Annotated in this window: 55 protein-coding genes, 1 tRNA gene and 5 pseudogenes (1 of these 61 cut by a window edge); 37 read left to right on the top strand and 24 right to left on the bottom strand. The window is 59.6% G+C overall.

Features of this window, described 5'->3' with window-relative positions; translation table 11 throughout:
* From BFR47_RS01260 to BFR47_RS01195, 14 genes and pseudogenes are all read right to left on the bottom strand, one after another.
* Positions 1–369 carry the 5' portion of a prepilin-type N-terminal cleavage/methylation domain-containing protein gene (locus BFR47_RS01260; RefSeq protein WP_071471378.1) on the bottom strand. The gene continues 192 nt to the left of window position 1, outside the view, so only the first 369 of its 561 coding nucleotides appear in the window; its start codon is at positions 367–369; the stop codon falls past the left edge of the window.
* 42 nt (positions 370–411) lie between these two features.
* A complete protein-coding gene (locus tag BFR47_RS18935; protein ID WP_071471377.1) occupies positions 412–915 on the bottom strand; it encodes a prepilin-type N-terminal cleavage/methylation domain-containing protein in 504 nt (167 codons plus the stop codon).
* Positions 916–1,115: 200 nt separating this feature from the next.
* A pseudogene (locus BFR47_RS01250) lies at positions 1,116–2,224 on the bottom strand (type II secretion system F family protein).
* Between the two features lie 110 nt (positions 2,225–2,334).
* Positions 2,335–4,032: a GspE/PulE family protein gene (locus tag BFR47_RS01245; protein WP_071471376.1), complete on the bottom strand. Its 1,698-nt coding sequence runs from the start codon at positions 4,030–4,032 to the stop codon at positions 2,335–2,337.
* Positions 4,010–4,759, bottom strand: coding sequence for a tetratricopeptide repeat protein (locus tag BFR47_RS01240; RefSeq protein ID WP_083398958.1), 750 nt, complete (start codon positions 4,757–4,759; stop codon positions 4,010–4,012). The genes BFR47_RS01245 and BFR47_RS01240 overlap by 23 nt, the downstream gene beginning before the upstream one ends.
* Entirely contained in the window at positions 4,756–6,375 is a 1,620-nt protein-coding gene (gene mshL, locus BFR47_RS01235; protein WP_245748745.1) for a pilus (MSHA type) biogenesis protein MshL, read from the bottom strand. The genes BFR47_RS01240 and mshL overlap by 4 nt, the downstream gene beginning before the upstream one ends.
* A 5-nt stretch (positions 6,376–6,380) precedes the next feature.
* Positions 6,381–6,698 (bottom strand): hypothetical protein, encoded by a 318-nt coding sequence (locus BFR47_RS01230; RefSeq protein ID WP_071471374.1) that lies wholly within the window; start codon positions 6,696–6,698, stop codon positions 6,381–6,383.
* Positions 6,691–7,341, bottom strand: coding sequence for a type 4a pilus biogenesis protein PilO (locus tag BFR47_RS01225; RefSeq protein WP_071471373.1), 651 nt, complete (start codon positions 7,339–7,341; stop codon positions 6,691–6,693). Before BFR47_RS01225 ends, BFR47_RS01230 begins: the two co-directional genes overlap by 8 nt.
* A complete protein-coding gene (locus tag BFR47_RS01220) occupies positions 7,338–7,916 on the bottom strand; it encodes a hypothetical protein (RefSeq protein WP_071471372.1) in 579 nt (192 codons plus the stop codon). The genes BFR47_RS01225 and BFR47_RS01220 overlap by 4 nt, the downstream gene beginning before the upstream one ends.
* Positions 7,913–8,779, bottom strand: coding sequence for an MSHA biogenesis protein MshI (locus tag BFR47_RS01215; RefSeq protein WP_245748744.1), 867 nt, complete (start codon positions 8,777–8,779; stop codon positions 7,913–7,915). The genes BFR47_RS01220 and BFR47_RS01215 overlap by 4 nt, the downstream gene beginning before the upstream one ends.
* Positions 8,780–9,019: 240 nt before the next feature.
* Positions 9,020–9,901: an AEC family transporter gene (locus BFR47_RS01210; RefSeq protein WP_071471371.1), complete on the bottom strand. Its 882-nt coding sequence runs from the start codon at positions 9,899–9,901 to the stop codon at positions 9,020–9,022.
* Positions 9,902–9,984: 83 nt separating this feature from the next.
* The gene (locus BFR47_RS01205; RefSeq protein WP_071471370.1) at positions 9,985–11,238 is read right to left on the bottom strand and encodes a D-amino acid dehydrogenase; all 1,254 of its coding nucleotides are present in this window, start codon (positions 11,236–11,238) and stop codon (positions 9,985–9,987) included.
* 282 nt (positions 11,239–11,520) lie between these two features.
* Positions 11,521–13,893, bottom strand: coding sequence for a response regulator (locus BFR47_RS01200; RefSeq protein WP_071471369.1), 2,373 nt, complete (start codon positions 13,891–13,893; stop codon positions 11,521–11,523).
* A gap of 26 nt (positions 13,894–13,919) precedes the next feature.
* A complete protein-coding gene (locus BFR47_RS01195) occupies positions 13,920–14,201 on the bottom strand; it encodes a hypothetical protein (protein ID WP_139215074.1) in 282 nt (93 codons plus the stop codon).
* A gap of 69 nt (positions 14,202–14,270) precedes the next feature.
* Between BFR47_RS01195 and BFR47_RS01190 the strand changes: the two are divergent.
* Positions 14,271–15,637 (top strand): annotated as a pseudogene (locus tag BFR47_RS01190) (SLC13 family permease).
* Positions 15,638–15,728: 91 nt separating this feature from the next.
* Here the strand turns inward: BFR47_RS01190 and BFR47_RS01185 are convergent.
* Both BFR47_RS01185 and BFR47_RS18930 read right to left on the bottom strand, forming a co-directional pair.
* Positions 15,729–15,968: a DUF1127 domain-containing protein gene (locus BFR47_RS01185; RefSeq protein WP_071471367.1), complete on the bottom strand. Its 240-nt coding sequence runs from the start codon at positions 15,966–15,968 to the stop codon at positions 15,729–15,731.
* A gap of 180 nt (positions 15,969–16,148) precedes the next feature.
* Positions 16,149–16,271, bottom strand: coding sequence for a hypothetical protein (locus BFR47_RS18930; protein WP_281245920.1), 123 nt, complete (start codon positions 16,269–16,271; stop codon positions 16,149–16,151).
* A 271-nt stretch (positions 16,272–16,542) separates the two neighbouring features.
* Between BFR47_RS18930 and BFR47_RS01180 the strand changes: the two genes are divergently transcribed.
* From BFR47_RS01180 to lpxM, 4 genes are all read left to right on the top strand, one after another.
* Positions 16,543–18,021: a sodium-dependent transporter gene (locus tag BFR47_RS01180; protein ID WP_071471366.1), complete on the top strand. Its 1,479-nt coding sequence runs from the start codon at positions 16,543–16,545 to the stop codon at positions 18,019–18,021.
* Positions 18,018–18,119, top strand: a complete 102-nt coding sequence (locus tag BFR47_RS17675; RefSeq protein ID WP_139215073.1) for a MetS family NSS transporter small subunit — start codon at positions 18,018–18,020, stop codon at positions 18,117–18,119. The genes BFR47_RS01180 and BFR47_RS17675 overlap by 4 nt, the downstream gene beginning before the upstream one ends.
* A 365-nt stretch (positions 18,120–18,484) precedes the next feature.
* The gene (locus BFR47_RS01175; protein ID WP_071471365.1) at positions 18,485–19,258 is read left to right on the top strand and encodes a DUF3025 domain-containing protein; all 774 of its coding nucleotides are present in this window, start codon (positions 18,485–18,487) and stop codon (positions 19,256–19,258) included.
* Between the two features lie 54 nt (positions 19,259–19,312).
* Entirely contained in the window at positions 19,313–20,281 is a 969-nt protein-coding gene (lpxM, locus tag BFR47_RS01170) for a lauroyl-Kdo(2)-lipid IV(A) myristoyltransferase (protein WP_071471364.1), read from the top strand.
* A 160-nt stretch (positions 20,282–20,441) separates the two neighbouring features.
* Here the strand turns inward: lpxM and BFR47_RS01165 are convergent.
* The 3 genes and pseudogenes from BFR47_RS01165 to BFR47_RS01155 form a co-directional block, all read right to left on the bottom strand.
* Positions 20,442–21,232: pseudogene (locus BFR47_RS01165) on the bottom strand (sulfite exporter TauE/SafE family protein).
* Positions 21,233–21,582: 350 nt separating this feature from the next.
* On the bottom strand, positions 21,583–22,452 hold the full coding sequence (locus BFR47_RS01160; protein WP_139215072.1) for a flagellar protein MotY: 870 nt from the start codon (positions 22,450–22,452) through the stop codon (positions 21,583–21,585).
* A 53-nt stretch (positions 22,453–22,505) separates the two neighbouring features.
* Entirely contained in the window at positions 22,506–23,528 is a 1,023-nt protein-coding gene (locus tag BFR47_RS01155) for an adenosine deaminase (protein WP_071471362.1), read from the bottom strand.
* A 268-nt stretch (positions 23,529–23,796) separates the two neighbouring features.
* On the opposite strand from BFR47_RS01155, the gene mtgA reads away from it, so the two are divergent.
* From mtgA to BFR47_RS01140, 3 genes are all read left to right on the top strand, one after another.
* Positions 23,797–24,471 (top strand): monofunctional biosynthetic peptidoglycan transglycosylase, encoded by a 675-nt coding sequence (gene mtgA, locus BFR47_RS01150; protein ID WP_071471361.1) that lies wholly within the window; start codon positions 23,797–23,799, stop codon positions 24,469–24,471.
* A 104-nt stretch (positions 24,472–24,575) separates the two neighbouring features.
* Positions 24,576–25,328, top strand: a complete 753-nt coding sequence (locus BFR47_RS01145) for an HAD-IIA family hydrolase (protein ID WP_071471360.1) — start codon at positions 24,576–24,578, stop codon at positions 25,326–25,328.
* Between the two features lie 23 nt (positions 25,329–25,351).
* A complete protein-coding gene (locus BFR47_RS01140; RefSeq protein WP_071471359.1) occupies positions 25,352–26,923 on the top strand; it encodes a cation:proton antiporter family protein in 1,572 nt (523 codons plus the stop codon).
* 51 nt (positions 26,924–26,974) lie between these two features.
* Here BFR47_RS01140 and BFR47_RS01135 read toward each other — a convergent pair whose 3' ends face one another.
* Positions 26,975–27,376 carry a phosphate-starvation-inducible protein PsiE gene (locus BFR47_RS01135; RefSeq protein ID WP_071471358.1) on the bottom strand — a complete coding sequence of 134 codons (402 nt, stop codon included), beginning with the start codon at positions 27,374–27,376 and terminating at the stop codon, positions 26,975–26,977.
* Between the two features lie 322 nt (positions 27,377–27,698).
* Here BFR47_RS01135 and BFR47_RS01130 point away from each other — a divergent pair, with 322 nt between their 5' ends.
* The 3 genes from BFR47_RS01130 to BFR47_RS18395 are packed head-to-tail and all read left to right on the top strand — an operon-like array spanning position 27,699 to position 30,050.
* Positions 27,699–29,183, top strand: coding sequence for a SulP family inorganic anion transporter (locus tag BFR47_RS01130; RefSeq protein WP_071471357.1), 1,485 nt, complete (start codon positions 27,699–27,701; stop codon positions 29,181–29,183).
* A gap of 13 nt (positions 29,184–29,196) precedes the next feature.
* A complete protein-coding gene (locus BFR47_RS01125) occupies positions 29,197–29,850 on the top strand; it encodes a universal stress protein (protein WP_245748743.1) in 654 nt (217 codons plus the stop codon).
* On the top strand, positions 29,787–30,050 hold the full coding sequence (locus BFR47_RS18395; protein WP_245748742.1) for a universal stress protein: 264 nt from the start codon (positions 29,787–29,789) through the stop codon (positions 30,048–30,050). Before BFR47_RS01125 ends, BFR47_RS18395 begins: the two co-directional genes overlap by 64 nt.
* 102 nt (positions 30,051–30,152) lie before the next feature.
* Here BFR47_RS18395 and BFR47_RS01120 read toward each other — a convergent pair whose 3' ends face one another.
* The gene (locus BFR47_RS01120; RefSeq protein WP_071471356.1) at positions 30,153–31,745 is read right to left on the bottom strand and encodes an ABC-F family ATPase; all 1,593 of its coding nucleotides are present in this window, start codon (positions 31,743–31,745) and stop codon (positions 30,153–30,155) included.
* A gap of 389 nt (positions 31,746–32,134) precedes the next feature.
* Here BFR47_RS01120 and cysQ point away from each other — a divergent pair, with 389 nt between their 5' ends.
* Positions 32,135–32,941 carry a 3'(2'),5'-bisphosphate nucleotidase CysQ gene (gene cysQ, locus BFR47_RS01115; RefSeq protein WP_071471409.1) on the top strand — a complete coding sequence of 269 codons (807 nt, stop codon included), beginning with the start codon at positions 32,135–32,137 and terminating at the stop codon, positions 32,939–32,941.
* Positions 32,942–33,191: 250 nt separating this feature from the next.
* Here the strand turns inward: cysQ and BFR47_RS01110 are convergent, their stop codons facing one another.
* A complete protein-coding gene (locus BFR47_RS01110) occupies positions 33,192–34,052 on the bottom strand; it encodes a universal stress protein (protein WP_071471355.1) in 861 nt (286 codons plus the stop codon).
* Positions 34,053–34,318: 266 nt separating this feature from the next.
* Here BFR47_RS01110 and BFR47_RS01105 point away from each other — a divergent pair, with 266 nt between their 5' ends.
* From BFR47_RS01105 to gloA, 14 genes and pseudogenes are all read left to right on the top strand, one after another.
* Positions 34,319–34,747 (top strand): YbjN domain-containing protein, encoded by a 429-nt coding sequence (locus BFR47_RS01105; protein WP_071471354.1) that lies wholly within the window; start codon positions 34,319–34,321, stop codon positions 34,745–34,747.
* A 309-nt stretch (positions 34,748–35,056) separates the two neighbouring features.
* Positions 35,057–35,144: transfer RNA gene (locus BFR47_RS01100), tRNA-Ser, on the top strand.
* A gap of 287 nt (positions 35,145–35,431) precedes the next feature.
* Positions 35,432–35,989, top strand: coding sequence for a 2OG-Fe(II) oxygenase (locus tag BFR47_RS01095; RefSeq protein ID WP_083398961.1), 558 nt, complete (start codon positions 35,432–35,434; stop codon positions 35,987–35,989).
* Between the two features lie 173 nt (positions 35,990–36,162).
* A pseudogene (gene asnB / locus BFR47_RS01090) lies at positions 36,163–37,826 on the top strand (asparagine synthase B).
* A gap of 148 nt (positions 37,827–37,974) precedes the next feature.
* Entirely contained in the window at positions 37,975–38,709 is a 735-nt protein-coding gene (locus BFR47_RS01080; RefSeq protein ID WP_083398956.1) for a sulfite exporter TauE/SafE family protein, read from the top strand.
* A 92-nt stretch (positions 38,710–38,801) separates the two neighbouring features.
* A complete protein-coding gene (gene rsxA / locus BFR47_RS01075) occupies positions 38,802–39,383 on the top strand; it encodes an electron transport complex subunit RsxA (protein ID WP_071471351.1) in 582 nt (193 codons plus the stop codon).
* Between the two features lies 1 nt (position 39,384).
* Positions 39,385–39,939, top strand: a complete 555-nt coding sequence (rsxB, locus tag BFR47_RS01070; protein ID WP_071471350.1) for an electron transport complex subunit RsxB — start codon at positions 39,385–39,387, stop codon at positions 39,937–39,939.
* Position 39,940: 1 nt separating this feature from the next.
* Positions 39,941–41,914, top strand: coding sequence for an electron transport complex subunit RsxC (gene rsxC, locus BFR47_RS01065; protein ID WP_245748741.1), 1,974 nt, complete (start codon positions 39,941–39,943; stop codon positions 41,912–41,914).
* Positions 41,911–42,342 carry a hypothetical protein gene (locus tag BFR47_RS18390; protein ID WP_245748740.1) on the top strand — a complete coding sequence of 144 codons (432 nt, stop codon included), beginning with the start codon at positions 41,911–41,913 and terminating at the stop codon, positions 42,340–42,342. Before rsxC ends, BFR47_RS18390 begins: the two co-directional genes overlap by 4 nt.
* Positions 42,342–43,391 carry an electron transport complex subunit RsxD gene (gene rsxD / locus BFR47_RS01060; protein WP_071471349.1) on the top strand — a complete coding sequence of 350 codons (1,050 nt, stop codon included), beginning with the start codon at positions 42,342–42,344 and terminating at the stop codon, positions 43,389–43,391. The genes BFR47_RS18390 and rsxD overlap by 1 nt, the downstream gene beginning before the upstream one ends.
* Positions 43,391–44,023, top strand: coding sequence for an electron transport complex subunit RsxG (gene rsxG, locus BFR47_RS01055; RefSeq protein ID WP_071471348.1), 633 nt, complete (start codon positions 43,391–43,393; stop codon positions 44,021–44,023). Before rsxD ends, rsxG begins: the two co-directional genes overlap by 1 nt.
* Positions 44,020–44,715: an electron transport complex subunit E gene (locus BFR47_RS01050; RefSeq protein WP_071471347.1), complete on the top strand. Its 696-nt coding sequence runs from the start codon at positions 44,020–44,022 to the stop codon at positions 44,713–44,715. Before rsxG ends, BFR47_RS01050 begins: the two co-directional genes overlap by 4 nt.
* Positions 44,712–45,353: an endonuclease III gene (nth, locus tag BFR47_RS01045; protein ID WP_071471346.1), complete on the top strand. Its 642-nt coding sequence runs from the start codon at positions 44,712–44,714 to the stop codon at positions 45,351–45,353. Before BFR47_RS01050 ends, nth begins: the two co-directional genes overlap by 4 nt.
* A gap of 51 nt (positions 45,354–45,404) precedes the next feature.
* Complete coding sequence (gene gloA, locus BFR47_RS01040; RefSeq protein WP_071471345.1) at positions 45,405–45,812, top strand: lactoylglutathione lyase; 408 nt, start codon at positions 45,405–45,407, stop codon at positions 45,810–45,812.
* 238 nt (positions 45,813–46,050) lie between these two features.
* Here gloA and cysB read toward each other — a convergent pair whose 3' ends face one another.
* The gene (cysB, locus tag BFR47_RS01035; RefSeq protein ID WP_071471344.1) at positions 46,051–47,025 is read right to left on the bottom strand and encodes an HTH-type transcriptional regulator CysB; all 975 of its coding nucleotides are present in this window, start codon (positions 47,023–47,025) and stop codon (positions 46,051–46,053) included.
* 208 nt (positions 47,026–47,233) lie between these two features.
* Between cysB and BFR47_RS01030 the strand changes: the two genes are divergently transcribed.
* Both BFR47_RS01030 and BFR47_RS01025 read left to right on the top strand, forming a co-directional pair.
* On the top strand, positions 47,234–47,998 hold the full coding sequence (locus BFR47_RS01030) for a DNA repair ATPase (protein ID WP_071471343.1): 765 nt from the start codon (positions 47,234–47,236) through the stop codon (positions 47,996–47,998).
* 5 nt (positions 47,999–48,003) lie between these two features.
* Positions 48,004–48,549, top strand: a complete 546-nt coding sequence (locus BFR47_RS01025) for a VOC family protein (protein ID WP_245748739.1) — start codon at positions 48,004–48,006, stop codon at positions 48,547–48,549.
* A gap of 95 nt (positions 48,550–48,644) precedes the next feature.
* Here BFR47_RS01025 and BFR47_RS01020 read toward each other — a convergent pair whose 3' ends face one another.
* Positions 48,645–49,913 (bottom strand): MFS transporter, encoded by a 1,269-nt coding sequence (locus tag BFR47_RS01020; RefSeq protein ID WP_083398955.1) that lies wholly within the window; start codon positions 49,911–49,913, stop codon positions 48,645–48,647.
* 89 nt (positions 49,914–50,002) lie between these two features.
* On the opposite strand from BFR47_RS01020, the gene BFR47_RS01015 reads away from it, so the two are divergent.
* From BFR47_RS01015 to BFR47_RS00975, 9 genes and pseudogenes are all read left to right on the top strand, one after another.
* Positions 50,003–50,911 (top strand): LysR family transcriptional regulator, encoded by a 909-nt coding sequence (locus BFR47_RS01015; RefSeq protein ID WP_139215071.1) that lies wholly within the window; start codon positions 50,003–50,005, stop codon positions 50,909–50,911.
* A 21-nt stretch (positions 50,912–50,932) separates the two neighbouring features.
* Positions 50,933–51,532: a DUF2796 domain-containing protein gene (locus tag BFR47_RS01010; RefSeq protein WP_071471341.1), complete on the top strand. Its 600-nt coding sequence runs from the start codon at positions 50,933–50,935 to the stop codon at positions 51,530–51,532.
* Between the two features lie 6 nt (positions 51,533–51,538).
* Positions 51,539–52,224, top strand: a pseudogene (locus tag BFR47_RS18060) (ABC transporter ATP-binding protein).
* Positions 52,218–53,465: an ABC transporter permease gene (locus BFR47_RS01000; protein ID WP_071471340.1), complete on the top strand. Its 1,248-nt coding sequence runs from the start codon at positions 52,218–52,220 to the stop codon at positions 53,463–53,465. The pseudogene BFR47_RS18060 and the gene BFR47_RS01000 overlap by 7 nt, the downstream one beginning before the upstream one ends.
* Positions 53,465–53,965 (top strand): DUF3299 domain-containing protein, encoded by a 501-nt coding sequence (locus BFR47_RS00995; RefSeq protein WP_425433981.1) that lies wholly within the window; start codon positions 53,465–53,467, stop codon positions 53,963–53,965. Before BFR47_RS01000 ends, BFR47_RS00995 begins: the two co-directional genes overlap by 1 nt.
* A 378-nt stretch (positions 53,966–54,343) precedes the next feature.
* Positions 54,344–54,934, top strand: coding sequence for a sigma-70 family RNA polymerase sigma factor (locus tag BFR47_RS00990; protein WP_139215068.1), 591 nt, complete (start codon positions 54,344–54,346; stop codon positions 54,932–54,934).
* Entirely contained in the window at positions 54,928–55,146 is a 219-nt protein-coding gene (locus tag BFR47_RS00985) for an anti-sigma factor family protein (protein ID WP_071471338.1), read from the top strand. Before BFR47_RS00990 ends, BFR47_RS00985 begins: the two co-directional genes overlap by 7 nt.
* A 179-nt stretch (positions 55,147–55,325) precedes the next feature.
* A complete protein-coding gene (locus BFR47_RS00980; RefSeq protein WP_071471337.1) occupies positions 55,326–56,255 on the top strand; it encodes a tRNA-dihydrouridine synthase in 930 nt (309 codons plus the stop codon).
* Positions 56,256–56,544: 289 nt separating this feature from the next.
* The gene (locus BFR47_RS00975; protein WP_071471336.1) at positions 56,545–56,916 is read left to right on the top strand and encodes a transcriptional regulator, TraR/DksA family protein; all 372 of its coding nucleotides are present in this window, start codon (positions 56,545–56,547) and stop codon (positions 56,914–56,916) included.
* Positions 56,917–57,094: the final 178 nt, after the last annotated feature.

Genomic DNA, 57,094 nt, shown 5'->3' with positions numbered 1-57,094 from the left:
GGAAAGAGAGGGCTCAACCGTCATGGTCAGTCCGGTTTTGCCCACAAACAGGCCTTGTTGCTCGGCTGTGGTTAACTGCTCGCTCGTTAACAACGCGGCAGAATCACAGTCATCGGAAAGTGAAAAACCACTTTGGGTAATCACCACCCGACCGCATTGCTCTATACCCATATCACTGACCAAGGCACCCGGGTCATTCATGGCCCTGAGTTGCGCCAGCCGCAGCAGGCCCATCAGATTGTCGGCCTGCAACCGCTGCTCGAAGTTACCGCCCACCGGCAGGCGTGGCAAGGCCACCGCCGCCAGTATGCCGGTCAGCACCAGCACCAGTATCAGTTCGATGAGGGTGAAACCACGGAGTTTAGTCATGGGGTTAAAAAAGGCGGCCTAAGCCGCCTTTCATTTATCTAATTAGCATCCGGAAGTATCAGATGAAACTGTTGCCGCAGCAGTAGACGTCGCAGCCTTATACACAACTTTGCAAGTAGTAGTCGCATCATCTTCGTCAGCACCAATCCGTGCTGTTGGAGCGATGGTGATAGTTGCACCCGCGGTTTCACCACCACCAATAGAACGGAAAGCAGCAGTAGTTCCCGCATCGGAAACATCAAGTTCCTGAAGCATCGCAATGATGCCGGTAGCATTAGCTGTAGGAAAACCATGAATGAAGTTTACATTTGTTCCATCTATTTCAATAGGTGTGGGAGCATCTGTATTGTCTTGACCTTTCAAAATCGCCTTGGTGTTCGCTAAGGTCAGACCAGATTGAATTGAGCCTTTCAAAGCATTAACGTTGGCGCCATACGCATCTCCCTGCAGGTTGATGAAACGCGGTGCAGCCACGGCACCCAGAATGCCTAAAATCACGATCACGATAACCAGTTCGATCAGGGTAAAACCCGCTGTTTTCTTCATGCTTTCCTCATCTCTTGATGTCATTAACTTGTTGGTAACAATGCTATTTTACGGATAAACCATCGTTCAAATACTACGCTCGGATGATACTGATCAGGTGCGGGGCAATCCAGTCCTTTCAGCTGAAAACACAACATCCCCAGCATTTTTGTGGATTAAGGGGCTCTGGCCTTTGACTCGCCACTGTTACCCCTTGACCTTTACCCTTTGACGACGTTCACCATGTCCCACATGGGGGTGAAGATGCCCAGCGCCAGGATCAGTACCATGACGGAGATGCCGACGATCAGGATGGGCTCGATCTTGGACGTCAGGTTACTGATGTCGTAGTCCACCTCTTCTTCGTAGAAGCGGCCCGCTTCCATCACCATTTCGTCCACCCGGCCGGTTTCTTCCCCCACCCGGAACATCTGCAAGATCAGGGCGTAAAGACCCGACTCTCGGCGGCCACCGCCGACAGGCTGCTGCCTGATGACAGCCCCTCGCCCATGCCGAGAATGGCCCGGGTCAGCCAGGCATTACCGGTGGCGGTGCCGGCCAGGGTCAGCACCCGGACGATGGGCACGCCGGCGGCCAGCATCATGGCAAAACTGCGGCAGAAACGGGCCAGCAGAATGCGTTTGATCAACGGCCCGACGATGGGAATACGCAACTGCCACCGATGCCAGCGCAGCCGCCCGGCCGGAGTACTGATATAACGCCACAGCAACAGCCACCCCGCCAGCAGCGCCACCACCATGTGGCCGAAGTACTGGGTAAAGAAGGCCGACGAGCCGATAAGAAAACGGGTGGTCCAGGGCAAATCGGCGCCCAGCCGGGCAAAAATGCCGCTGAAGGCCGGGATCACATAGATGTTCAGCACCGTCATGGCGGCGACCATGGCGATACAGACGAACATCGGGTAACGGATGGCGGCCTTCACCCGGCGGCGGGTATCCAGCTCCAGCTGATAATAATGGGCCAGCTGCAAGAAGGCCTGCTCCAGCTGACCGGTGCTCTCGCCCACTTCCACCAGTGACACAAACAGCGAATTGAACAGATGGGGATGGGCCGCCAGGGCGTTGGCCAGGGTCTGGCCCTGGTTAAGGGCCGAGGCCACCTCGTCCAGCGCCAGGGTCAGCACCTTGTTGTCGGTGGTGTCACGCAGCCCTTCCACGATACGCAGAATGGGAATGCCGGCCCGGGTCAGGGAAGCGAACTGACGGCTCAGGATCAGCAGGGCTTCGGGCTTGACCCCGCCCTGCAGAAACTGGCGCAGCTGTATCCCGGTTTGGGTGCCGGTCCGGGTTTCCCTGATCTCGACCGGCATCAGGCCGGCATTGATCAGGCTGTCGGCCGCCGCCTGGGACGAGGCGGCTTCCAGCCGGCCTTCGTTGAGCTGTCCCTGACGGTTACGGGCCCGGTATTGATAAAACGCCACTATTCCACCCACTCGGCCAGACGCAGCACTTCGCTCAGCGCAATGTCGCCCTTCAGGGCCAGTTGCAGGGCAGAGCGGGCCAGGGTGGTGTAGTCGGGCTGAGCCGCCACCAGCTGGTTGAAGCGTTCGATATTCTGCTCGCGCAGGGTATCTGCCATGTCCTGGGTGATCTCGAGCCATTCATAGACCCCCACCCGCCCCTTGTGGCCGCTGTGGCTGCAGCTGGCACAACCGACTCCCTGATAAAAGCGGTGATCGGTCAGCTCGGGGGCCAGATACTGCAGAAACTGGCGCTGGTGTGGCTCCGGCGGGTGTTCCTGCTTGCAATGTTCGCACAGGCGGCGCACCAGCCGCTGCGCCAGTATCGCCTTCAGGGTGCTGGCCACCAGATAACCGGGCACGCCCATGTCCATCAGCCGTACCGCCGAGCTGGGCGCATCGTTGGTGTGCAGGGTCGAAAGCACCAGATGGCCGGTCAGGGCCCCGCGCATGGCAATCTCGGCGGTTTCCTGATCCCGCATCTCGCCGATCAGCAGGATGTCGGGATCCTGTCGCAGGCTGGTACGCAGGATACGGGCAAAGGTCAGGCCGGCCTTGACGTTTACCTGCACCTGATTGACCCGCGGCAACTGGTATTCGACCGGATCTTCGGCGGTGATGATCTTGCGATCCGGGGTATTGAGCTCGTTCAGGGCACCGTAGAGGGTGGTGGTTTTACCACTGCCGGTGGGCCCGGTGACCAGAATAATGCCGTTGGGGCTGGCAAGCCGTCGGCGAAAGGCACCGAGCAACGCCGGGGGCATGCCCGCCTGGTCCAGGCGGCGAATCCCCTGAGACTGATCCAGCAATCGCAACACCACCGCCTCGCCAAACTGCACCGGCATGGTGGCCATACGCACATCCACCGGACTGTTCTTGATTTTGAGCGCAAAACGACCATCCTGCGGCAGGCGGCGCTCGGCGATGTCCAGTCCGGCCATCAGCTTGAGTCGAGAAACCAGCGCCGGGGCGATGCCCACTTCTTTCAGCTCGGTTTCCTGCAACAGGCCATCGACCCGCATCCGCAGCCGGATCAGGCTCTTGTCGGGCTCGATATGAATATCGGACGCCCCTACCTGCAAGGCGTCTTCGAACAGCGAATACAACAGCTTGGCCACGGTGGCGTCGCTGTCATCCAGCCCCGCCGCCTCCAGCGCCGGCCGGCCGGGGCTGTTCTCGCCCTGCAACTGCTCGGCCAGGTTGGCAATGTCGTCGGTACGCCGGTACAGCTGATCATACAATGCCAGCAACTGCCCATGGGGCGCCACCGCCAGCTGCACTTCCCGCGGGGCCAGCAGATTACCGATGGCATCCTGGGTGTCCAGATCCGCCGGATCCGACAGCACCACCCGGGCCTGCTGGTCATCGGCCGCGATCACCAGCGCCCGGTGGCGGCGGGCATACACTTCCGAAAGCAGCTTGACCGCCTCGCGGTCGATGCTGGCCTTGTTCAAATCCAGCAACGGCAAATCCAGCTGCTCGGCCACGAAGCCGAGCAGCTCCAGCTCACTCAAGATGCCCATCTGCACCAGTAGGGAGCCAATACGGCCCCCTTCACGCTGCTGCTGCTGTAATACCGCATCGAGCTGGGCGGAGGTGATCACGCCGTGTTCGATCAGCAGTTCGCCGAGGCGCTTAGTGAGTTTGCGCTGTACCATGATGCTCCAGTTGCTGTTCAACAAAACGCAGCGAGGCCATGCCCAGATCGGCGCTGGCACGGGCCTGTTGAAAGGCCCAGACAAAGTCTTCGCCCAGTTGCTGCTGGCATAGCCCCAGCCCCAGCCACCAGGCGCCCGCCCGGCTTTCGGCCAGCAACCGACGATAGGTATCTACCGCCTGTACACATTGGCCGCCACGCCGGGCCATGTCCGCCTTCAGGCTGTAATAATCGAGATGCGCCGGCAGCGGTGGCTGACTTTCATCAAGCACCTGCAGCGCCGCCTGATAACGCTCCTGCTCCGCCAGTAGCCGGGCCAGGGTCAGACGCATATCGGCATGATCCGGCGCCAGCTCCAGCCCTTGTTGCAGCCGATCCCGTGCCTGATCCAGGGCGCCACGGCCAAACAGCAGCGCCGCCAGCCGTAACCGGATGGCGTGTGCATCGGGATACTCGCTCAGTGCCTGACCCAGACGATATTCGGCCCGGGCCCAGTCACCGGCGGCCAGGGCACTTTCGGCCTGCTGCTCCTGCTCACGCAGCCAGTCGGCCCGGCTCAGTGACACCTCGCTGATGCTGAGCGAACTCTCGACCGCCGGCAGCGGTTCGGCCTGCTGCCAGCTGTCGGTGAAGTCTGCAGCCGACGCCGAATGTTCCTCGGCCTGACTTACCCCGTGCCAGAGCGATAACAGCGCGGCCAGCACGCCCAGATAAGGAGTTTTCTTCATAATGCGCCCGAACTGATGGTCGACAGGATACCCGATTTAGGCGGATACCACTTTTCCAGCAGATCACGCGAGCGCTGCAACTCGGTCTGCCAGGTGGCGTCATTCACCACCACCGGACGCAGCATGATCACCAGCTCGCTTTTCGTGGTGGCCAGTTTACGGTTCTTGAACAGATTACCCAGCACCGGGATCTCGCTGAGCACCGGTACCCCGGAATTCTGCTCGCTCTGGGTTTCCTGCATCAGGCCACCGATGATGATCAGCTCCCCGGAGCGGGCCTCGACGATGGTATCCGACTCCCTGATGGTGCTGCTTGCCAACGGCAGAGAGACCGACAAATCCTCACCATACTGGATGACCTTGGTCACATCCGACACCTCGCTCACCGAGGGGTGAATATGCAGCAGCACCTTGTTGTCTTCCGCAATCTGCGGCGTGACATCGAGAGAGATACCGGAGAAAAAGGGCGTCAGCTCGATGTCGGGGGTGGTTTCACTGGTGGAGCTGTTGGTGGTGGTGGTCAGCGAGAAATCGGTAACGAAGTACTCGTCGGTACCGACCTTGATCACCGCCTTCTGATTGTTGCTGGTAGTCACCCGGGGGTTGGACAAGGTATTCACTTCACCCTGGGTCTGCAACAGGCTGATGACGGACGAAAAGTTACCATCGGTGATATTGAAGACCACACCGCCCCCCAGCAATTCGGCCAGCGGGTTGAGCTGAACGGTGCTCGCAGGATAAGACGACACGTTACCGGCCGTGACCAGCGGCGTGGCTGAACGGCTGGCCGTGCTGCCCGCACTCAGGTTGTCCCAGTCGATGCCCTGCTCGAAGCCGTCACTCAGTTCCACCTCGATGATCCGCGCCTCCAGGATCACCTGACGCTTGAGCTGACGCTCGGCCCGTTGCAGAAAATCCTCGACCAGCGCCAGCTCGTCGGGTGCGGCGCGCACGCTCACCAGACCCGCCTGGGGGTTGGTGACCACTACCCGGCCGTCTTCGCTGCCGATCAGCCGGCCCAGGGCCGACTCCAGACTGGCCCAGAAATCGTTGCTGGACTCGGTGTTGATACGGGTGGAACTGTTGCCTTCACTGCTACCATTTTCTCCGTTCGACAGGCTGCTGCCGCTGATGGCGGTTTGCGACTGACCATCGCGCGACAGCATCAGATAATTCACGTTGAAGGTGCGAGTACGCACCCCGTTGGGATGCACCTGATACACCCCGCCCTGTTGCTCTATGCCATAACCGTACAAGCGGGAAATGGCGGTCAGGGTGTCGGTCAGGGTCGCCTGACGCAGATTCAGACTGATGGTGCCGTTCACCTCCGGGTGCACCGCAATGCTGATGTTGTGCTGGCTGGCCAGGGCATTGAAAAAGCTTGCCGCCTCCACGTTGTTGGCCGCGATATTGAACCGGCGCTGCCGTGGCTCGGCGCTGATCGAGGCCCGGGCAGGCCGGGCGTTGCGCAATTCCTGCTCTACCGCCGCCGGCACCGGATCGGGATAGGTGCGCAGGGCTTCATCCAGCGCATCTTTGGGTAAAGTTCCATCCGGCGCGTTTACACAGGCGGCCAGCGAAGCCCCCAGCAAAGCCACCGCAAAAGGTCGTGTCATGAGGTTCATTGGCTACTCAGGGTTGATAATGAGGAAAACAGCGTCAGGGTCAGGGGTTCACCCTCCCCTCCCAGCACCACATGATTCGATTGAATACGCTCCAGCCGGTAGCCGGCGACCGCATCGCCGAGCTGATAGTACCGGCCATCGATAATGGCGCTGGCCCGGGCACCGCCGGTGAAAATGGCCTCCAGCCGCGGGACACCTTGCCGGGATGCCACCTGGGGCTCGGTGATCTCTGGTTCCATCGAGGTCAGCGGGCGGCTGGGATCCTGCAGCCCGCTGGCGCTGCTCAGCACCAGCAGCAATAACGAATTAACCACGCAACAGCTCCTTGTGTTGGCTGATGGTAAAAAAATCGAGCCGGATGATGGCCTCGGGATACTGTTCCAGTTCGAATTGCAGACCGCGCCAGAAAATACGCCCCGACAACTGCTCCAGCCGCTGTACATAGTCGAGCAGCGCCATATAGCTGCCGCTCAGGTGCAGGCTCAGATCGTGTCGGTACAGTTTTTCTTCACCTTCATCACGGCTCATCAATTTGGGGGGCTGATTGCTCAACTCGCGCAACTCGAGCCCCTGGCCTTGTTCGAGAATGGTCAGCAGCAGAGCCGACATCTGCTCCGGCCCCACCAGGGTACGCATGCGCTGGTCGACGTTTTCATTGAGTCGGTTCAGCCGACGATTCAGCCGTTCCAGTTGCTGATTGCGATCATTGTTCGACAACCGGGCGATAGCCTGGGTGAGTTCATCGCGCAGTTGCTGCTGCTGATCCAGCTGGCGGTTAAGCCCTTGCCGCTCCTGCTCCAGCCGCAGCACGCCGGCCTGAAGCGTCGCTTCGTAAACAGACAGACACAGCCAGATCACCAGCGCCCAGCTGGCCGCCAGTATCAGCCAGCGCTCCCGGCCGGACAGCGCCATGAAGCGATCGCGCCATTCGGCCAGCTGCAGGGTTAACCGGCTCATGGGGTGACCTCCGCACTGTAAAGGCTGAAGCCAAGACCCCCGTCTGTCTGCCGACTGATGTCAAGCTGACCAAAACCGTGACCTCGCAGGCTGTCGCGCTGCTCGAAGCCCAGGATCCAGGCCGGCACCGCGCTGGCACTGGCGGCCTCTCCCTGCAACACCATGCGCTTGCCTTCCAGGATCAGGCCCTGCAACGCCACTCCCTGCCAGGGAATCCGCGCCAGATCGTTGAGAATGGTGGCATAAGACACGAAGCTTTCCTGATTCAGGACGCCCAGCAAGCGCTGCCGTGCGCGTATATTCTGCTCCAGCCGCTCACGCTGGCCGTCGTCCTGCAGGCGGTTCAGCGTAGCCAGCCCCTCGCGCAACCGGTTCAGATCCGCTTCACCGGATGAAACCGCCGCCTGCAGGGCCCGATTCTGTTGCTGTAACTGATGCTGGCTGAAACCGGCATAGGCGAACACCAGCCCCCACAGCAACACAATCGCCAGGCTGCCCCGCCACAACAGCGTCAGTGAAGCCGGATCCCGGGAAGGCTTGAGCGCAGCCTGATAAAACTCGACGCGACGTTTCACTCTTTTTCCTCCCGCAAGATGCCCAGCGCCGGCAGGCTGATCGGGCTCAGGGTGTCGCTGGTCAGGGATTGAGACTCGATATTGAACACCTGGCTGATGGCCGCCTGAACCGCCGGGGTCACCCGCTGAGGCAAGGCCAGATACCAGCGATTGGGGGCATTGAGCTTGAGCTGCCCGACGGCATAGTCGATGCTGCGCTGCAGCTCCAGTAGCAGGTTGTCGAACACGAACTGATCCACCGCCATCTGCTCGTCATCCAGCGCCTGAAAGCCGCGAATGGTACGGGAAAAGTTCCACTGCCGCTGGTGAATAAAGGTCAGGGTCAGTTCCTGCCCCGGCACCTTGTGCAACAGCAAGCCCCGTTCTTCCGGTTCCAGTAGGTTGGTCATGGCCAGTTCATCCACGCCGATGGTGGCGATCTCGCACTGGGGCGTGACCGCCTTGACCAGCCCCGCCAGCCGTTCGCGCTCGCTGCTGTATACCGCGATGCGGGGCTGCCCGGTCGGGCTCGCCGGCAAGGTGATGTAGTCGAACAACAGACTGTCCAGTGGCTCGTTGACCAGCTCGCGCATGCACCAGGGCAAGGCCTGGGCCAGCTCGTCGTCGGGCATGGCGGGCTTTTCCATCTGGGTCTGCTGATACCAGTGACGGTTCAGCACCAGATGCAGTCGTCGACCCTGCCATTGCTGCTCGTCCAGCAAGGCACGCAGCGCAGTGGCGGCCGGCTCGGCATTGCCGACTTCCCGCTGCACCACCTGTTGCGGTTGGAGCTCATCGACAGCCAGCAGGCTGTTGTGCGTGATATAGATACCCACCGATGAAGACGCTCTGGCGGATTTGAACCAACGGGGAATAAAAGCCATCTGCACCGTACAAGAAGAATGAAAGGGCCAGTATAAACAGATAAAAGCGTTTTATAAACAAGCCATTATAACGACCAATATCAGCTTTTATCGAGACCCTGTCGTGAGTGAATGCGCGTTGATCAAAATCAATGTTTTTACAGCTAACCGGTACTGGCTCATGAAATTAATGCCATGGTACTGGCTCATGAAATTAATGCCATGGTACTGGCTCATGAAATTAATGCCATGCGAGCCTCATCAGAGATAGGTCAGGCTCAGGTAGATCACCAGCGGAATGGTCAACACCGAGATGCCATTACCGAGCAGGACGATGCTGGCCATTTTATCGGGCTGGCAGCGATATTGTTCGCACAATAAATAGTTGAGCACCGCGGGCGGCAACATCACCGACAGCGCCAGCAGCCGCAGCCAGTCCGCCCCCAGCGGCAACCACCAGGCCACCAGCAGCAGGCTCGCCGCCCCCACCAGCAGGTACGCCAGGTTGACCCGCAGCGCCAGCCCAAGATCGCCCATTTCGCCGCACGACAGTCGTACGCCCAGGGCAAACAGCATCAGCGGCACTGCTATCTGACCCAGCAGGCTGGCACTGGTATAAACAAATTCGGGCAACAGGGCCGGATGATCCGCCAGCAGCATGCCCAGCAGCGCAGACCAGATAATGGGGTTTTTCAGCCATTGCCCGCGACCGGCCTCCCGCGACAGGATAAAGAGCCCGAGCGAAAAATGAACCAGGTTGGACAACACAAACAGAATGATGATGGCGCCGAGCTGATCCTCGCCATAGGCCAACAGCATCAGCGGTATACCGATGTTGCCGGTGTTGCGAAACATGCCGCCCAGTACCAAGGTGCGTCGCTCCAGGCCCTGAAAACGAAACAGACACAGCAACAGGCCCGGCAGCAGAATGACCAGTACTCCGGCCAGCATCAGCGGCCAGCTGGTACCCAGTCGTACCGGATTGTCGATAAGAGCGGAAAACACCAGTGCCGGGCAGAACACCGCCACATTGGCCTGGTTGACAAAGCCCATGTCGGCATTGTGCTGGCGTCGGCCGAAGGCGAAGCCTACCGCCACTACCGCAAACACGGGCACCACGATATTGAGCAGGGTAGAAAGCATATGGAAACACAAAAGGCGCCAGTATGGCGCCTTGCTATGGTGCTGTCCACAGCCGGAAACGGCTGCGGTGTCGGCGCCGTTCTTTAACCGTAGCGGCTGAAGCCCAGGCCGCTGTCGTCGATTTCCGGCTGCTTGCCGCTGATCAGATCGGCAATCAATTTGCCGGAACCGGCGCCCATGGTCCAGCCCAGGGTACCGTGACCGGTATTCAGCCACAGGTTCTTGTAACGGGTGGCACCGATAATGGGGGTGCCGTCCGGCGTCATGGGGCGGAACCCGGTCCAGAACACGGCTTCGTCGACCTTGCCGCCTTCGGGGAACAGGCTGGTCACCGACTGGGCGATGGTTTCCCGGCGGGCATTGGGCAGATCGGCATTGAAGTCGGCCAGCTCGGCGGTGCCGGCGGCGCGAATGCGGTTGTCGAAGCGGGTAATGGCAACCTTGTAGGTTTCATCCATGACCGTGGACTGAGGCGCATCGGCATCGTTCTTGACGTCAATCGTCAGCGAGTAACCCTTGATCGGATAGATGGGCAGGCGGATCCCCAGCGGGCTGAGCAGGAAAGGAGAATAGCTGCCCATGCACACCAGAACCTGATCGGCGGTTTCCAGACCGTTGCCGGTCTGCACGCCGCGAATTTGATCGCCATCGCTGACCAGTGCCTTAATCTCGGTATCGAACTTGAACACCACTCCGTTTTCCTGGCACTTTTTCACCAGCGCCTTGGTGAACAGGTTGCAGTCGCCGGTCTGATCATCCGGAAAGTGCAGTCCCCCCACCAGCTTGTGCTTCACCCGGGCCAGGGCCGGCTCGCGGGCGATACACTCGTCGACGTTCAGCATGGCGTGGGCCACGTTGAATTCCTGCAATACCTTGATGTCCTTGGCGGCGTCATCAATCTGCTTCTGGGTGCGGAATACCTGGAGCAGGCCCTGCTTGCGGCTTTCGAACGGCAGTTTCAGTTCCTGCTGCAGGTTGTTGATGCACTGACGGCTGTATTCGGATACCCGCACCATACGCGACTTGTTGACGCCGTAGGATTTTTCGTTGCAGTTGGCCAGCATCGACAGCATAAACTGCCACTGCGCCGGATTGAGGCTCGGACGCACCTTGAGGGGAGCATGAGACTGGAACATCCATTTGATGGCTTTCTGGGGAATACCGGGAGCAGCCCAGGGGGAGGACATGCCGAAAGACAGCTGGCCGGCGTTGGCGAAGCTGGTTTCTTCGGCCGCATCGGACTGGCGATCGAGTACCACTACCTCATGGCCCTGCTGAGACAGATACCAGGCGCTGGTTACACCGACAACACCACTACCCAATACTAATACTTTCATAACACTCCCCTACCAAGATGCTTGTATATCGACAATATCATCTAAAAATTAAATAAAATCCAGAGTAAAACAGGGAGCCAAATCCGTCGGGAGCGAACGGATCACCGGCAGTAAATTCGGGGCTTCCATCTTTATCTGAGCGCGGTTTTTTGAGCAGACCAATAATTCACTAAAAATAAAAAAAATAGAACAATAAACTGGCTTAATGGCAAATGTGACGAAGATCTCAATTCCGTAAAGACAATCGGTCAGCATCGATCCGGTGCCGAGCTTTACCGTTGTTTACCGTAGTTGCGCCAGCAGCTCGCCGAGGGCCGTCAGTTGTTCCGGCTCGGGACGCTGTTCCTGCTGCAGCAACAACGACAGACTGCGCGCCCTGGCCGCCAGAGTATCGAGCTCACAGGCCTCGGCCTGCTCGGCAAGCTCGCCGACCACGTCCCGGGCCTCTTGCCAGTCCCGGGTGGCCAGGGCGGCCTGCACTAGCCAGACATCATCCTGATGCTGTTCGGCAAAACGGGCTCGTCGCGCTTCCCGCTCGGCGCTGCCGGCTGATGACACCCGTTCCGGTTCCGGCTCGGCCGGCGTCGGCAGCAAGGCCACCGCACCGGAGGCCGGACTGGCGGCCATCGCCTGGGTCAGAGCCTGATAAAGCTCGAAACGATTGACCGGCTTGGTAACATAGCCGTTCATGCCCGCATTCAGGCAGGCTTCCCGGTCGCCGCGCATGGCACTGGCGGTCAGTGCCACGATGGGAATATCGTGATGTACCCTGAGCTTGCGGATCTGGCGGGTCGCCGCCACCCCGTCCAGTATCGGCATCTGCAGATCCATCAGAATGGCATCGAAACGACGCCGGGCCATCTGCTCAACGGCCTGGCGACCGTTGTCGGCCAGCGTCACCGATACCTCAACCTGCTTCAGAAACTCCACGATAAGCTGCTGATTCATCCGGTTGTCTTCTGCCAGTAATATCTGCTTCCTCGCCAGGCAAGCACGATAAAACGCCAGATCCGGCGCCAGGGTCTCCCAGTCGGCCACCGGCGTCGCCCCTTCGCTCAGCAGTTGGCTCAGGCAATGGCGCAAGCTGTGCTCGGTGACCGGCTTGGACAGGTAATGGTCGATACCCAGGGCACGCATCTGCCCGGAGGGGCGATCCCGCCCGAAGGCACTGATGATAACCACCGCCACATGATGCAGCTGTGGTTGCTGCACCAGATAGCGGGCCAGATCCAGGCCGTTATCCTGCCCCAGACGGCAGTCGATCAGCGCCAGCCTGATCTCGCTGCCGCGTTTGTGGAGTATCTCCTTGGCACTGGTTATGTCCTGCGCACAATACACCACCATACCCAGCCGCTGGAGCCCACGGCTGATCACCTCGAGTACCAGCGCATTATCGTCCACCAGCAGCACCTTCTGCCCCATCGCCACCTCGCATGATACCGGCTCGGTCTGCAGGCCGGATACCGGCTGTAACGGCAGGCTGACGGTGAAGGTCGAGCCCCGGCCCGGCTGGCTCTCTACCCGGATATCTCCCCCCATCAGCTGCACCAGATGATGGCTGATGCTCAGACCCAGGCCGCTGCCGCCGTATTTGCGGGTGGTGCTGGTATCGATCTGGGTAAAGCTCTGAAACAATCGGTCGAGTTGATCGCGCATGATACCGATGCCGGTATCCCTGACCGCGAAACACAAGCGGGGTTCGGGTTCCTGCTCCACCGACACCGTCAGTACCACCTCGCCACGCTCGGTAAACTTCACCGCATTGCTGACCAGATTGACCAGCACCTGACCCAGCCGCAGCGGATCGCCACGCAGGCAATCCGGCACCTCGGGAGCCTTGTTGATAATGACCTCCAGCTGCTTTTGTTCGGACATATCGGCGAAGAGCCCGGACAGTCGTTCGAGCTGTTCATCGAGATCAAATTCGATATCTTCCAGCTCCAGTTTGCCCGCCTCCACCTTGGTCAGATCCAGAATGTCGTTGATCAGCAACAGCAGGTTTTCGGAAGAGTTCTTGATTTTCTTCAGATATTCGGCCTGCTGCACGTCCAGTGGTGTCTGCTGCAACAGGGAAGAAAAACCGATAATGGCGTTCATGGGAGTGCGAATTTCGTGACTCATGTTGGCCAGAAAGTCGGCTTTGGCCCGGGCCAGTGCGAACGAGGCCTGACTGCTTTCCCGCAGCTGCCGGTTGCTCCCCGCCAGCCATACCAGCCCCAGACTGAAAGACAACAGCAGCACCAGAGCCAGCACCGTGAGCAGGGTTTCCCAGCAGGATTCGGCCTGCTGCTGCCACACCGTTTTCTGTGTGCGCAGCACGGCAATATCATCTACCACAATCTGCTCGCGCAGGCGGATCATCTCTTCCAGGCTGTGTCGGTAAAATTGGTGGTAATAGAAGAACTCCCGCTGCTCGAGCGGAGCGCTTTGCTGCAAACGTTCGGCTTCATCCTCGAGCGCGTACACAAATAACAGGCTGGGCGCATTCAGATACAGCCGGCTGCGTTGCACCAACTGCTCGAAAGCCGCGCCGTTCGACAAGGGGGCGGCCCGCTGCACGCTGTCGGTAATGGCCTGCATGTGGTAGCGACTGCGAACATCCGCATCCTGCAAGGCTCGCAGCTTGCCCAGATAACGATTCAACTCGTCGATCACGGCGTCGAGGCTGCTCTCTGGCCGGCTCAGCCTTCGAGATACCGTACAAAACTCACTACCTGCAACGACAGCGTCCTGACCCGTTCATTCCGCAGGAGGCCGTTTTCGGCGTCGATGTTCACCCGGTGTTGCAGATGACGCAGGGCTTCCAGTACCGGCTCTGCCTGCTGTTGCAGCGCCAGATAATAGCGATGCTGACGATACTGGTTGACGCCATAAGTCATCAGCAACAGCAGCACCATCAGCCCGCACAGCAATATCGTCCAGCGTGGCACCGAAAAAACACGTCGTTTTGCCAACGCCATCATCTTTTGTGTCCGCCGACTGGTGATATACTCACAACCTTATAAAAAACAATTACATAACGAGAAAAAGACATGTCTGACGAGATTCCGCAGCAAAGTGTTAATATGAGGGCAAAGTGGGGCATTCTCTGCGCCAGCCTGATCCTGTTTCTGCTCTTGCTGAATACACTGCCTTATGAGCCCGGCGTCAACAAGGGGCTGAGCCTGCTGGTGTTTATTGCCGTGCTCTGGCTGACCGAAGCCACTCATATTACCATCACCGCCCTCCTGGTGCCGCTGTTGGCCACCCTGCTCGGCATTTTGAACACCAATGACGCCTTGAGCAATTTTTCCAACTCCATCATCTTTCTGTTTCTGGGCGGTTTTGCACTGGCGGCGGCCATGCACAGCCAACAGCTCGACCGGCTGATTGCCGGCCGGATCCTGCAACTGGCCAGGGGTCGGCTGGGTGTGGCCGTCTTGTTGCTGTTTACCACCGCCGCCTTTCTGTCCATGTGGATCAGCAATACCGCCACCACCGCCATGATGCTGCCGCTGGCACTGGGCCTGCTGAGCTGTCTGGATGAGCAGCGCCATCGCAGCACCTATGTCTTTGTGCTGCTGGGCGTGGCCTACAGCGCCAGCATCGGTGGTATCGCCACCCTGGTCGGCAGTCCGCCCAACGCCATCGCTGCCGCCGAAGTCGGTTTGAGCTTCAGCGAATGGATGGCACTGGGCCTGCCCATTACCCTGCTGCTGCTGCCGGTGGCCATTCTGGTACTGTATCTGATCTTCCGTCCCAAACTCGGCGAACGTATCGAGATGACCGAGGTGCACATCAACCTGACCGGTCAGCGCAAGATCACCCTCGCTATCTTTGCTCTGACGGTGTTGCTGTGGATTTTCTCCGGCACCCTGTCCAGGGTCCTGGGCGGCCTGGCGGCCTTCGATTCTCTGGTGGCGCTGCTGGCCATCGCCCTGATCGGAATCACCCGGGTAGCCCACTGGAAACACATAGAAAAACACACCGATTGGGGCGTGCTGCTGTTGTTTGGTGGTGGCCTGACCCTGAGTCATGTACTGAAGGAAACCGGTACCAGCCTGTTTCTGGCCCATCATCTGGCCGAGATGCTGGGTAACGCCAATCCCTTTGTGATCCTGCTGGCCGTGACCGCCTTCGTGGTGTTCCTGACCGAGCTGGCCTCCAACACCGCCAGTGCGGCGCTGTTGATTCCGGTGTTCGTGGCGGTAGCGAGGGCCTGGGGCTGACGCCGGTCATGGTGGCCTCGGTCATTGCGGTGTCCGCCTCCTGTGCCTTCATGCTGCCGGTGGCTACCCCGCCCAATGCCATCGTGTTCGGCTCCGGCCACATCCGCCAGAAGGATATGATGAAGGCCGGTTTTGTGCTCAACCTGGCCTGTATCGGCATGCTGGCGGGGTATTTCTTCCTCTTCGGCTGATCCTTGCCCAAGCAGTCACTACCGATGCTGCAGACACAAAAAAGCCGCTGAACGTCAGCGGCTTTTTTATCGGGCGCATCCTTGCTGGAGATTATTGTTGCCAGAACGGCTTGCTGATTTCCTGATAGCGGTCGGATTCGTTCAGTCCGATGTCTTTCAGCAGATAACTCGGCAGTTCGGCGAGCTCGCGGCGAGTACGGGTACGGTGCAACCACAGGCCGAAAGTGCTCAACAGGTTCAGTTGAGTTGTAGCTTTATGAGCCGTTGTTTTATGAACCGTAGTTTGCTGGAAATGTGACTGGTCTTGGGTCTGGAATTTTAGGGTGATCATGATGCGCCTCCTGAGCTGATTTCGGGCACAGGATAGTGAGCACCCGACCCCGGATCAACCCACTTTTATTCGATCACAGCATTAGCTTTTATAATAGGTTAACGACGGACAGAGACGGATAAACAATGCATTATCACTGGCTTAACAGGCTCTGCTCACACCCGGCTCACCGCTCTGCCATTAAAAAACCGCAATAAAACATAAAGCAGCATCAAAGCCTGCTTTTTTATTCAGAACCTTAAAAATAACACCTTGTTTTTCAATCGCTTTGCTGACAGCCAACGCATAAACACCGAACAGCACCCACTGCTGCCGAACCGGAGCCTTAACGACGATTATTCTTAAAATGCAAAAAACACAGATAAACCAGCAATGAGGGAATAATCAAAACATCACACTGCATTAACAATAAAAAATAACAAGAATAACCAAAAAAAACTGACTCAACCCTTGGTTATAGGGCAAATATACGCCAGACCGGCAAGCAGGCGCGTTGATTTTATGGCGGCGCCTCCCTACTCTGCGCTCCGTTTGTTTATCCTTAACATCTGATACGTCCTGATTTGGAGTCCTTATGAAACGAGAACAATGGGGTTCTCGCACCGGCTTTATCCTCGCCGCCGTCGGCTCTGCCGTCGGCCTGGGTAACATCTGGCGCTTCCCTTACATGGCTTATGAGAATGGCGGCGGTGCCTTTTTCATTCCTTACCTGTTTGCCATGCTGACCGCGGGCATTCCCTTCATGATCCTGGAGTTTACCCTGGGTCACAAATACCGCTCCGGCGCCCCCAAGACCCTGAAAGCCCTCAACAACCGTTTCGAGTGGCTGGGCTGGTTTCAGGTCATGATCTCGGCCATCATCGCCTTCTATTATGTGGTGGTGATCGCCTGGGCCATTTCCTATGCCTATTTTGCCTTCACCCAGGCCTGGGGCGAAGACAGCAACGGCTTCTTCTTCGGTGAGTTTCTGGGCCTGGCCGACGGCAGTGCACCGTCCAACCTGGGTGGCCTGCAATGGCACCTGTTGCTGCCGCTGTGCCTGGCCTGGGCCGCCAGCTTTTTCGCCACCTACCGGGGCGTGAAAGGCGGTATCGAAAAGGTCAACAAGGTATTGATGCCGCTGCTGTTTGTGATGGTATTGCTGCTGATTGGCCGCATCGTATTCCTGCCCGGCGCGCTGAACGGCATCAACTGGCTGCTGGAGCCCGACTTCAGCAAGATCTGGGATCTCAAGGTATGGTCTGCCGCCTACGGTCAGATTTTCTTCACCCTGAGTGTCGGCTTTGCCATCATGCTGTCCTACGCCAGCTATCTGCCGGAAAAATCCGACATCAACAACAACGCCTTCATGACGGTACTGATGAACTGCGGCTTCTCCATGCTGGCCGGCATCATGATCTTCGGTGCCCTCGGCTACATGGCCAACGCCCAGGACAAGGAACTGACCGAAGTGGTGAGCTCCGGCGTCGGCCTGGCCTTCGTGACCCTGCCCACCGCCATCAACCTGCTGCCCGCCCCCGGCGTGATGGGACCGCTGTTCTTCCTGGCGCTGGTGTTTGCCGGCATCAGCTCCCACATCTCCATCTCCGAAGCCGTCACCACCGGCCTGATGGACAAGCTGGGCTGGAGCCGCCAGAAAACTGCCACCATTTTCTGCTCTACCGGCCTGGTAGTCAGCCTGCTGTTCATCACCCAGGGTGGCCTGCTGCTACTGGATCTGGTGGACTATTTCATCAACAACATCGCCCTGCTCGGTTCCTGCCTGCTGGAACTGTTGCTGGTCGGCTGGCTGTGCCGGCTGGAAGACTTCCGTGGCCATGCCAACCGGCTGTCCGAGTTCACCATCGGCGCCTGGTGGACCATCTGCATCCGCTTTGTGTCCATCGGTATTCTGGTGGTGATCCTGTTCAACAACATTCTGGGTGCCTTCCGCGAAAACTACGGCGGCTACTCCAATAATGAAGTGACCTTCATCGGCTGGGGCATGATTGCACTGATGCTGGTGGTCGCCATCATCATCAACGCCAGCAGCAAGAAGGAGACCACCGTATGAGCACCGGAGCCATCATCATGATGCTGATCGGACTCGGCATCACCTGGGGCGGCGCCGCCCTCTGCATTCGCCGGGCGATGAAGTCCAAAGCAAAATAACGCACCAAGGCAGCCGAGAGGCTGCCTTTTTTCAGCCTTGTGTCATGCCAATCCCGCAGTTCAGAGACAACACAGTTGTCTCCGCCGACACGCTGTAAATACATCCGTGTACGCTCAGCCGCTTCATCCCTGAAGCGGACGGTCGGCCGAGGCAATCTCTGTTGTCTCTTCTTGAATACCGAGTTGCCTGCTGACGTCGCTAAAAGGCAGCGCCGGAGCATCACTGGCACGTCGGAGGAGCGGGCCCTTTGGCCGATGTACAGGCTACCAGCAAACCATTTCATACACTTGAACTCGCCCCCGAAGGTGATCTCGGCCCCGACTAGGGGTATCCTTGCGCGTTTTCATCCATGCAGGTAGTCATAATGGACTGGGATCCCCATGTTACCGGGCGTAATGCCGTGCTGGCGCAGCTGGCCGGCCTGGTCGACATCACCACGCCGCGGTGGCCGACCCTGGCCGAGCTGAACCAGGCTCTGGCCGCCAATTTGCCGGTGCGTTTTATCGATGAGGGCCATTTTGCCGAGCTGAACTGTTACTACGAGCAGGCGGTGGCCCAGTGCATGGTACCGACCCGCAGCGCCAACTGGCATGACTTGTTCGGTGCCGTGATCTGGGCGCTGTTTCCCCGTACCAAGGCGTTGCTCAACCGGCTGCACATGGCCGATATCGCCAGCGTCGGACTCGGCACGCGCACGCCACGGCGCGACCGGATCACCCACTTCGACGAATGCGGCCTGGTACTGGCGGTAAAGGATAAAACAGAGGCAGAACACTGGCTGCGGGAACACGACTGGCAACGGCTATTTTTGAGCGAACGTCACCGCTGGGGAAAAGACTGGCAACCCTTTGTCTTCGGCCATGCCTTGTACGAGCAGGCACTGGCGCCCTTTATCGGCATGACCGGTAAATGCGTGGTGCTGGAGCTGGACAGTACCTTCTTTACATTGCCCGCAACCCGACGTTATCCGCTGCTGGATGCCCGGCTGGCGGCCCACCTCGAACAGGATGCGTTGTTCGACCGGCCGCGCCCGCTGTTGCCACTGCCGTTGCTGGGCATCCCCGACTGGTGGCCGGCCAATGACGACCCTGCCTTTTACCAGAACCGGGATTACTTCCGCCCCCGGCGTAACAGGTGATTTCACTCGGTTTTTTTCTTACACTTGCCGCCTTGTCATCGAAAGGAAGTTGTTATGTCCGGGTCCGATCCTGTTTATGACCTTGAATTCAAACGTCATTATCTGCACCCCAGATACTGGCCAACCTGGCTGTCCATCGGTTTGCTGTGGCTGCTGGCCTGGTTGCCGGTGCGAGTGCGCGATGCCGTCGCCGGTGCTCTTGCGCCCTTGCTGGTGAGGCTTGCCAAGAAACAGTGCTATATCGCCCGAACCAATATCCGGCTGTGTTTTCCCGAGCTGCCCGACCATGACGTCGAGCAGATGCTACTGGACTCCATTCGTACCGGGCTGATGACCTTCATGGGTTATGGCGAGTGGACCGCTCGCAGCCGTGACTATCTGCAAGGCCGTTTCGTGATTCAGGGGCAGGAACACCTGGATGCCTGCCTGGCGGCAGACGAAAAAATCATCTTCATGATCCCCCACACCTGGGCCATCGACGCCGGCGGCCTTTATCTCACCTCGCTGGGCCTGCCCATGTGCACCATGATGCACAGCGCCAAGAACGAGGTGTTTGACTGGTTCATCAACCGCCAGCGGGCACGGTTCGACGGCATCGTCTACGAACGCGACGCGGGCATCAAGGCGGTGATCAAGACCATCAAGAACGGCAAGCATTTCTTCTATCTGCCGGATCAGGATCACGGTCGGGAAGCCAGCCTCTTCGTGCCCTTTTTTGCCGAGCTCAAGGCTACCCTGCCGGCCTTGCCCAAGCTGGTAAAACTCACCGGTGCCAGGGTAATACCGGTGCTCAGCGTCTACAACGCCAAACAGCATCGCTACGAGCTGATCATTCGCCCCGCCATGGCGCCCTACCCCACTGCCGACATCACCGCCGATACCCGGGCGATGAACGCGGAAATAGAAGCCCTGCTCGGGGAATGGCCCGAGCAGTACATGTGGTTCCTGAAATACTTTCAGACCCAGATCGACAGTGACAAGGGCCGTTACGAGGCGGGAATCCGGGAGATCAGGAAACGATGAGCTGGCTGGAATACCTGCTGCTGATTGCCACCGGCCTGCTGGTGATGTGGCTGGTGGCCCGTATCGATGACTGGCTGATCGCCAGGGAACATGAGGAGTGAGGGATAAAACGTGGGGAGGCAAGCGTTCCCTTTCTCCTCACGCTTCACCCTCACCCTCTTCAGCCCGGGAAAAGCAGGAACTTGGCGCCGACCAGCAGTAAAAATACCGCAAAGGCACGTTTTAGTACCGGGGCCGACAGCTTGTGCGCCAGTATGGCGCCGAAACGGGCGAAGGGCATGCTGGCCAGGCTGATGCCGATCATCGCCGGCAGGTAGACATAACCCCAGGCTTCGTCCGGCAAGCCTGATGTGCCATGCCGTGTACCACGTAGCTGAGCGCCCCGACCAGCGCGATGGGAAAGCCGCACACCGACGATACCGCCACCGCCCGCTGCATGGGCACCGAACACCAGCTGAGAAACGGCACCGTCAGCGAGCCACCGCCGATACCGAAAATACCCGAGGCCCAGCCGATAATGCCGCCCACCGCCACCTGCACCGGCTTGCCGGGCAGCCGGGCGCCGCCCTTGGGTGCCAGACCAAACAACATCTGCGCCGCCATCAGCCAGGCGAACAAACCAATCAGACGCTGCAACAGAGGGCCAGAGAGCTTGTCGGCGGTATAACCGCCCAGCCAGGCCCCCACCACGATACCGACGGACAGCAACGCCGCCAGACGCCAGTCGATGGCTCGGCGACCATGGTGGGTATGAATGGCGCTCAACGAAGTGAACATGATGGTGGCCAGCGAGGTCCCCACCGCCATGTGGGTCACCAGATCACCGCCGATCCCCTGCAATTTAAAGCTGATAATCAGCACCGGCACGATAATGAGCCCACCGCCCACACCAAACAATCCGGCCAGGGTGCCGGCAAAGGCCCCCAGAGCCAGATACATCAACCAGATCATATTGAATCCCTAAAAAGACAAAGGCCATAAACTACCTAAGGCGGCGCGAAAAACCAACCGGCATCGGCGCCAACCGACGATTTAACCACTCCTCAGTCCAGCAGCTCGATTTCCAGCAGCACTACTTCGCGACTGCTGTCCTTGAGCAAGTGATACTTGTCACCCTCCCCTGGGGTATTCGAGCTGGGTGATGGCTGCAACGGGCTGGCGGGGAGAAGATCCGGGGGCTTGTGACATGAGCAACTCTCATGTTGGCCTTGATTAATGGAACGAGGAATCATACGGGGTCGAACGAGTCACTTCCATGGCCTGGATCGAGTTATGACAACCTCTTTGCCAACCATGATGCCTTACAGTCGATCACGGCCCAGACTGATCACCACCCGGCGGTTGGTGTCTCGCCCTTCCGGAGTATGGTTGTCTGCGACGGGACGACGCTCGCCATGACCTTCCAGACTGATGGCCCCCTCGGGAAGCCCCAGTGCCATGAACTGTTCCTTGATGGCCTCGGCCCGGCGCACCGACAACTGCTTGTTGTGGTAGGCGGTCCCAAAACTGTCGGTATAGGTATTGATCACCACTTCACCGATATTGGGATCGGCCTTCACATAGTCGGCAATCATCGCCAGTCGCTGGCTGGAATGGGCAGTTAACTCATCGTTGTTGTTGACGTAATTGAGCACGCTGAAGGCAATATCCTCGAAGCTGTAGGGCAACAGGTTGGCCTGACAGTCGAGAAAGGCGGCGTAACGGGCACGAAAGTTGACCGAGGACAACCCGACACCGGTCGTCTGGTCATTACGATACCAGTCATCGAAATAAAAGGTCGGCCAGCGCCCTTCGCTCAGTTCATCCAGCATCACCCAGGCCGACTGTTGCTCGACCATGGCATCGAACTGCTGATAAAACGTCACCTTGGTCAGGTGACGCGACGTCCGCCCCGGCTGCCATTGCGGCGGCTCGCTCTTCAGCGCGGCCGACTGGGTGCGCGCCATCGCCTTCAGCGGGGTGAGCGCAAACACCAGGTTGATGTTTTTGGACGCCCGGCTGATAAAGGCGCCGGCGCCAAAGCCGGGAATGGGATGCTCCAGCCGGCACTCCACCGCCGAGTCGGAGGTGAGCCGCCACAAAGACTGTTCCATATTCGCCATATAGGTCCGAGGCTGAGCCCAGGTGCCGGTGCACAGGGTCAACCCTGCAACTAGAAAGATAATGCGCACGTCAGCTCTCCTGTTCATCGTTACGCATGTTATCGGCACCTTCGGCCAACTCTTTAGTGCTGCAGTGCGATACCGGCCTGCTCACCGTAATCCCTGATTTCTCGCGTCAGCACCGCTTTTTCTTCCGGCGACAGCCAGCAGGCTTCAACCCCGTTGAGCGCCAGTTGCAACAATTCCTCATTGCTGGCTCCCAGCCCCTGTTGCAGCGCCTCAAAATTGGCATTCATGTAGCCGCCAAAATAGGCCGGATCATCGGAGTTGACGGTGACGCACAGTCCCGCGTGCAGCAGCTGGAGCATGGGGTGCTCGGCCATGCTCTTTATGACGTTCAGTTTGAGGTTGGACAAGGGGCACACGGTAAGGGGAATACGTTCCTGGGCCAGCCGGGCCATCAATGGCGGATCGGTAATGGCCGCCACCCCGTGATCGATACGCTCGACCTGCAGAATATCCAGCGCATCACGAATATAGCCGGCCGGCCCTTCTTCACCGGCATGGGCCACCAGCCGATATCCCTGTTCCCGGGCGGCGGCATAAACCTGACTGAACTTGGTCGGCGGATTGCCCTTTTCCGCCGAGTCGAGGCCGATGCCCGACAGTTGTTGACGGAAGGGTTCGGCATGATGCAGGGTCTCGAAGGCCTCCGCTTCCGACAGATGACGCAGAAACGACATGATCAGGCGACTGGTCAGCCCCCACTGCTGCCGGGCCTGCTCCAGCGCCCGATGAATGCCGCTCACCACCGCGGCCAGGGGCACACCACGCCCGGTATGGGCCTGGGGGTCGAAAAAGATCTCCACGTGGCGTACCCGGTCGGCATAGGCCCGCACAAGATAAGCCCAGGTCAGATCGAAAAAATCCTGCTCGGTCAGCAAGACCTGCATGCCCTGATAGTACACATCGAGAAAAGACTGCAGGTCTGCAAACTGGTAGGCCGCCTTGAGGGCGCTTTCATCCTGGTAATCGAGGGTGATACCATTGCGCCTGGCCAGAGCAAACACCATTTCCGGCTCCAGGGTTCCCTCTATATGCAGGTGCAGCTCCACCTTGGGCAATTCACTGATAAACGTGGACATGGCGTTTCTCCGCTATTTAAAAACCGCTTGTTGATGAACCGGTGACTGATGAACTGTTCGCTTGTTAACCGACTGTTTATCAACCGATAAGTGACGAGTCGGTGGTTGAAGCGAGCTCCGAAAACCCATTAGGTTAAAGATAACAAAATTTCGGTCACGACAGTCGCCCAAAAATAACCGAAAGGTCAAAAACATGCCTCACCCGGGCCAACATCCGCTCATTCATCGCTGATACGCCCGACAACATCACCATGGGAACGCCCGAACGATGCTTTCTTTTTTAAAACGCTGTTTCCGCTGGTTGCTGGGCCTGCTGATCCTGGCCCCGCTACTGCTGACCCTGCTGTATCGTTACGTGCCGGTGCCGGTCACCCCGCTGATGGTGATCCGCCTGTTTGAAGGTGAATCCCTGTCCAAAGACTGGCAACCCTCTTCCCGCCTTTCCGGCCACCTGAAAATGGCGGTGATTGCGGCCGAAGACAATAAGTTTTGTCGCCACCGGGGCTTCGACTGGGATGCCTTTGCCGATGTATTCAGCGAATTCCGCCATCAGGGCCGGTTGCGCGGCGGCAGCACCATTACCATGCAAACCGCCAAAAACCTGTACCTGTGGCCGGGCCGCAGTGTCACCCGCAAGGTGCTGGAAGCGATTTACACCCCCATGCTGGAACTGATCTTGCCGAAAGACCGCATCCTGACCCTGTATCTGAACATCGCCGAGTTTGGCCCCGGTATCTACGGTGCCGAGGCGGCGGCCAACGCCTACTTCAATACCTCCGCCGACCGGCTCACTCGCCACCAGGCCGCCCTGCTCGCCGCCGTACTGCCCAATCCCCGGGTGTATCATGCCAGCCGACCATCGACCTACGTCCAGCGGCGAGCCACCACCATTGGGCAACGCATGAATCAGCTCGGTCCCCTGCTCGGCTGCGTGGATAGGTAATAAAACGGTGACGCTGGTCATCAATTTGTCATAGCTGCGCTGACAGTAGAAAAAGACCGGAGCTCGCTCCGGCCTACCAGATACGGGTTTCAAGGAGAGCATGAGTGGACAAGAAAAACCTGATTTGCGATATCGACGGCGTCATTCTGCATAACAACGACCTGATTCCGGGCGCCGACAGCTTTGTGCGCCGGGTACTGGAGCAAGACATCAACCTGCTGTTTCTCACCAATTACCCGGCTCAGACCCCCCGGGATCTGCAAAACCGCTTCTATTCTGCCGGCATCGAAGTACCGGAAAGCTGTTTTTATACCTCGGCCATGGCCACCGCCGATTTTCTCAAACGCCAGAGTGGCGAAAAAGCCTATGTCATCGGTGAAGGCGCCCTGATCCACGAGTTGTACAAGGCCGGCTTTACCATTACCGATATCGACCCCGACTTCGTGGTGGTGGGTGAAACCCGCAACTACAACTGGAGCATGATCCAGATGGCGGCCCGCTTCGTGTCCGAGGGAGCCCGTTTTATTGCTACCAATCCGGATACCCATGGCCCGCACATGCACCCGGCCTGCGGTGCGCTCTGCGCCCCCATCGAACGCATGACCGGCAAGAAGCCGTTTTATGTCGGCAAACCCAGCGCCTGGATAGTACGGGCCGCGCTCAATCACATGGATGCCCACTCGGAAAACACCCTGATCGTCGGTGACAACCTGCGCACCGATATTCTGGCCGGCTTTCAGGCCGGGCTCGAAACGGTACTGGTGCTGACCGGCGTCAGTCAGGTCGCGGACATTGACAAAATGCCGTTCCGTCCGCAGCATGTTTATTCATCCGTCGCCGATATCGACCTGTTCTGACTCAGTAATAATAAGAAGCACTAATGGATCCCATTTTTATCGCTATTGCCTTTGGCTGCGGCCTGGCTGTTTATCTGGTTAACCTTCCCCCCCTGATTGGTTTTCTGGCCGCGGGCTTCGTGCTCAACGCCATGGGTTATGAAAGCAATGCCACCCTCGATACCCTCGCCAACCTGGGGGTCACGCTGCTGCTGTTCAGCATCGGACTCAAGCTGGACATCAAGACCCTGCTGAAAAAAGAAGTCTGGGGCACGGCCACCGGCCATATTATTTTTTCGACCCTGCTGTTTACCCTGGTGTTACTGGCGATAAAAACCATCGGCTTCAGCCTGGCACTGGAGCTGGAATGGCGCCAGGCCATGCTGATGGGCTTTGCGCTCAGTTTTTCCAGTACCGTCTTTGCGGTCAAGGTGCTGGAAGAGCGCAGTGACATGAACACCTTCTATGGTCGTATCGCCATCGGCGTGCTGGTCATGCAGGACCTGTTCGCGGTGGCCTTTTTAACCGTCTCCAGCGGCAAGGTTCCCAGCCCCTGGGCGCTGGGCCTGCTGGTGCTGCTGCCGTTGCTGCGGCCGCTGTTTTTCAGGGTACTGGAGCGCAGCGGTCACGGCGAGCTGCAAACCCTGTTTGCGGTGTTTCTGGCGCTGGTGGTGGGCGTGGGTGGCTTCGAACTGGTCGGGCTCAAGGGCGATCTGGGGGCACTGGTCATCGGCATGATGCTGGCCTCCCATTACAGCGCCTCGTCGCTGGCCAAGTCCCTGTTCAACATGAAAGAGCTGTTTCTGGTGGCGTTTTTCCTGAGCATCGGCCTCAACGGCATGCCCACCATCGACGCCCTGTGGATTGCGGCCATACTGCTGCTGGTGATGCCGCTGAAAAGCCTGCTGTACTTCCTGTTTTACAAACGCTGCGGCCTGCGCATCCGTACCTCGTTGCTGGCCACCTTCAGTCTGACCAACTATTCGGAGTTCGGCCTCATCGTTGCCGCCCTGGCGGCCAAGCAGGGCCTGCTCAGCAACGACTGGGTGATTGTCGCCTCCATCGCACTGGCGGTGTCCTTCATGGTGTCGGCCCCCCTGAACGCCGAAAATGAAAACATCTATCGCCGCTTGATGAGTCGCTTCCAACCCAGGGAAACACTGCATCTGCACCCGGACGACATGCCCATTCAGCTAGGTGATGTCAAGGTGCTGATTATCGGGATGGGCCGTATCGGCCAGGGCGCCTACATGGAGCTGGAACAACGTTATCCGGGCCAGTTGCTGGGTATCGACAGCGACAAGAAAAAGATCCGGCTATTGCAGGAGCTGAACATCAATGCCCTGGAAGGCGACGCATCGGACTCGGATTTCTGGGACAAGACCAATATCAGCGAACAGCTGGAATATATCTTCCTGGCCATGCCGAACCATGCGGGTAACCTCTACGCCCTGGAGCAGATCCGTCATAACCACTTCAAAGGCAAGGTGGCGGCCATTATCTGCTACCCGGAAGAAGGCGCCCAGCTCAGAGACATGGGCGCGGACGATATCTTCAATATCTACGAAGAGGCCGGCAGCGGTTTTGCCCGCCACGTCATAGAAAGCACCGGCTAACCGCAAGCAAGACCGGGCCGAGCGGTTACCTGCCCGGCCCTTCGCTTCATGTCAGTGTCCGCTCTCACCCTTGTCATAGGGGTAATGGATATGACCGAAACGAATCACCAAAATGGTGATGGCCAGCACCAAAGCGGCGCCTGCCACCGTGATCAAACGCCAGCTGTCCATGCCCTTCATGTCCAGGATCAGGTAACGTGCCAGTGCCACTATGGAGATATACAGCGGGATCCGGATCGGCAGCTTGCCGGACTGCAGATAAATGGCCACCATGGCCAGCACTTCCAGATAGATGAACATCAGCAGCAGATCCGCCAGGGTCACGGCCCGGGCCATCCACATGGTGTGCACTTCCATCCCTACCGCCACCAGCGTGGCAAGCGCCACCAGCAGCAGCCCTATATACTGCAAGCCATGCAGCAGTTGACTACTCAGAATCCTCATGTTGTACATATTACATCCCCTGATCTTGTGAAAACATTAGACTTTATAAAGCAAAAAGCGCACCAACTCTTTGATTTGGGCTCAATCTTGTTCCCGATGGCCTTAGTATCTATAATACCGGCTCTGAGAATGACAAAGCTTATAAAAATTAATTATTTATGACATTTATGAATAAAGTGATTACGCCGCCCTAGCCCTGTCGTTGTCATGTCCTGTGGCGTCCCGTATTCGCCGTTCTCTATATCTGCCCCTGTGTTTCGGCCGCTGCCGTCCGTTTATGCCGGGGTATGATCCACCGCCCCTATCTACCTGCAACCTTGGAACAACAATCATGCTGCCCAGTCTCAAGCAAACCTGGTTCTTCAACATAAGGGGAGACGTGCTCGCCGGCCTGGTGGTCGCCCTGGCGCTGATCCCGGAAGCCATTGCCTTCTCCATTATCGCCGGCGTCGACCCTAAAATCGGTCTCTATGCCTCCTTCAGCATGGCCGTGGTCATCGCCTTCGCCGGTGGCCGTCCGGGCATGATCTCCGCCGCCACCGGCGCCATGGCGCTGCTGATGGTGACCCTGGTCAGGGAACATGGCCTGCAATATCTGCTGGCCGCCACCCTGCTGTGCGGGGTACTGCAGATCCTCGCCGGCTATTTGCGCCTGGGTGAACTGATGCGCTTCGTGTCCCGCTCCGTGGTCACCGGCTTCGTCAACGCCCTCGCCATCCTGATCTTTCTGGCCCAGCTGCCCGAACTGACCAACGTCACCTGGCATGTCTATGCCATGACCGCCGCCGGCCTGGGCATCATCTACCTGTTGCCGCTGGTGCCGGTGGTGGGCAGGCTGCTGCCCTCCCCGCTGGTGTGCATTATCAGCCTGACCCTGGTTGCCATTGCCTTCGGTATCGATGTACGCACCGTGGGTGACATGGGCGAACTGCCGGACAGCCTGCCGGTATTCCTGTGGCCCGAGGTGCCGCTCAACCTCGAGACCCTGGCCATTATCTTCCCCTACTCGCTGTCGCTGGCGATCGTGGGTCTGCTCGAGTCGATGATGACCGCCACCATAGTGGACGATCTGACCGACACCAAGAGTGACAAGAACCGGGAATGCAAGGGCCAGGGGCTGGCCAACATTGCCACCGGTGCCCTGGGCGGCATGGCCGGTTGCGCCATGATTGGCCAGTCGGTGATCAACGTCAAATCCGGCGGCCGCGGCCGGCTTTCTACCCTGGTGGCGGGCGTGGTGCTGCTGATCATGGTGGTATTCCTCGGCCCCTGGGTCTCCCAGATCCCGATGGCGGCGCTGGTGGCGGTGATGATCATGGTCTCTATCGGTACCTTCAGCTGGAGTTCCATCATCAACCTGAAAGCCCATCCCGGCAGTTCCAGCGTGGTGATGATTGCCACCGTCGCCACCGTGGTATACAGCCACAATCTGGCTTATGGTGTGCTGGTGGGGGTACTGCTCAGCGCCCTGTTCTTCGCCAACAAGGTGGGGCAGATCCTGTATGTGGGCTCCGAAAAAGCCGACGACGGCACCCGGGAATACCGGGTGGTGGGTCAGGTGTTCTTTACCTCCGCCGAGCAGTTTGTCGCCGCCTTCGACTTCAAGGAAGTGGTCGGCCGGGTACGTATCGATCTGAGCCGGGCCCACTTCTGGGATATTACCGCCATCAGTGCCCTGGACAAGGTGATACTGACCTTCCGCCGGGACGGTACCGACGTCGACATCATCGGTCTGAATGAAGCCAGCGCCACCCTGGTGGATCGCTTTGCCGAGCACAACGATCCCAAGGCTGTCGAAAAGCTGATGGGCCACTAAGAGAGGAAATTGTATGACGACCAATGTAATGGCCTGTATCGACGGCTCCAGCCACGCCAGCGCGGTATGCGACTGCGCCAGCTGGGCCAGCCTGCGTCTCGAAGCACCACTGATCTTTCTGCATGTACAAGACAAGGAAAGCGCCCCGGTCAAAAGTGATTTCAGTGGCAGCATTGGCCTGGGCAGCCAGGAGCACCTGCTGGAACAACTGGCCGAGCTGGATGCCCGGCGCAGTAAACTGGCCGTGGAGCAGGGCCAGCTGATGCTCGAAGCGGCCCGGGACCGCGCCATGGTTGCCGGGGTGACGGCACCGACGACCTTGCAGCGCCACGGCGACCTGGTCGACACCCTGGTCGAATTCGAGCCCGATACCCGACTGCTGGTACTGGGCCGTCACGGCGAAGCGTCCGCTTCCCCCTTTGCTCATCTCGGCAGTCATGTCGAGCAGGTGATCCGCGCGCTGCATCGCCCCATTCTGGTGACTCAGGGTGAATTCAAGGCGCCACAAAAAGTCATGCTGGCGTTTGATGGCAGCGCCACCACCCGCAAGGGAGTGGAAATGCTGGCCCAGAGCCGCTGTTCAAGGGGCTTGAGCTGCATATCGTGCTGGTCGGGGCCGACACCGATGATCACCGGGAACAGCTCAAGTGGGCCTTTGATGTGCTGAACCAGTCCGGTATCGATGCCAGGACGCACATCGTGGCCGGTGACGTGGACCAGGTGCTGCCGGCGTATCAGCAGGAGCATGACATCGACATGATGGTCATGGGCGCCTACGGTCATTCCCGCATTCGCCAGCTGCTGGTCGGCAGTACCACCACCGCCATGATCGGTTCTGCCCGGGTACCGCTGCTGATCCTGCGCTAACACTTATCCCGCACTAAAAAAACCACCGGGGGCACATGGCCCCCGGTGGTTTTTCATATCTCAGTCCTGTCGTCCGGAAAACGTCGTTCTCCGTCCGTCGGGTTACGCCACGCCCTGCTCGCGCAGGTATTCTTCGTAGCTGCCGCTGAAGTTGCGGATACCGTTCTCGCTCAGCTCCAGGATGCGGGTGGCCAGCGAAGACACGAACTCCCGGTCGTGAGACACGAAGATCAGGGTGCCCTGATACATCTCCAGCGCCATGTTAAGCGACTCGATAGACTCCATATCCAGGTGGTTGGTGGGTTCATCCATCACCAGAATGTTGGGCTTTTGCAGCATCAGCTTGCCAAACAGCATGCGACCCTGTTCACCACCGGACAGTACGCCCACCTTTTTCTTGATGTCGTCCTGGCTGAACAGCAGACGACCCAGTACGCCGCGGATGGTCTGCTCGTCGTCGCCTTCCTGCTGCCACTGGCTCATCCAGTCGAACACCGTGATGTCCATGTCGAAGTCGGTAGCGTGATCCTGGGCGTAGTAACCGATGCTGGCGTTTTCCGACCACTTGAACTGACCGCTGCTGGGGGCCATTTCACCGACCAGGGTCTTGACCAGGGTGGATTTACCGATGCCGTTGGTACCCAGGATGGCGATGCGCTCGCCCACTTCCACCAGCATGTTCAGGTTCTTGAACAGCGGCGTCTCGCCATAGCCCTGAGCCAGCTGTTCCACTTCCAGTATGTTGCGATACAGTTTTTTCTCCTGCTCGAAACGGATGAAGGGATTCTGCCGGCTGGAGGCCTTCACTTCTTCCAGCTTGATTTTTTCGATCTGCTTGGCGCGGGAGGTGGCCTGACGGGCCTTGGAGGCGTTGGCGCTGAAACGGGCCACAAACGACTGCAGATCGGCAATCTGGGCCTTTTTCTTGGCGTTGTCGGACATCAGTCGCTCGCGGGCCTGGGTAGAGGCCAGCATGTAGTCGTCGTAGTTGCCCGGATAGACCCGCAGCTCGCCGTAGTCCAGATCCGCCATATGGGTACAGACGCTGTTCAGGAAGTGACGATCGTGCGAAATGATGATCATGGTGCTGTTGCGCTCGTTCAGCGCCCCTTCCAGCCAGCGGATGGTGTCGATGTCCAGGTTGTTGGTCGGTTCGTCGAGCAGCAGCACGTCCGGGTTGGAAAACAGCGCCTGCGCCAGCAGCACCCGCAGTTTCCAGCCCGGCGCCACTTCGCTCATGGGGCCAAAGTGCTGTTCGACCGCAATGCCCACGCCCAGCAACAGTTCACCGGCCCGTGCCTCGGCGGTGTAGCCATCGTACTCCGCCACCTTGCCTTCCAGCTCCGCCGCTCTCATGTAGTCGTCGTCGCTGGCTTCCAGGTTGGCGTAAATGGCGTCACGTTCCTGAATGGCGGCCCACAGCTCGCCATGTCCCATCATCACCACGTCCAGTACGCGCGCCTCTTCGTAGGCGAACTGATCCTGGCGCAGCTTGCCCAGCCGCTCGTTGACATCCAGGCTGACATTGCCGGCACTGGGCTCCAGATCGCCACCCAGGATCTTCATGAAGGTGGACTTGCCGCAACCGTTGGCGCCGATCAGGCCATAACGGTTGCCGTCACCGAATTTGACGGAGATATTTTCAAACAGCGGCTTGGCGCCGAATTGCATGGTGATGTTGTTGGTGGAAATCAAGAAGCAGACTCACAGTTAACGAAATGAAAAAGGCGCGATCGCCAGAGGGTGCCAAGGATACCGGCAGTGGGCCCAAAGTTCAAAGAGTGTGCAATATTAATGGCCATAAGGGCGCCAATTGGGTGGTTTTCAGCGGTAACAGGCGACTCTGCAGCATCAGGTGGACAAAGGGATCTGCTCCGCCGACCATCACATGACAGGGACGTCATGTGCTGAGCGTCACAAGGATGTGCCCGGAGCGGGTCGTCGGAGCGGGCTCTTTGTTCGGAATTGATATGATCATCGAATAAATCGATCATTTAATGGGATGGCTATGACTGCATAAAATAGGAATAAGCCGCGTTTTTTTATATCATATTGGCCTATTTCAAGGTCAGCCTATGGAGAGCATGGTGCACTCAGATTATATTACTGCCGCCCTGATTGCCGAGGTGGAAGCCATTGCCCGGGATGCGGGTGCCGCCATCATGGAGATTTATGGCAGGGAATTTTCCATCGAGGAAAAAGCCGATCATTCACCGCTGACCGAGGCCGATGCCGCCGCCCATCGGCTGATTGACGCGCGCCTGCATCGCCTGGCACTGGCATTGCCGGTACTGTCGGAGGAAGACACCGAACAGTTTGACGGCCCCGATGCACAGGGCCGTTACTGGCTGGTGGACCCGCTCGACGGTACCAAGGAATTCATCAAGCGTAACGGCGAGTTCACCGTCAATATCGCACTGATCGAGCAGGGCACGCCGGTACTGGGCGTGGTCTATGCCCCGGCGCTGGAGCTGTGCTACACCGCCGCCCGCGGCTTTGGCGCCAGCAAGACCGATGCCGAGGGCAATAAAACAGTGATTAACGTGGCCAGGCATCAACCCGGTACGCCCTGGCGGGTGGTGGGCAGTCGCTCCCACGCCGGTGACGCCATGCCACTGTTGCTGGAACAGCTGGGTGAGCACGAACTGGTGGCCATGGGCAGTTCGCTCAAGTTGTGCCTGGTGGCCGAAGGCGCCGCCGACGTCTATCCGCGGCTGGACCCCACCTCGCTGTGGGACACCGCCGCCGCCCATTGTGTGGCAGAGCAGGCCGGCGGCCGGGTGATCCGGCTCAACGGCCAGCCGCTCGGCTACGCCAATCCGCAGCAGTTGCTCAACCCCCATTTTCTGGTTGTGGGCAGCAGCAATCGGGACTGGCCAGCGTTATTTTAAAGAAATGAGCGGCGCGCACGAAGAGAGTGCCGGGATACCACCCCCGACACGCTTCGAGCAATATATGGACACCTCGTCCCTATGACGCTCAGCAAATGCCATCTGACCGCCAGGGATGGCGGGAATGCCGGAACGGCAGGAGCATTTTCCGGCCCTGGCATTTGACGGTCGGCTAAGGCAATTCCTGCGGCCCCTTCCATGACCCGCCGTTGTCTGTTGGGGTTACCAGTCAGACAACACCGTTGCTGACTTATCTCGCCACCAACACATCGCAGGGCAAGGTACTGAGGAAGCTGGTGGCCACGCTGCCGATCAGCAGCCGGCTGATCCCCTGACGTCCGTGCGTCCCCAACACCAGCAGTTGCGGACAATGCCGCTCCACCGCCTCGTTCAGACAGGCCTGTACACCGCCCGCCATGATCTCGGTGCGGATCCGGCTGTGGTCGTCCTCGGCCAGAAAATGGGCCATCTCGGTGTTGACCTCATTGCGGATACGCGTCTTCTGCTGCTCAATCATGGTGTCCATGTCCTGCTCATCGTGGTGCACGAAGCCGTTAAACGGCGGTTCGAAGACATGTACCAGCCGGATGTCTGCCTCCGGCGCCAGCCACAAACCGGCCTGCAACGCGTGGTGCGAACTGCGGGAAAAATCCGTTGCCGCCAGCACCTGCGCGTAAGCACCGGCAACGTCGGTACTGACCATCAGCAAGGGGATATCGCAATGGCGCAGCAATCGTTCGGCCGTGGTCCCGACAAAGAGATCCCGTAACGGCTCGATATGATGCCGCCCCACGATCAGCAGATCGGCCTTCAGCTCGGCAACTTTCTTGCCCAGGGTCCGGTAGGGTTTACCCATTAACACATGGCAGCCGCCCCGAGCCTTCAGCTCCTCGGGCAAGAGATCGAAAAAAACGGCCAGGGCGCTTTCCGCAGCCTTTTTCAGCCGGTGGCGCACCGAAATTTCCACCATGGGCTCATACAGGGTGAGTGCATCATCCACCACATGGACCAGGTGCAGGCTGGCCTTGAGCCGAACGGCAAGCTCAACGGCTCTTTTTACCACCAGCATCGAATCCTGTTCCAGATCGATAGCAGCAAGCAGCGTTTTCATGTCGACGTTCCTTGTATCGGAGATAAACAGTAACTCTGGTGACAACAACTATTGTGACAGTAGCAAAGGAAGCCCAAGATGGCTCCCTGGTGAACATATGATGAGCATTTCCGCTTTCGACGCCAAAATCAACCCCAGCCGGGCCTGGTTACCCGGGGACGGCGGTCGTATCCGGCTTTTGATGTTCCTCACCCAAGCTTTGGTTTACACTAGCCACCCTTCAAGCCCCACTTTCAGGAATATCAGTGTTAACAGCAGAAATCGCCATGCGCTGGCTAACCGCCGGCTACATCGACCATTACATCTGTGAAAACTGTCACGGCATCCACCTTTCCGAACTGCAGGGGCAGGACGGTGTACTGGAAAGCCGACTGTTCGTTGAACATGAAGATGCCATTCTCACCACCGAAATCGAGGTGCGCCCCACCGCCCTGCTGGCACTGGTGGCCGACCTTGGCCGGCTGAACATGAACTACCCCAGCCTGAAGGTGTTTGTCGATATCGTCGACGACAATCTGCCCCGCCTGATCGTGGCCGACTACCTGCACACCCAGGCCGGCATGGATCAGCCTCAGTTTCTGTGGATAGTGCAGCAAACCATGATGGCGACCCAGCAACTGCTGCTCGAAATCACCGAGCTCGGCTTCCTGATGCAGGACGACGAACCGCAGAAAACCCCCTCGGCTGTGCACTAAGCCCGCAACTTGCTCAGGCTTAAGCCAGTCGCACGCTTTTTTAGTGAAAAGCCTTGAACAAGCACCGGCAAGCCGTTAAATTACGCCCCGTTCCCAAGCGGGGCCGGTCAGGCAAGACCGTCACCAAACGCCGAATAGGGTGAAGGTAACATCCGCAACAAAATCCGGTAAAATCTGGTGAGGTGTCCGAGTGACTGCCCAAGGCGAAGCCTGAAAAAGGTCAAAAGCCACGGAGCGAGCTCCGTCAGTCCGAGGACATGAATCATCAGCAAGCACAGAGTGAAAACAACACTCTTTAATAAAATTTACGGTGAGGTGTCCGAGTGGCTGAAGGAGCACGCCTGGAAAGTGTGTATACGGCAACGTATCGAGGGTTCGAATCCCTCCCTCACCGCCACATAGAAACCCCGAGCAGCAATGCTCGGGGTTTTTTAATGTCTGCAACACCCCGGTTCGCCGCCCGCCCCTGCCCTAGCCTGACAAAGGGCGCTCCGAACAGTATTCTTACCTCTCACATGCAGTTTTTCTTTCTGGCTACCCGAGTCGCAATGGGTGTACATAGGCGCTCCTGATGGAGGCTTCGATGTGAATACGGTTGTACGGCTTGAACATGATTTTACCCGGATAGTGGATGCCATTGCCGGGCCCGGTATCGGGCTTTTTCCCGACTTTCTGGATGCCGACATGGTGGCGGCCCTGCGCCATGATCTGGCGACCCTGCCCCCCTGGGAGCTGACCCCCGCGGGCATTGGCCGCGAGCAGCGGCAACAGACCAATGAGCAGGTTCGTACCGATAAAACCCGCTGGCTGGACGGTGATACTCCGATACAGCGCCGTTATCTGGCGCTGATGGCCGATCTGCAGCAGCAACTGAATCGCCAGCTGTTTATGGGGCTGAAAGACTACGAGTGCCACTATGCGCTTTATCAGAACGGTGATTTTTACAAGAAGCACCTGGATGCCTTTCGCGGCCGCAGCAATCGTCGGCTCACCACGGTGCTCTACCTTAACGAAGACTGGCAAGCCACCGATGGCGGCGAGCTGCTGATCTACCCCCAGCGCAGCAAAACCGTCATGCACCGGGTCTTGCCACAGGCCGGCACCCTGGTGTGCTTTCTGTCGGAAGACTTTCCGCACGAGGTGCTGCCGGCATCGCGAGACAGGCTCAGCATTGCCGGCTGGTTTCGTATCGACGACCCGGTCGCACCGGCGAGTCGGCTGCAATCGACACCCGTTATATAATCGTCAAAATAAGGCGCATTTTTTTAGTCATTTAAAAAATAAAGCCACTTAATATCCCGATTTGAAATTCAAGTGGCTTTTTTTATCACTTTTCATCATTTTTGCTTTTCATCCCGGTGTCACTCTGCCAACCTGAGCCCATTCTCAAAAGGCAAGACATTAAGGAAGATCTCATGTGTTCTATTTTCGGCATTCTTGAACTCAAATCCGAACCCGCCGCCCTGCGCAGCAAAGCCCTGGAGCTGTCCAAGCTGCTGCGTCACCGCGGCCCTGACTGGTCCGGCGTTTACAGCAGTGATAACGCCATTCTGGTCCATGAACGGCTGGCTATCGTCGGTCTGGACAGCGGTGCCCAGCCACTGCTGAACCCGGCCAAGACCCATGCCCTGGCGGTGAACGGCGAGATCTACAACCATAAAGAGCTGGAAGCCACCCTGACCTGCGGGTTCGAGTTTCAGACCCAGTCCGACTGCGAGATCATCCTGGGTCTGTACCAGGAAAAAGGCCCCGAGTTCCTCGACGATCTGAACGGCATCTTCGCCTTCGTGTTGTACGATGAAGAGCAGGACGCCTACCTGATCGGCCGGGATCACATGGGTATCATCCCTCTCTATACCGGCCATGACGAAGACGGCAACTTCTATGTCGCTTCGGAAATGAAAGCCCTGACCCCGGTGTGCAAGACCATCGAGGAATTCCCTCCCGGCCACCTGCTGTACAGCAAGGAAGGCCAGCCACGCCAGTATTACAAGCGCGACTGGGAAAGCTATGACGCGGTCAAGGACAACACCTCCAGCGTGACCGAGCTGCACGACGCCCTGACCGCCGCGGTCAAGCGTCAGCTGATGTGCGACGTACCCTACGGCGTGCTGCTGTCCGGTGGCCTGGACTCCTCCGTGATCTCCGCCATCGCCAAGCAGTTTGCCTCACGCCGCATCGAGGACAACGAACAGTCCGAAGCCTGGTGGCCCCAGCTGCACTCCTTCGCCGTCGGCCTGGAAGGCGCACCGGATCTGGTGGCCGCCCGCAAGGTCGCCGACCATCTGGGCACCATTCACCACGAACTGCACTACACGGTACAGGAAGGCCTGGATGCCCTGCGCGAGGTGATCTATCACCTGGAAACCTATGATGTCACCACCATCCGCGCCTCTACCCCCATGTACCTGATGTCCCGCCGCATCAAGGCCATGGGCATCAAGATGGTGCTCTCCGGCGAGGGCTCCGACGAGCTGTTCGGTGGCTACCTGTATTTCCACAAGGCGCCCAACGCCCGGGAATTCCACGAAGAAACCGTGCGCAAGCTGCAGGCCCTGCACATGTTCGACTGCCTGCGCGCCAACAAGTCGATGGCGGCCTGGGGCGTCGAAGCCGCGTGCCTTTCCTCGACAAGGAATTCATGGACGTGGCCATGCGCCTCAACCCGGCCGACAAGATGTGCGGCAACGGCAAGATGGAAAAACACATTTTGCGTGAAGCCTTCAGCGATATGCTGCCCCACGAGGTCGCCTGGCGTCAGAAAGAGCAGTTCTCCGACGGTGTTGGCTATTCCTGGATCGACAGTCTCAAGGAAATGGTGGAAGCAGAAGTTACCGATCAGATGATGGCGACCGCGGCATTCCGCTTCCCGTTCAGCACCCCGACCACCAAGGAAGCCTATTATTACCGCTCGATCTTCGAGTCGCATTTCCCTCAGGAGTCTGCCGCCAAGTGCGTGCCTTCCGGCCCGTCAGTAGCCTGTTCTACCCCCACGGCACTGGAGTGGGACGAGCAGTGGAAAAACATGGCCGATCCGTCAGGCCGCGCGGTCAAGGGCGTACACAGCAAGTCCTACTAAACGAATAAACGGAGCGGCGGTGTGCCGCCGCTCCATTTCCCGCATGGTTCCAAATCCACAATATCTTTAACGCCAGCCCCCGGTTCCCTTCCTTCTCGCGCCGTCATTGGCGATAATGACGCCCATTTTGCACTTCCAAGGCCATGACATGCTGGAATCTCTCGAACTCGACCCTATGCTGCTACTGCTGGCGGCGCTGGCCTGCTTTGTCGGCGCCTATGTACAGACCGCCATCGGTTTTGGCATGGCTATTATTGCCGCCCCCATACTGTTTTACCTGAGCCCGGCACTGGTGCCCGCTCCGCTGATGCTGGTGCTGCTGGTGATGTGCCTGCTGAATGGCTGGCGCTTTCGCAAGGGACTGGAGCTCAACCTGCTGGCGCCGGCGCTGCTGGCCCGTATTCCCGGCTGTGCCCTGGGAGTCGTGCTGCTGGCGCTGGTCTCTCAACAATCGCTGGCCATTCTTATCGCCATTACCATCATGCTGGGGGTACTGGTTCGGCTGAAAGACATCGCCCTGCCGATGAACCGCACCAACCTCGCCATCGGTGGCTTTATGTCCGGCGTGATGGGTACCAGCACCACCATCGGCGGCCCACCCATGGTGCTGGTGTTGCACGGCGCCGACATACATCGTATTCGCGCCAACCTGGCCGGCTTCTTCGTGGTGTCCACCCTGATGTCGGTCGGCGCCCTGATCCTGGGTGGCTACCTTTCCCTGCATCACGTTAAACTGGCTCTGCCGCTGGTCCCCGCCACCTTTCTCGGCAACTGGGTGGCGGCCCGGACCCTGCATCTGGTCTCCCGTCCGGTGATGCACTACGGCTCTTTGCTGCTTTGTACCTTTGCCGTTATTGGCATGTTAATCAACACTTTTTCCTGATGCATGGCCTAAACCCACAGCATCTGTGGCATTGTTAAACGCGGCATAAAGTCCGATAATACCGGCCGTTATTTATTATCCGCCGAGTGATCATGTCTGAATACCTGCTGCTGTTTGTCGGCACCGTGCTGGTCAACAACTTCGTGCTGGTCAAGTTTCTCGGGCTCTGTCCCTTCATGGGCGTGTCCGGGAAACTCGAAACCGCCATCGGCATGGGCCTGGCCACCACCTTCGTGCTGACCCTGGCCGCCGCCTGCTCCTATCTGGTCAACCAGTATATTCTGCTGCCTTTAGACCTGCTGTATCTGCGTACCCTGTCGTTTATTCTGGTCATCGCCGTGGTAGTGCAATTCACCGAAATGGTGGTGCACAAGACCAGCCCCACCCTGTACCGGCTGCTGGGCATTTTTCTGCCGCTGATCACCACCAACTGCGCGGTGCTGGGTGTGGCGCTGCTCAACATCAACGAACAGCACAATTTCATGCAGAGTCTGGTATACGGCTTTGGCGCGGCGCTGGGCTTTTCGCTGGTGCTGGTGCTGTTTGCCGCCATGCGCGAGCGCCTGGCCGGGGCCGATGTGCCGGCTCCCTTCAGGGGCGCGGCGCTGGCAATGATCACCGCCGGCCTGATGTCACTGGCCTTCATGGGCTTTACCGGACTGGTCAAGTTGTAATATGAGCAATATTCTAATCGCCATCGCGGTGCTGGCCCTGCTGGCCCTGATCTTCGGCCTGATCCTGGGCTATGCCGCCGTCCGGTTCCGGGTGGAATCCGATCCCATCGTCGAGCAGCTGGACGAACTGCTGCCCCAGACCCAGTGTGGTCAGTGCGGCTATCCCGGCTGCAAGCCTTATGCGGAAGCCGTGGCCAACGGTGACGACATCAACAAGTGTGTGCCCGGTGGCGACGCCACCATGCGCAAGATCGCCGATCTGATGGGCGTCGAGCCCCAGGCCATGGGCGAGGAAGCCGCCGAGCCCGAGAAAAAGGTCGCCTTTATTCACGAAGACATGTGCATCGGCTGCACCAAGTGCATTCAGGCCTGCCCGGTGGATGCCATCGTCGGTGCCACCAAGGCGCTGCACACGGTGATTGCAGACGAATGCACCGGCTGCGATCTGTGCGTGGATCCCTGCCCCACCGATTGCATCGAGATGATTCCGCTCTCGGTCACCCCCGATAACTGGAAATGGCAACTGCCGCCCATCGCCATCAAGCAGGTAGATTAAGATGTCGCTGTTACAGGATCTCAACGCAGGCAAGCTGCATACCTTTCATGGCGGCATTCATCCGCCCGAGCGCAAGGCGCCGGCCAACCTCACGCCCATCAGCCATGCCGGCCTGCCGGAAGAACTGATTTTGCAGGTGCGCCAGCACATCGGCCAGCCGGCCCGAGTCAAGGTACAAGTCGGTGAACGGGTGCTCAGGGGCCAGCCCCTGACCGAGCCACTCAACCCCATGATGGTACCGGTGCATGCGCCCACCTCGGGCACCGTGGCCGCCATCGAAGACCGCCCCCTGTGCCACCCCTCGGGGCTGGACGGTCTGTGCATCGTAGTCAAACCCGACGGCGAAGATCAGTGGCGCCCCCGCTATCCGATAGCCGACTTCCGCTTGCTGGGCGCCGACGTGCTGCTGGAGCGGATCCACCAGGCCGGGATCGCCGGCCTCGGCGGGGCCGGCTTTCCGGCCCACGTCAAGCTGAGACCCCGCAAGAAAAAAATAGAGGCCCTGATCATCAATGGGGTGGAATGCGAGCCCTATATCAGCGCCGACGATAGGCTGATGCGCGAGCACCCGGCCGAAATACTGATGGGCGTGGAGATACTGCGCCACATCGTGCAGCCGCAGCTCACCATTCTGGCGGTGGAAGACAACAAGCCCGAGGCGCTGGCGGCGCTGCGCGCGGTCAACCGGGACGAGAACCTGCTGATTGTGGCGGTGCCCACCAAGTACCCGTCCGGCGGTGAAAAACAGCTGATCGAAATCCTCACAGGCCTGCAGGTGCCCCGCAACGGCCTGCCCGCCGACATCGGCATCGTGGTGCAGAACGTGGGCACGGCTTATGCGGTCAAACAGGCCATCATCGACGACGAACCGCTGACCCGCCGGGTGGTTACCCTGGCAGGCGACGCCTTCGGCGAACCCGGCAATACCTGGGTGCACATCGGCACCCCGGTACGCCACCTGCTGCAACGCTACGGCCTGACGCCGGAGCCCGAGCAGCGCATCATCATGGGCGGCCCCATGATGGGCTTTACCCTGCACAGCGCCGCCGCCCCCATCATCAAGGGCAGCAACTGCTTGCTGGCACCCAGGCAGGCCGAGCTGGCGCCACCGGCGGAAGAAATGGCCTGCATTCGCTGCAGCAACTGCGCCGATGCCTGCCCCGCCAATCTGTTGCCCCAGCAGTTATACTGGTATGCCCGCAGCCAGGATCACGACAAGCTCAACAGCCACCACCTGTTCGACTGCATCGAATGCGGCGCCTGCGCCTATGTGTGCCCCAGCACCATACCGCTGGTGCAGTATTACCGGGTGGCCAAGGCCGATATTCGCCATGCGCAGCGCGAAGCCGAGCTGGCCGAACGTGCCAAACTGCGCTTCGAGGCCCGCCAGCAACGGCTGGCCCGGGAGAAAGAAGAGCGTCAGGCCCGACAGGCAAAAGCCGCCAGTGAGCGCAAGGCGCGCATGGCCGAACAGGCCAAAGCCGGGGGCGACGATCCGGTGGCCGCCGCCCTGGCCCGGGTCAAGGCCCGCCAGCAGGAGCAAGGCCCCGACGACATGGCCGCCGCCCGCACCGCCCGCAAGGAAGAAGCCCGCCGCAACCGGGAACTGAAGCAGGCCCAGGCCGCCGGGACCACTGACAACACGGCCACCGGCGATACGAATACCGCCCCCAACGACGGCGCCGCCAACGATAAAAAATCCGCCGTGGCCGCCGCCGTTGCCCGGGCCAAGGCCCGTAAAGCCGCGCAGGACGATGGTGTGCCAGCGTCTGCACCTGCCGATGACAGCGTCGCGGCCAAGGATAAAAAATCCGCCGTGGCCGACGCCGCAGCTCCGACAGACAACACCAACGACGACCCGAAAAAAGCCGCCGTGGCTGCTGCCGTGGCTCGTGCCAAGCGCGCAAGGCCGCACAGGAGGCGGGGGCAACCCCCAGGGCCGAGGCGCCGGCAGAGAAAACCGGCAGCGCAGTGACTGACGACGGCGCGTCGGCCGACGATAAAAAAGCCGCCGTGGCTGCTGCCGTCGCTCGAGCCAAGGCGCGCAAAGCCGCTCAGGAAGCGGATGCCACGCCCCAGTCGGAAGCGCCGGCGGCGCTTACCGGCGGTACGGCGACTGGCGACAGCGCCGCAGCCAACGACAAGCAAGCCGCCATCAAGGCCGCCGTCGCCCGGGCCAAGGCGCGCAAGGCCGAACAGGCCGCTGCCGCGGCAAAACCGGCATCCAGCACCGGGGCCGAACCGGCGAAAACCGAGGCGCCGGCACCGGCCGATGCCGCGGCTGACGACAAGAAAGCCGCCATCAAGGCCGCGGTCGCTCGCGCCAAAGCGCGCAAGGCCGCCCTGGCAGAAGCACAAAAACAGGCGGCATCCACCCCATCCGATCGAGAAGACGAGTCCTAATGGCGTTTACAATCAGCAGCTCACCCCATGATCGCGCTCCGCTCGACACCGCCACCCTGATGCGGCGGGTCTGTTACTGCCTGATACCGGGCATCCTTGCCCAGTGCTGGTTTTTCGGCTGGGGCAGCCTGATCCAAATCCTGCTGGCGGTGCTCACCGCCTACGGCGCCGAGGCGCTGGTACTGGCCCTGCGCGGTCGTCCTCTGCGCCAGCTGAAAGACAACTCGGCGCTGCTGACCGCCCTGCTGATCGGCATCGCCCTGCCGTCGCTGGCGCCCTGGTGGCTGGTGGTAATCGGCACCGCCTTCGCCATTATCGTGGCCAAGCAGCTTTATGGCGGCATCGGCCAGAACCTGTTCAATCCGGCCATGGTCGCCTACGTGCTGCTGCTGGTGTCGTTTCCGCTACACATGACCAGCTGGCTGCCGCCGCTGGAACTGCAGCTGTATCCGGTCACCTTCGCCGACAGCCTGTCTGCCATCTTCACCGGCTTTACCCTGGACGGTTTCAGCCCGCACCAGCTGCGCGAACTGGCCGATGGCACCACCATGGCCACCCCGCTCGACACCCTTAAAACCGGCTTTACCCAGGGTCATACCGGCGGCGAAATTCTGTCCTCCCCGGTATTCGGCGGCCTGGCCGGCATCGGCTGGCAGTGGGTCAACCTGGCCTATCTGGCCGGCGGTCTGATGCTGCTGCGGTTGAAACTCATCAGCTGGCCCATTCCGGTGGCCATTCTCGGCAGCCTGCTACTGTTCAGTCTGCTGGGCTTTCTGGTCGCCCCGGACGGCACCGCCAGCCCCATGATGCACCTGCTGTCGGGGGCCACCATGATCGGTGCCTTCTTCATCGCCACCGATCCGGTGTCGGCCTCCACCACCTTCCGCGGCCGTTTGATCTACGGCGTGCTGATCGGCCTGCTGATATACCTGATCCGCACCTTCGGCGGTTATCCGGACGCGGTGGCCTTCGCGGTACTGCTGGCCAACATTACGGTGCCGATGATCGATGCGCTGACCAAACCCACCACCTATGGAGCGGCCCGCTGATGCTGGACATGATGCGCAAGAACGGGTTGACGCTGGCGCTGTTCGCCCTCGGCTGCACCGCCTTCGTGGCTTTTACCCACAGCCTGACCAGAGACACCATCATCGAGCAGGAGCAGGCCCAGCTGTTGCGGGTGCTGGACGAGCTGCTGCCTGCCGACAGCCACGACGAGCCCCTGTTCGATCACTGCGTGATGCTGACCAGCGAGCCGTTCCTGGGCAGCCGCGATGCCCTGCCGGTGTTTACGGCGATGAAAGACGGTCAGCCCAGCGGCTATGCCATCGAGGCCGTGGCGCCCGACGGCTACAGCGGCGAGATCAAGCTGGTGGTGGGTATCAATATCGACGGCACCCTGAACGGGGTGCGGGTACTCAACCATAATGAAACCCCGGGCCTGGGTGACAAGATCGAGCTGAAAAAATCCTCCTGGGTACTCGACTTCAACGGCCAGTCGCTGCAGGGTGAAGAAGACCCCCGCTGGGCGGTACGCAGCGACGGCGGCCAGTTCGACGCCTTTACCGGCGCCACCATCACCCCCAGAGCCGTGGTCAAGGCAGTGCGCAAGGTGCTGATGCTGGTACAGCAGCAGCCCGGATTGCTGAGCCAGGCCCCTTCTTGTGGAGAATCCCTGTGAGCGAACAACACAAAGACATCATCCGCCAGGGGCTGTGGAGCAACAACCCGGCACTGGTGCAGATCCTGGGCCTCTGCCCGGTGCTGGCGGTAACCAGCACCCTGACCAACGCCATGGGGCTGGGCATCGCCACCATGCTGGTATTGATTGGCTCCAACCTCACCGTCTCTCTGGTGCGCCAGTGGGTGCCGGCTGAGGTGCGCATCCCCATCTATGTGATGATCATCGCCAGCCTGGTGACCAGCGTGCAGCTGCTGATGAACGCCTATACCTACGGGCTGTATCAGTCGCTGGGCATCTTTATTCCGCTGATCGTCACCAACTGCGTGATCATCGGCCGGGCCGAGGCCTTCGCCTCCAAGACCACCCCGGGGCTGGCGGCACTGGACGGCCTGATGATGGGCCTAGGCTTCACCGCCGTGCTGCTGGTCCTGGGCGGCCTGCGCGAACTGCTGGGCCAGGGTACCCTGTTCGACGGCGCCGAGCTGCTGCTGGGCGACTGGGCGGCGAGCCTGCGCATCGACGTATTGCACCTGGATAACGGCTTTCTGCTGGCGATACTGCCCCCCGGCGCCTTTATCGGCCTGGGACTGATGATCGCCGCCAAGAACTGGCTGGACGGCCGGCTGGCGGCCCGTCAGGCCCCGGCACCCAAGACCGAAGTTACCCGAGCGCGAGTTACCTCGTTATGAACATGGAAAAACGTCGCCAGATCCTGGAACGACTGCGGGCGGAAAATCCGCACCCCACCACCGAGCTGAATTTTCGCAACCCGTTCGAACTGCTGATTGCGGTGCTGCTGTCGGCCCAGGCCACGGACGTGAGCGTGAACAAGGCCACCATCGGCCTCTTTGCCGCCGGCCCCACTCCCGCCGCCATGCTGGCGCTGGGGGTAGAGGGCGTCAAGGAACACATCAAGACCATCGGTCTGTTCAACACCAAGGCCGAGAACGTGATCAAGACCTGCGCCATACTGCAGGAACAACACGGCGGCGAAGTACCGGAAAACCGGGAAGCGCTGGAAGCCCTGCCTGGCGTGGGCCGCAAAACCGCCAACGTGGTGCTCAACACCGCCTTCGGCTGGCCCACCATCGCCGTGGACACCCATATTTTCCGGCTGTCCAACCGCACCCGCTTCGCCCCGGGAAAAAACGTGGACGAAGTGGAGCTAAAGCTGCTGAAATGGGTGCCGGCGGAGTTCAAACAGGATGTGCACCACTGGTTTATCCTGCACGGACGCTACACCTGTCTGGCCCGCAAGCCGCGCTGCGGTTCTTGCGTGATCGAAGACCTGTGTGAATACAAAGAAAAACAATATCCCGATGGTTGATAGCCATAAAGGGAAACACCCGACCTTTACATCACTCTGGGAGTATTAATCATGCGTATACTGCACACCATGCTGCGCGTCGGCAATCTCGACAAGTCCATCGCCTTCTATACCGATATCATGGGCATGAAACTGCTGCGCACCAGCGAAAACACCGAATATCAGTACACTCTGGCCTTCGTCGGTTACGGCGAGGAAAAGGACGAGGCGGTGCTGGAGCTGACCTACAACTGGGGCACCGAGCAGTATGATCTGGGCAACGCCTATGGCCATATCGCCATCGAAGCCAACGACATCTACGGCATGTGCGAGCAGATCCGTGCCGCCGGCGGCAAGGTCACCCGCGAGCCGGGCCCGGTCAAGGGCGGCACCACCGTCATCGCCTTCGTGGAAGATCCGGACGGCTACAAGATTGAGCTGATTGCCAAAGACGACGCCGGCAAGGGCCTGGGGGAATAACTCCCGAGCCATAAACGGTAAGCCAAAAAAGGAGCCAAAGGCTCCTTTTCTTTGTCGTACCCGCATATCCCAACACCGATGTTTGGCTGGGCTCCAGACTAATCTGTAGGCGCCGCTTTAGCCGGCGCGAACCCACAAACGGCGCTGTGTTTGAAGAATCGGTGCTGTCCGCTCCGGCAGCTGAAGCGCCGGCTACAACACCAGAATACCCACACGGGGTCGGATCGCCTCACGCCAGTCAGCGTACCGGCAGTTCCACGTCTTCGAACAGCTTGTCGATTTCTTCCGGCGACTTCAGGGTGACCGCCCTGTCTACCCGCTCCCGGGTCAGGTGGGGGGCAAACCGTTCCATGAAGTCGTACATGTAGCTGCGCAGGAAAGTGCCCTTGCGAAAGCCTATCTTGGTGGTGCTGGAGGCAAACAGATGGCTGGCATCTATCGCCACCAGATCATTATCCTGCACCGGGTCCACCGCCATGCTGGCCAGCACGCCAATGCCAATGCCCAGTCGCACATAGGTCTTGATCACGTCGGCATCGGTGGCGGTAAACACCACCCTGGGCTCGAAGCCGGCCCGGCTGAACGCATTGTCCAGCTCTGAGCGACCGGTGAAGCCAAACACGTAGGTCACCAGCGAATAATGGGCAATATCGGCAATCTCCGGCTTGTCGATGGTGGCCAGCGGATGATCCCTCGGCACCAGAATGCAACGGTTCCAGTGGTAACAGGGCAGCATGATCAAGTCCTGATACAAATGCATCGCCTCGGTAGCAATGGCAAAGTCCGACGCGCCCTTGGCTACCGACTCGCTGATCTGCACCGGCGTGCCCTGATGCATGTGCAGCGACACCTTCGGGTAGCGTTTGATGAAACCCTTGATCACGTCCGGCAGTGCATAGCGGGCCTGGGTGTGGGTGGTCGAAATGTTGAGCGAGCCCTGATCCGGATGGGTATGCTGACTCGCCACCGCCTTGATGCTTTCGACCTTGCCCAGAATTTCGCTGGAAATACGGATGATGTCCTTGCCCGCCGGGGTCACCTGGGTCAGATGCTTGCCACTACGCTCAAACACCTGGATCCCCAGTTCATCTTCCAGCATCCGCACCTGCTTGCTGATCCCGGGTTGAGAGGTGTAGAGGCTCTCGGCGGTAGCGGACACGTTCAGATTGTGATTGGCAACTTCGACGATATAGCGCAACTGCTGCAGTTTCATGGCGGCTCAAGAATTAAGGTGACGTAGCTAAATATTATCAGACCCTGTACAAAGATCCTCTTTGTCATGTGCTAATAACCAGGAGTTATATGCTAATTGTCTGAACCATCATCGATTTTATGCCGTTAACCCGATGGACGTTAGCCAAAGCCCCATGACTGGGGTAACATTTCCTCCCTGTTTTCTACCCCAATCGAGCCGCCGACAGATGACGCTGACCCTGATCCTCATAGCCATAGGCGCCCTGCTGTTTCTGATCATTATCTACAATATTCTTCAACAGTACCGGCAGAAGCAGGAAGCAGAAAAGCGCACCTTGTTGCTCAAACACAAAAATATCATCAACGAAACCGATGAATTGCTGCTGCACGCCAGCCAGCTGCCGTTCAGCAAGGCGCTGGTGATGGTGCTGTACAATCGTATTCTGTACAGCCTGCAAACCATGCAGCAACAGGACCCAACCAGTGCCCAGATCAAATCTCGCCGGATCAATATCGAGCAACAGCTGCAGCAGGTAAAAGAACATTACCAGATGGAACAAACCACTCTGAAAGCGCCCGAGTCAGATCAGCAGGCGATTCATATGCTGCAAATCGTCAAACGGTTACGGGCCTTGCTGCGCATCGAGCACAACAAGGGCAAGCTGGGTAACCAGACCTTTGTGGTGGAAGATCGCCACCTGGAGCTGATGCAGCTCAAAATCAACCTGGTCAACCTGGCCAAGCGTGCCCAGATGGCGCTGAACAATAAAGACAGCAACATGGCTCGCCAGATGCTGACCAAAGGTCTGAGTGTGCTGGAACAGGTGCCCGACAAGGATGATCAGCTCAAGAGCCTCGAAGAAAACCTGCAACAACGACTGAGCGAGCTGACCCAGACACAGAGCCAGGCCATACAGGAGCAAAAAGCCCGCGCGGAAGAGCAGGAAAAGTCCGAACTCGATCTGTTGTTTGAGCCCAAGAAAAAATGGTGAGCCCGATGCCGATACTGGACGACGTGCTGGGCGATCACCGCCGTTTTCTGCATGCGCTGCAACAGGGCCTGTGCAGTCACGGCCTGCCGACGACCCTGGGCCCCATGGATCACGTCTGCTATCGGGCCGCCGACCAGCAGGAGTACCTGCAACTGCGTACCACTCTGTCCCGGTTCGGCGAATGCCTGGTAGAGGGCATGATTGGCAACAGGCCCATCATCACCTTTCAGCTGCATCAACCGCTGGCAAGCCCCTTCGGGCCGGTACCCTGCATCGAACTGGCCGCCCCCAAGGCCGGCAAGCCGCACTGGCACGGCCTGGAGCACGGCGAAATCGTGGTAAACAGCCTGGACCGCTTGCAGCAGGACTACCCGGAGGTGCCCTTCAACACCAGCGGGCTGCAGGGCCCGACACCCGAGCTGACCCTGTCCCTGCCGCCCTATCAGGTCAAGTTTCATCAACGCAGCCTGGCCGACACCATCGCCCTCGAAATCGCCCGCGGCGAGGTAGTGCCGGTACCCGTCGATTACTGGTTAAAAGACCGGCCATAAGCAATTCGCTGTAAACAAGACCACGCCGCCTGTAGGCCCGAATTTATTCGGGAAATGCTGCCATCGGCGGTGGGATCTTCCCGTTGAAACGGGGCCTACAAATGACTCGGGAAGCTACTCGTTTCCAGCTTGTCGCTTATGGCTGTTAACGTTGTGTTCCGTTCCCGGCGCAGCAGCCGCAGGCTGAGGCCCGCCGTCACCAGCAGCACCAGCATCATGCCCAGCGCCACCCCGGGCAGCCCGGCCCGGCTCCAGAAGGGATACAGATAAAGCCCGCCCAGGCTGGCGCCCAGATAGTAAAACACCAGATATAAAGACGACGCCAGTGCCCGGTGCTGCTGTACGCTACGCCCCACCCAGCTGCTGGCGCAGGCATGAGCCAGGAAGAAGGCGAAGCTGTCCACCAGCAGCGCCAGCAGTATCAGCGGCAGGCGTTCGCTGAGCAGGCCGAGATTGCCGACAGCCATGATGCCGATGGCCCCCAGCAGGGTGCGACACAGTCCGAAACGGTTGATCAGCCAGCCGCTGATGCCGGAGGCGAAGGTACCGGTAAGGTAGGTCAGAAACAGCAAACCCAGCGCCGCCGGCGCCATGTGGATGGGCGGCGCCGCCAGATAGAAGGCCACATAGGTGTACTGATTCAGGAACACCATGAAGTTGAGCCCGCCCACCAGATACACCGGCCACAGCAGCGGATTGCGGACATGGCCCAACAGCGCACTCATGCCCTCGTCTTTACCGGCTGGCACAAAATGCCGGGAAGCGGGCAGCCACTTCAGCAGCGGCAGCCACAGCAGCAGGCTGAGTGCGCCCAGCACCAGAAAGCTGGTCTGCCAGCCGCCGAACCATGGATCTCCCCCCAGTTCGCTCCACTGCTCTCCCCATTGTGCCAGCAAGCCACCGAATACCCGCCCGGCGATGCCGCCCAGAGAATTGGCGGCGATATAGATGCCGATGCTGGTCACCAGGGCCCTGGGGGTGAACTCCTCACCCATGTAGGCCACCGCCGTGGCCGGCAGCCCGGCCAGAAAAAAACCTTGCAGGCCCCGTGCCACCAGCAGCCAGCCGAAACCCGGCAATGATGCCATCACCAGGCTCAGCACTATGGCCACCAGCAGGCAACCCAGCATCACCGGCTTGCGCCCCCGCCGGTCGGCCACCCGGGCCCAGAACAGCAGGCCGACGGCCAGCCCCAGGGTGGATACAGACAAGGCCCAACTGGCGGACAGCGCCGACAGTTCGAAGTCCCGGGCCAGCAGCGGCAGCAGCGGCTGGGTCAGATAGAGATTGATGAACACCAGCATGGAGCCCAGGTCCAGTGCCAGGGTGGCACGCCACCAGAGTGGGGTTTTCAGATCGATCATGGCTTACTCCCGGAGCAGAACCTTGACCTTAATCCCCACCTGCGTATAAATGAAATATATAAAATTTATGACAAAAATAACCAAACCTTATGATTGAAACCAAATGGCTACGCCAGTTTGCCGCCGTGGCCCGGGAGGGCAGCATCACCCGCGCCGCCGAGCGGCTGCACCTGGCCCAGCCCGCCGTGACCATGACCATCAAGAAGCTGGAACAGCAGCTTGGCATCCGGTTGTTCGACCGTCGCCAGGGCCGCATGCAGCTCACCGCCGAAGGTGAGCGACTCCATCAGCACGCCGAGCAGATCCTCAACGCCCTCACCCTGGCAGAGCAGGACATGGCGGCACTGCACGACCTCAACAGCGGCGAAGTCTGTATCGGTATCCCCAGCATGCTGGGCTCCTTTTACTTTCCGCCGCTGTTGATGGCGTTCAAGCACAAGTATCCGGGGCTGTCGATACGGGTGATCGAAGCCGGCACCCAGGATGTACTGGCCCAACTGTGCCAGGGCCGGCTTGGGCTCGGCATTGTACTGACATCGACCCTGCCGCCGACCCTGACCGGCCAGCCCCTGCTGCGGGAAGAAATGGTGGCGGTGGTCAATGGCGATCATCCTGCCCGCCATCAGGCTGCCATCGCCATCGACGACTTTCTCGGTCAGGAGCTGGCGGTGTTTCGCCACGGTTTCTTTCACCGGGAATATATCGACGAAATGGCACGCCGGACCGGCATCCGCCCCCATATCGGCTTCGAGAGCAACCTGATCCCGCTGTTAAAGGCGGTGGTGCGCCAGGGCTTTGCCATCACCACCTTTCTGCGCATGGTGATCAAGGACGACCCCGACCTGTTCCCGGTATCTTTTGCCGAGCCCTACTTTCTCGACCTCTGCCTGGCCTGGCCCAACGACCGCCGCCTGTCCCGGGCCGAGCAGGCCTTTATCGACTTTATTCGAACGGAACATCGCCTCTTTACAGCTTCACCCGAAGACGTTATAACATAACAAAATCAACCGGAGTTTGTTATGTCGCTCAAACCGTTAGCCCTCGCCCTGCCCCTGTTGCCCTTCTGCCTGCTCGCCCAGCCTCTGCCCGGCGTACACGAACACGGTTTCGGCCGCCTCAGTCTGGCCCTGGATCAACAACAACTGGTGCTGGAGCTGCTGGTGCCGGCGGCGGACGTGGTCGGCTTCGAACATGCCCCCACCGATGAGGCGGAGCAAGCGCAGCTGACCGATGCACTCAAGCGGGTACAACAGGCCGACACGCTGTTTCATCTGTCCGAGGCCGCCGCCTGCCAGTTGAACACCAGCCGAGTGCTCGAGGAAGACACCGATGCCCATGAGCTGGAAGAACATGCTGACGAGCCCGAGCATAAGCATGGGCATCATGAAAACGAGCATGCCGATGAACATCATCATGAGCATCATGATGATGAACCTGGCCACAACGACGTGCTGGTGCAGTACCGCTATCGGTGCCAACAGCCCCTGGCGCTGAACCGACTCTCTACCACGCTGTTCGAGCAGTTTCCCAGCCTGACCCGTGTCGAGCTGCAGGGCATAGTGCCGGCCGGCCAGATAGCCACCACCCTCAGTCCCGAACAGCCTGCCTTCAGCTGGTAAGCGTTCATGAACACACTGATATCGATAACCAATCTCCGCTTCGCCTGGCCCGGTCAGCCCGCCATGCTGCAGATCCCGCATTTTGAACTGGCCGCCGGTGAGCGGCTTTTCATCAAGGGCCCCAGCGGCAGCGGCAAGAGCACCCTGCTCGGCCTGCTGGCCGGCATCCAGCAGGCCGACAGTGGCCAACTGCGGGTACTGGATCGGGAGCTGTCTCGCCTGTCGGGCCGGGAGCGGGATCGTTTTCGGGCCGACCATCTGGGCTACATCTTTCAGCAATTCAACCTGCTGCCCTTTCTGTCGGTCACCGAAAACGTCACCTCGGCCCTGATTTTCTCCCGTCACAAACGCCGCCGGTTGCAGGCTCCGCCACGGCCGAGGCCGAACGACTGCTGAGCGAGCTGCAACTGCCGCCGACGCTGTGGTCGCAGCCGGTGCACAAGTTAAGCATCGGCCAGCAACAGCGGGTGGCGGCGGCGCGCGCCTTGATTGGCCGCCCCGAGCTTATCATCGCCGACGAGCCCACCTCGGCGCTGGACGCCGACAGCCGGGCCACCTTTATCGAACTGCTGTTCCGGGAATGCCGCCGCCAGCACAGTACCCTGGTGTTTGTCAGCCACGACCCGGCCCTGGAGCCGCTGTTTTCCCGGGTCGTTTCCCTCTGTGAACTGAACGAGTCCGCAAAATGTTGATACTGGCATTGAAAAGTCTCTGGGCCCGGCGGCTGACCGCCGGCCTGACGCTGTCGGCCATCGCCATCAGCGTGATGCTGCTGGTGGGAGTGGAAAAAGTACGGGTGGAGCTGAAAGACAGCTTCGCCCGCACCCTGTCCGGCACCGATCTCATCGTCGGCGCCCGTACCGGCCAGATCAATCTGCTGCTGTATTCGGTGTTCCGTTTGGGTAACCCGACCAACAACATCAGCTGGGACAGCTACCAGCGTATCAGCCAGCAGAAACACGTGGCCTGGACCATTCCCATCGCCCTGGGCGACTCTCATAAGGGCTTTCGGGTGCTGGGCACCAACCAGGATTACTTCCGCCATTACGCCTATGGCCGCAACCAGCCACTGACAATGGCCGAGGGCCGCCCCTTCGGCGACACCTTCGAGGCGGTGATCGGCGCCGACGTGGCGAACACCCTGGGCTACCGGCCGGGCGATCCCCTCATCATCGCCCACGGCGCCGGCAACACCTCGTTCAGCCAGCACGACGACCTGCCCTTTACCCTGGTCGGCATTCTGGCGCCCACCGGCACCCCGGTCGACAAAACGGTGCATGTGCGACTGGACGGGCTGGAGGCCATCCATCTCGGTTGGCAGAGTGGCCGCCAGACCCGCTCGCTGTCACCCGAACAGCTCCGCGCCGCCGATCTCACCCCCGACTCCATTACCGCCTTTCTGGTGGGCATGAACAGCAAGGTGCAGATCTTCGGGCTGCAACGCGCCATCAACGGTTATCGGGCCGAGCCGCTGTCGGCCATTCTGCCGGGCAGCGCCCTGCACGAGCTGTGGATCCTGCTCGGCATCGCCGAGAAAGCCATCGCCTTCATCGCCCTGTTCGTGGTGGTGGCCGGCCTGCTGGGCATGCTGACCACCCTGCTGGCGGGGCTCTCGGCCCGCCGTCGGGAGCTGGCCATACTGCGCGCCCTGGGGGCCGGGCCGCGTCATCTCTTTGGCCTGCTGGCACTGGAAGCCGCCCTGCTCACCGCCCTTGGCGTATTGCTGGGCCTGGCGTTACTATATGGCTCGCTGCAACTGCTGGCCCCCCTGGTGCAGGCGCAATATGGTCTTTTGCTTTACCCGGGTCTGCCCGAGGCGGGCGAATGGCGTCTTGTGGGCCTGACCCTGCTGGCGGGCATGATCATCGGCCTGCTGCCGGCGGCACGGGCCTATGGGTATTCGGTTAACGACGGAATGAGTATCAACCACTGATGAAGTATCACACACTGATGAAATATATTGCCGTCTTGCTCGCCACTCTGGCGCTGCTGGCCCCCCGGGCCTGGGCCGACGACTATTCGCTGCTGGAATGGGACGATCTGATCCCGCTGGAAGAACAGCTGAATCCGCCGCCGTTTCCCGAGGTGGATCACGAGGATGAATTTGCCATTCCGGCCCAGCCCATCGGCAAGGTGGTGCCGACCCTGAACGGCCGCAAGGTGCGCCTGCCCGGTTTTGTGGTGCCGCTGGAAGGCGACAGCAAGCAGATCACCACCTTCTTGCTGGTACCCTACTTCGGTGCCTGCATTCACGTGCCGCCGCCGCCCACCAACCAGATAGTCCATGTGGAATACCCGACCGGCGCCCAGGTCGATGACCTCTGGGACGCGGTCTGGGTCACCGGCACCCTGCGCACCGTCGGCGCCAGCCATGAAATGGGCGACGCCGCCTATTCGCTGGAAGGCACCAGCGTGGAGCCCTACAACCTTTAATCTCGGGTCACAAATCTGCAGGTTGGTCGCCCCCTGCAAAGAGACGGCAAGGTTGCCGCCTCGATCACCCGGGTGCGCCCCAGCGCCTGCCGTTGGCAGGCCGCCCGCCGGGCCGGGTCTTCGATGCCGTCTTCTGCCTTGACAGTTCGATACTGACTCACAGAGCCGCTCTACGGTTTCATCTTTCCCTACCGGTTTCCCTGCAGGGGATTGGCTCGCTACCGTCGATAGCAAACACCAGCACTGTAATAAAGACGTCGCTGGCTGCGACTCTGTTACCACTACACAGACAAACAACACAGACAATTCTGGCGGCGCAACGCCGGTGGCGTTAGAGTCTAATTAATGGGAAAGGCCCGTCACCAAACAAGAGTCATTATGGATCAGAAACATAGCACCACACACCCACTGCTGTCCGAAGAGCTGCGTCGCCAGATGCTGCGGTTTGCCACCCTGCAGCTGAACGATGCCGCCCTGGCGGAAGACGCGGTACAGGAGGCGCTTCTCGGTGCCTTCAAGTACGCCGACAGTTTTACCGGCCGTGCGGCCTACAAGAACTGGGTGTTCGCCATTCTCAAGCACAAGATTGTCGATGTGATCCGCAAAAACCAGCGCCTGGTCACCATCAGCAGTCTCGGCAGCGACGACAGTTCGGATCTGGAAGAGCAATTGTTCAACCGCCGGGGCATGTGGCACAAGGAAGAGCGACCGGTGGAATGGAGCGCCCCCGAGAACAGCCGGGAAGACGACGAATTCTGGACCCTGTTCGAATTGTGCCTGGACAAGCTGCCGCCCAATCAGGGCCGCAGCTTCATGATGCGCGAGTTTGTCGGGCTGGAAAGCCATGAAATCTGCCGCGAGCTGGAATTGACCGTGAGCAACCTCAATGTGCTGATGTACCGGGCCCGGCTACGACTGCGCGAATGCCTGGAAAACACCTGGCAACAACAAGGAGACCGCCAATGCTGACCTGTCACAAAGCTACCCGATTAATGTCCGAAAGCCAGGATCGCCCGCTCAGTACCGGCGAAAAAATCTCGTTGGCACTGCACACCATGATGTGCAAGGGCTGTCGCAATTTCGAGCGGCAATTGCCGGTGATACGATCGCTGGCCAGAGCCTACGTCGCCAGGCCCGATGATAAATCGAGCGACAAACCCGACCAGGACCCCCAACGATGAAGGAAGCATGATGTGAGCCGTACGGCCTGAGCGGGAGACAAGAAGAAGAGGCAGCGGCGCTGCCTCTTTATACAACCACAGCCGCAGGCTTTGCTCCCCGCCCCCGCCAGGCTACAATCCCCGCTTTTGCCGCCTTTTTACCCATTCTTTGCCAACCTTTTTACCAAAGTAGAGTGACTATGCGCCTGATACTGGCCCCGATGGAAGGGGTGCTGGACCACCTGATGCGGGATCTGCTGACCCGCCTCAATCCCTTCGACCTGTGCGTAACCGAGTTTGTGCGCGTGGTCGACATGCGTCTGCCACCCCGGGTATTCTACCGGCTGTGTCCCGAGCTGCATCATGGATGCCGCACCCCGGCCGGTACCCCGGTGCGCATTCAGCTGCTGGGTCAGGAGCCGGACTGGTTGGCGGAAAACGCCGATCAGGCCTGTCGCCTCGGTGCCGAGGGCATCGATCTCAACTTCGGCTGCCCGGCCAAGACCGTGAACAAACACCGAGGCGGCGCCGCCCTGCTCGGAGACAGCGAACGGCTGTATCGCATCGCCCGGGCGGTGCGCGCCGCCGTGCCGGCGCACCTGCCGGTGAGCGCCAAGATCCGCCTGGGGCTGGAAGAACGGGACTCCTATCTGGAAAACAGTCAGGCCCTGGCCGAGGGCGGCATCAGCGAGCTGGCGGTGCATGCCCGCAGCAAGAAAGACGGCTATCGCCCCCCCGCCTGGTGGCCGCTGGTGGCCGAAATAAAACAGGCGCTGTCGATACCGGTGGTGGTGAACGGCGAAGTCTGGAACGCCGAACAGGCCGCGCTGGCGCAACAGCAAAGCGGCTGTCAGGACGTCATGCTGGGCCGGGGCGCACTGGCGCTGCCCAATCTGGCGGCCACCATCAAGCACGGCGCCGCGCCCATGAGCTGGTCGGCGGTGATCGCGCTATTGCTGGACTATTCGGCGCAGGAGGTGGAAGGCAACAAGGCCGTCTATTACCCCAACCGCATCAAGCAATGGCTGAGCTACCTCAAGCTGTACTACCCCGAAGCCCAGGATTTGTTCGGCCGTATTCGCACCCTGAAGCAAACCGACGATATTCGCCGGGTGTTGCGTGAGGGGTGAGGCGTTGGCCGTGAGGAGGACGTCATCTCCGCGAAAGCGGAGCTCCATGGCACTGGGCACTGGATTCCCGCCTTCGCGGGAATGACGCAGCAGAAGTAGCCGGCGCTTCAGCTGCCGGATCAGACGATGCCGATGCGACAGATATGGCATTGTTTGTCGGTTTGCGCCGGCTAAAGCCGCGCCTGCAGCCGAATGCGGCTCACTTATCCATTCTATTGATTTGCATCATGATGTTAACAAGTTACCAACCCTATACTGGCTGGCAACTTCCCTCCGACCGGATGTGATCATGAGCAGCAATATCACCCTATGCGAGCTGGAGCAGCGCCTGCAGGCGGAGGCGGCACAACGGCGTCAGGCTCTGTGGCAGGCATTGCAACCTCTGGATGCCTCTCTGGCCGCCGCCCTGCGGCAATTGCCACCGGACGAATGGGCCGACTACCCGGCACTGGCCGCCTGGCCACAGTTACAGCCTCAACTCAACGCCCTCAAACAGGTGGACGCCGCCCTGTGCCAGTGGCAGCTAGGCCTCTATGGCCTGTGCAGCGACTGCGAAGCGGAACTGACCGGGGATCAACTATGGCAGGATCCCTGCCGTCAGCGCTGCGATCCCTGCGAACAGAAATACCGCAAGGCCCAGCACGGCAGTTGGCAGCTATAACGTGAGGTGTGAGGTGTGAGGTGTGAGGTGTGAGGTGTGAGGTGTGAGGTGTGAGGTGTGAGGTGTGAGGTGTGAGGTGTATATCGTTGCACATCTTTAAAACTAAAAAAGCCGGCTTGCGCCTAATGCCGATCAGTTAAGCCAGATCGCTTGACGATCCCGCTCAGAAGATCAAAAT

Origin of the sequence: Oceanisphaera psychrotolerans (genome assembly GCF_001870485.1) — a bacterium.
In the GTDB taxonomy this organism is placed as follows: Bacteria; Pseudomonadota; Gammaproteobacteria; order Enterobacterales; family Aeromonadaceae; genus Oceanimonas; species Oceanimonas psychrotolerans.
Note: the sequence above shows the minus strand (reverse complement) of the source record. Positions and strands in the feature narration are given on the sequence as shown.

Coding starts and splice junctions, on each gene's coding strand:
- BFR47_RS18935 (WP_071471377.1), bottom strand. CDS start 915: ATGAAGAAAACAGCGGGTTTTACCCTGATCGAACTGGTTATCGTGATC.
- BFR47_RS01245 (WP_071471376.1), bottom strand. CDS start 4,032: ATGGTACAGCGCAAACTCACTAAGCGCCTCGGCGAACTGCTGATCGAA.
- BFR47_RS01240 (WP_083398958.1), bottom strand. CDS start 4,759: ATGAAGAAAACTCCTTATCTGGGCGTGCTGGCCGCGCTGTTATCGCTC.
- mshL (WP_245748745.1), bottom strand. CDS start 6,375: ATGACACGACCTTTTGCGGTGGCTTTGCTGGGGGCTTCGCTGGCCGCC.
- BFR47_RS01225 (WP_071471373.1), bottom strand. CDS start 7,341: ATGAGCCGGTTAACCCTGCAGCTGGCCGAATGGCGCGATCGCTTCATG.
- BFR47_RS01215 (WP_245748744.1), bottom strand. CDS start 8,779: ATGGCTTTTATTCCCCGTTGGTTCAAATCCGCCAGAGCGTCTTCATCG.
- BFR47_RS01210 (WP_071471371.1), bottom strand. CDS start 9,901: ATGCTTTCTACCCTGCTCAATATCGTGGTGCCCGTGTTTGCGGTAGTG.
- BFR47_RS01205 (WP_071471370.1), bottom strand. CDS start 11,238: ATGAAAGTATTAGTATTGGGTAGTGGTGTTGTCGGTGTAACCAGCGCC.
- BFR47_RS01195 (WP_139215074.1), bottom strand. CDS start 14,201: ATGATGGCGTTGGCAAAACGACGTGTTTTTTCGGTGCCACGCTGGACG.
- BFR47_RS01185 (WP_071471367.1), bottom strand. CDS start 15,968: ATGATCACCCTAAAATTCCAGACCCAAGACCAGTCACATTTCCAGCAA.
- BFR47_RS01180 (WP_071471366.1), top strand. CDS start 16,543: ATGAAACGAGAACAATGGGGTTCTCGCACCGGCTTTATCCTCGCCGCC.
- BFR47_RS17675 (WP_139215073.1), top strand. CDS start 18,018: ATGAGCACCGGAGCCATCATCATGATGCTGATCGGACTCGGCATCACC.
- BFR47_RS01175 (WP_071471365.1), top strand. CDS start 18,485: ATGGACTGGGATCCCCATGTTACCGGGCGTAATGCCGTGCTGGCGCAG.
- lpxM (WP_071471364.1), top strand. CDS start 19,313: ATGTCCGGGTCCGATCCTGTTTATGACCTTGAATTCAAACGTCATTAT.
- BFR47_RS01155 (WP_071471362.1), bottom strand. CDS start 23,528: ATGTCCACGTTTATCAGTGAATTGCCCAAGGTGGAGCTGCACCTGCAT.
- mtgA (WP_071471361.1), top strand. CDS start 23,797: ATGCTTTCTTTTTTAAAACGCTGTTTCCGCTGGTTGCTGGGCCTGCTG.
- BFR47_RS01140 (WP_071471359.1), top strand. CDS start 25,352: ATGGATCCCATTTTTATCGCTATTGCCTTTGGCTGCGGCCTGGCTGTT.
- BFR47_RS01135 (WP_071471358.1), bottom strand. CDS start 27,376: ATGTACAACATGAGGATTCTGAGTAGTCAACTGCTGCATGGCTTGCAG.
- BFR47_RS01130 (WP_071471357.1), top strand. CDS start 27,699: ATGCTGCCCAGTCTCAAGCAAACCTGGTTCTTCAACATAAGGGGAGAC.
- BFR47_RS01125 (WP_245748743.1), top strand. CDS start 29,197: ATGACGACCAATGTAATGGCCTGTATCGACGGCTCCAGCCACGCCAGC.
- cysQ (WP_071471409.1), top strand. CDS start 32,135: ATGGTGCACTCAGATTATATTACTGCCGCCCTGATTGCCGAGGTGGAA.
- BFR47_RS01110 (WP_071471355.1), bottom strand. CDS start 34,052: ATGAAAACGCTGCTTGCTGCTATCGATCTGGAACAGGATTCGATGCTG.
- BFR47_RS01105 (WP_071471354.1), top strand. CDS start 34,319: ATGCGCTGGCTAACCGCCGGCTACATCGACCATTACATCTGTGAAAAC.
- BFR47_RS01095 (WP_083398961.1), top strand. CDS start 35,432: ATGGTGGCGGCCCTGCGCCATGATCTGGCGACCCTGCCCCCCTGGGAG.
- BFR47_RS01080 (WP_083398956.1), top strand. CDS start 37,975: ATGCTGGAATCTCTCGAACTCGACCCTATGCTGCTACTGCTGGCGGCG.
- rsxA (WP_071471351.1), top strand. CDS start 38,802: ATGTCTGAATACCTGCTGCTGTTTGTCGGCACCGTGCTGGTCAACAAC.
- rsxB (WP_071471350.1), top strand. CDS start 39,385: ATGAGCAATATTCTAATCGCCATCGCGGTGCTGGCCCTGCTGGCCCTG.
- rsxC (WP_245748741.1), top strand. CDS start 39,941: ATGTCGCTGTTACAGGATCTCAACGCAGGCAAGCTGCATACCTTTCAT.
- rsxD (WP_071471349.1), top strand. CDS start 42,342: ATGGCGTTTACAATCAGCAGCTCACCCCATGATCGCGCTCCGCTCGAC.
- rsxG (WP_071471348.1), top strand. CDS start 43,391: ATGCTGGACATGATGCGCAAGAACGGGTTGACGCTGGCGCTGTTCGCC.
- nth (WP_071471346.1), top strand. CDS start 44,712: ATGAACATGGAAAAACGTCGCCAGATCCTGGAACGACTGCGGGCGGAA.
- gloA (WP_071471345.1), top strand. CDS start 45,405: ATGCGTATACTGCACACCATGCTGCGCGTCGGCAATCTCGACAAGTCC.
- cysB (WP_071471344.1), bottom strand. CDS start 47,025: ATGAAACTGCAGCAGTTGCGCTATATCGTCGAAGTTGCCAATCACAAT.
- BFR47_RS01030 (WP_071471343.1), top strand. CDS start 47,234: ATGACGCTGACCCTGATCCTCATAGCCATAGGCGCCCTGCTGTTTCTG.
- BFR47_RS01025 (WP_245748739.1), top strand. CDS start 48,004: ATGCCGATACTGGACGACGTGCTGGGCGATCACCGCCGTTTTCTGCAT.
- BFR47_RS01020 (WP_083398955.1), bottom strand. CDS start 49,913: ATGATCGATCTGAAAACCCCACTCTGGTGGCGTGCCACCCTGGCACTG.
- BFR47_RS01015 (WP_139215071.1), top strand. CDS start 50,003: ATGATTGAAACCAAATGGCTACGCCAGTTTGCCGCCGTGGCCCGGGAG.
- BFR47_RS01010 (WP_071471341.1), top strand. CDS start 50,933: ATGTCGCTCAAACCGTTAGCCCTCGCCCTGCCCCTGTTGCCCTTCTGC.
- BFR47_RS01000 (WP_071471340.1), top strand. CDS start 52,218: ATGTTGATACTGGCATTGAAAAGTCTCTGGGCCCGGCGGCTGACCGCC.
- BFR47_RS00995 (WP_425433981.1), top strand. CDS start 53,465: ATGAAGTATCACACACTGATGAAATATATTGCCGTCTTGCTCGCCACT.
- BFR47_RS00990 (WP_139215068.1), top strand. CDS start 54,344: ATGGATCAGAAACATAGCACCACACACCCACTGCTGTCCGAAGAGCTG.
- BFR47_RS00985 (WP_071471338.1), top strand. CDS start 54,928: ATGCTGACCTGTCACAAAGCTACCCGATTAATGTCCGAAAGCCAGGAT.
- BFR47_RS00980 (WP_071471337.1), top strand. CDS start 55,326: ATGCGCCTGATACTGGCCCCGATGGAAGGGGTGCTGGACCACCTGATG.
- BFR47_RS00975 (WP_071471336.1), top strand. CDS start 56,545: ATGAGCAGCAATATCACCCTATGCGAGCTGGAGCAGCGCCTGCAGGCG.